The 56088-nt window shown below is 68.1% G+C and carries 50 protein-coding genes, 1 tRNA gene, 6 pseudogenes and 1 other annotated feature; of the genes and pseudogenes, 29 read left to right on the top strand and 28 right to left on the bottom strand.

Annotated elements, in window-relative coordinates; all coding sequences use genetic code 11:
• Positions 1-123: 123 nt before the first annotated feature.
• The gene (locus CKO28_RS21705; protein WP_200342912.1) at positions 124-318 is read right to left on the bottom strand and encodes a hypothetical protein; all 195 of its coding nucleotides are present in this window, start codon (positions 316-318) and stop codon (positions 124-126) included.
• Positions 319-713: 395 nt separating this feature from the next.
• Here CKO28_RS21705 and CKO28_RS21700 point away from each other — a divergent pair, with 395 nt between their 5' ends.
• A complete protein-coding gene (locus CKO28_RS21700) occupies positions 714-923 on the top strand; it encodes a hypothetical protein (protein WP_200342911.1) in 210 nt (69 codons plus the stop codon).
• Between the two features lie 653 nt (positions 924-1576).
• On the opposite strand, the gene CKO28_RS21695 is transcribed toward CKO28_RS21700, so the two are convergent.
• Both CKO28_RS21695 and CKO28_RS21690 read right to left on the bottom strand, forming a co-directional pair.
• Positions 1577-2584, bottom strand: coding sequence for a hypothetical protein (locus tag CKO28_RS21695; RefSeq protein WP_200342910.1), 1008 nt, complete (start codon positions 2582-2584; stop codon positions 1577-1579).
• Positions 2585-2726: 142 nt separating this feature from the next.
• A complete protein-coding gene (locus CKO28_RS21690) occupies positions 2727-2975 on the bottom strand; it encodes a hypothetical protein (RefSeq protein WP_200342909.1) in 249 nt (82 codons plus the stop codon).
• 407 nt (positions 2976-3382) lie between these two features.
• On the opposite strand from CKO28_RS21690, the gene CKO28_RS21685 reads away from it, so the two are divergent.
• From CKO28_RS21685 to CKO28_RS21625, 13 genes and pseudogenes are all read left to right on the top strand, one after another.
• Complete coding sequence (locus CKO28_RS21685) at positions 3383-4399, top strand: IS1595 family transposase (protein WP_200342908.1); 1017 nt, start codon at positions 3383-3385, stop codon at positions 4397-4399.
• Between the two features lie 579 nt (positions 4400-4978).
• Positions 4979-6496 carry an IS21 family transposase gene (istA, locus tag CKO28_RS21680; RefSeq protein ID WP_200342907.1) on the top strand — a complete coding sequence of 506 codons (1518 nt, stop codon included), beginning with the start codon at positions 4979-4981 and terminating at the stop codon, positions 6494-6496.
• Positions 6493-7239: pseudogene (gene istB / locus CKO28_RS21675) on the top strand (IS21-like element helper ATPase IstB); the annotation flags it as partial. The gene istA and the pseudogene istB, both read left to right, overlap by 4 nt.
• 541 nt (positions 7240-7780) lie before the next feature.
• Positions 7781-8005, top strand: a complete 225-nt coding sequence (locus CKO28_RS21670) for a helix-turn-helix domain-containing protein (protein ID WP_200342905.1) — start codon at positions 7781-7783, stop codon at positions 8003-8005.
• A gap of 106 nt (positions 8006-8111) precedes the next feature.
• Positions 8112-8396 (top strand): Lrp/AsnC family transcriptional regulator, encoded by a 285-nt coding sequence (locus tag CKO28_RS21665; protein WP_200342904.1) that lies wholly within the window; start codon positions 8112-8114, stop codon positions 8394-8396.
• A gap of 198 nt (positions 8397-8594) precedes the next feature.
• Positions 8595-9248, top strand: a complete 654-nt coding sequence (locus tag CKO28_RS21660) for a hypothetical protein (RefSeq protein ID WP_200342903.1) — start codon at positions 8595-8597, stop codon at positions 9246-9248.
• A gap of 209 nt (positions 9249-9457) precedes the next feature.
• Complete coding sequence (locus CKO28_RS21655; RefSeq protein WP_200342902.1) at positions 9458-9946, top strand: hypothetical protein; 489 nt, start codon at positions 9458-9460, stop codon at positions 9944-9946.
• A gap of 502 nt (positions 9947-10448) precedes the next feature.
• Complete coding sequence (locus tag CKO28_RS21650) at positions 10449-10676, top strand: helix-turn-helix domain-containing protein (RefSeq protein WP_200342901.1); 228 nt, start codon at positions 10449-10451, stop codon at positions 10674-10676.
• A gap of 280 nt (positions 10677-10956) precedes the next feature.
• The gene (locus tag CKO28_RS21645; RefSeq protein WP_200342900.1) at positions 10957-13233 is read left to right on the top strand and encodes a tyrosine-type recombinase/integrase; all 2277 of its coding nucleotides are present in this window, start codon (positions 10957-10959) and stop codon (positions 13231-13233) included.
• Entirely contained in the window at positions 13233-14297 is a 1065-nt protein-coding gene (locus CKO28_RS21640) for a site-specific integrase (protein ID WP_200342899.1), read from the top strand. Before CKO28_RS21645 ends, CKO28_RS21640 begins: the two co-directional genes overlap by 1 nt.
• Positions 14298-14532: 235 nt before the next feature.
• Positions 14533-14934, top strand: a complete 402-nt coding sequence (locus CKO28_RS29195; RefSeq protein ID WP_200342898.1) for a hypothetical protein — start codon at positions 14533-14535, stop codon at positions 14932-14934.
• Between the two features lie 13 nt (positions 14935-14947).
• The gene (locus CKO28_RS28940; RefSeq protein ID WP_200342897.1) at positions 14948-15463 is read left to right on the top strand and encodes a recombinase zinc beta ribbon domain-containing protein; all 516 of its coding nucleotides are present in this window, start codon (positions 14948-14950) and stop codon (positions 15461-15463) included.
• Between the two features lie 59 nt (positions 15464-15522).
• The gene (locus CKO28_RS21625) at positions 15523-17214 is read left to right on the top strand and encodes an IS1634 family transposase (protein WP_242480715.1); all 1692 of its coding nucleotides are present in this window, start codon (positions 15523-15525) and stop codon (positions 17212-17214) included.
• Positions 17215-17392: 178 nt separating this feature from the next.
• On the opposite strand, the gene CKO28_RS21620 is transcribed toward CKO28_RS21625, so the two are convergent.
• The 3 genes from CKO28_RS21620 to CKO28_RS28935 form a co-directional block, all read right to left on the bottom strand.
• The gene (locus tag CKO28_RS21620) at positions 17393-17545 is read right to left on the bottom strand and encodes a hypothetical protein (RefSeq protein ID WP_200342896.1); all 153 of its coding nucleotides are present in this window, start codon (positions 17543-17545) and stop codon (positions 17393-17395) included.
• A gap of 330 nt (positions 17546-17875) precedes the next feature.
• Positions 17876-18427 carry a transposase gene (locus CKO28_RS21615; RefSeq protein ID WP_200342895.1) on the bottom strand — a complete coding sequence of 184 codons (552 nt, stop codon included), beginning with the start codon at positions 18425-18427 and terminating at the stop codon, positions 17876-17878.
• A 59-nt stretch (positions 18428-18486) separates the two neighbouring features.
• Positions 18487-18612: a hypothetical protein gene (locus tag CKO28_RS28935; protein WP_274611033.1), complete on the bottom strand. Its 126-nt coding sequence runs from the start codon at positions 18610-18612 to the stop codon at positions 18487-18489.
• 403 nt (positions 18613-19015) lie between these two features.
• Between CKO28_RS28935 and CKO28_RS21610 the strand changes: the two are divergent.
• From CKO28_RS21610 to CKO28_RS21590, 5 genes and pseudogenes are all read left to right on the top strand, one after another.
• Positions 19016-20214 (top strand): annotated as a pseudogene (locus CKO28_RS21610) (Tm-1-like ATP-binding domain-containing protein).
• Between the two features lie 55 nt (positions 20215-20269).
• Positions 20270-21100 carry a phosphoenolpyruvate hydrolase family protein gene (locus CKO28_RS21605; RefSeq protein WP_200342894.1) on the top strand — a complete coding sequence of 277 codons (831 nt, stop codon included), beginning with the start codon at positions 20270-20272 and terminating at the stop codon, positions 21098-21100.
• 61 nt (positions 21101-21161) lie between these two features.
• A complete protein-coding gene (locus CKO28_RS21600; RefSeq protein ID WP_200342893.1) occupies positions 21162-21599 on the top strand; it encodes an SRPBCC family protein in 438 nt (145 codons plus the stop codon).
• Positions 21600-21636: 37 nt separating this feature from the next.
• On the top strand, positions 21637-22743 hold the full coding sequence (locus CKO28_RS21595; RefSeq protein ID WP_200342892.1) for an NAD(P)-dependent alcohol dehydrogenase: 1107 nt from the start codon (positions 21637-21639) through the stop codon (positions 22741-22743).
• Positions 22744-23321: 578 nt separating this feature from the next.
• Positions 23322-24302, top strand: coding sequence for an IS110 family RNA-guided transposase (locus CKO28_RS21590; protein WP_200342891.1), 981 nt, complete (start codon positions 23322-23324; stop codon positions 24300-24302).
• Between the two features lie 174 nt (positions 24303-24476).
• Here the strand turns inward: CKO28_RS21590 and CKO28_RS21585 are convergent, their stop codons facing one another.
• From CKO28_RS21585 to CKO28_RS21555, 7 genes and pseudogenes are all read right to left on the bottom strand, one after another.
• On the bottom strand, positions 24477-25994 hold the full coding sequence (locus CKO28_RS21585) for an IS66 family transposase (RefSeq protein WP_200342890.1): 1518 nt from the start codon (positions 25992-25994) through the stop codon (positions 24477-24479).
• A gap of 468 nt (positions 25995-26462) precedes the next feature.
• On the bottom strand, positions 26463-27122 hold the full coding sequence (locus CKO28_RS21580; RefSeq protein WP_200342889.1) for an MlaC/ttg2D family ABC transporter substrate-binding protein: 660 nt from the start codon (positions 27120-27122) through the stop codon (positions 26463-26465).
• Positions 27123-27311: 189 nt separating this feature from the next.
• Positions 27312-28285: pseudogene (locus tag CKO28_RS21575) on the bottom strand (IS3 family transposase); the annotation flags it as partial.
• Positions 28143-28259: a sequence feature (AL1L pseudoknot), on the bottom strand. Its footprint overlaps the pseudogene before it by 117 nt.
• Before the next feature lie 254 nt (positions 28286-28539).
• Positions 28540-29651, bottom strand: a pseudogene (locus CKO28_RS21570) (IS3 family transposase); the annotation flags it as partial.
• A gap of 80 nt (positions 29652-29731) precedes the next feature.
• Positions 29732-29917, bottom strand: a pseudogene (locus tag CKO28_RS21565) (transposase); the annotation flags it as partial.
• 165 nt (positions 29918-30082) lie between these two features.
• Positions 30083-30649: a twin-arginine translocation signal domain-containing protein gene (locus tag CKO28_RS21560; protein WP_274611032.1), complete on the bottom strand. Its 567-nt coding sequence runs from the start codon at positions 30647-30649 to the stop codon at positions 30083-30085.
• 231 nt (positions 30650-30880) lie between these two features.
• The gene (locus CKO28_RS21555; protein WP_200342887.1) at positions 30881-31180 is read right to left on the bottom strand and encodes a ribbon-helix-helix domain-containing protein; all 300 of its coding nucleotides are present in this window, start codon (positions 31178-31180) and stop codon (positions 30881-30883) included.
• Between the two features lie 244 nt (positions 31181-31424).
• Here CKO28_RS21555 and CKO28_RS21550 point away from each other — a divergent pair, with 244 nt between their 5' ends.
• A complete protein-coding gene (locus CKO28_RS21550) occupies positions 31425-31967 on the top strand; it encodes a hypothetical protein (protein WP_200342886.1) in 543 nt (180 codons plus the stop codon).
• 50 nt (positions 31968-32017) lie between these two features.
• Positions 32018-32467, top strand: coding sequence for a hypothetical protein (locus CKO28_RS21545; protein ID WP_200342885.1), 450 nt, complete (start codon positions 32018-32020; stop codon positions 32465-32467).
• On the opposite strand, the gene CKO28_RS28600 is transcribed toward CKO28_RS21545, so the two are convergent.
• Positions 32373-32759, bottom strand: coding sequence for an IS66 family transposase (locus CKO28_RS28600; RefSeq protein ID WP_338050211.1), 387 nt, complete (start codon positions 32757-32759; stop codon positions 32373-32375). The genes CKO28_RS21545 and CKO28_RS28600 overlap by 95 nt on opposite strands.
• 280 nt (positions 32760-33039) lie before the next feature.
• Between CKO28_RS28600 and CKO28_RS21535 the strand changes: the two genes are divergently transcribed.
• The gene (locus tag CKO28_RS21535; protein WP_200342884.1) at positions 33040-34437 is read left to right on the top strand and encodes an IS1380 family transposase; all 1398 of its coding nucleotides are present in this window, start codon (positions 33040-33042) and stop codon (positions 34435-34437) included.
• Positions 34438-34750: 313 nt separating this feature from the next.
• Here the strand turns inward: CKO28_RS21535 and CKO28_RS21530 are convergent, their stop codons facing one another.
• From CKO28_RS21530 to CKO28_RS21520, 3 genes are all read right to left on the bottom strand, one after another.
• A complete protein-coding gene (locus CKO28_RS21530; protein ID WP_200342883.1) occupies positions 34751-35971 on the bottom strand; it encodes an amidase in 1221 nt (406 codons plus the stop codon).
• 299 nt (positions 35972-36270) lie between these two features.
• Positions 36271-36597: a hypothetical protein gene (locus CKO28_RS21525; protein ID WP_200342882.1), complete on the bottom strand. Its 327-nt coding sequence runs from the start codon at positions 36595-36597 to the stop codon at positions 36271-36273.
• A 150-nt stretch (positions 36598-36747) separates the two neighbouring features.
• A complete protein-coding gene (locus tag CKO28_RS21520) occupies positions 36748-37914 on the bottom strand; it encodes an MFS transporter (protein WP_200342881.1) in 1167 nt (388 codons plus the stop codon).
• A gap of 261 nt (positions 37915-38175) precedes the next feature.
• On the opposite strand from CKO28_RS21520, the gene CKO28_RS21515 reads away from it, so the two are divergent.
• Positions 38176-39666, top strand: a complete 1491-nt coding sequence (locus CKO28_RS21515; RefSeq protein ID WP_200342880.1) for a gamma-glutamyltransferase — start codon at positions 38176-38178, stop codon at positions 39664-39666.
• 13 nt (positions 39667-39679) lie between these two features.
• On the opposite strand, the gene CKO28_RS21510 is transcribed toward CKO28_RS21515, so the two are convergent.
• The 8 genes from CKO28_RS21510 to CKO28_RS21475 all read right to left on the bottom strand — a co-directional run bounded on the left by CKO28_RS21510 (position 39680) and on the right by CKO28_RS21475 (position 46742).
• Positions 39680-40639 (bottom strand): radical SAM protein, encoded by a 960-nt coding sequence (locus CKO28_RS21510; protein WP_200342879.1) that lies wholly within the window; start codon positions 40637-40639, stop codon positions 39680-39682.
• Positions 40640-40742: 103 nt separating this feature from the next.
• A complete protein-coding gene (locus tag CKO28_RS21505) occupies positions 40743-40886 on the bottom strand; it encodes a hypothetical protein (protein WP_200342878.1) in 144 nt (47 codons plus the stop codon).
• Positions 40887-40909: 23 nt separating this feature from the next.
• Entirely contained in the window at positions 40910-41896 is a 987-nt protein-coding gene (locus tag CKO28_RS21500) for a radical SAM protein (protein WP_200342877.1), read from the bottom strand.
• A gap of 12 nt (positions 41897-41908) precedes the next feature.
• Positions 41909-42853 (bottom strand): UbiA family prenyltransferase, encoded by a 945-nt coding sequence (locus CKO28_RS21495; RefSeq protein ID WP_200342876.1) that lies wholly within the window; start codon positions 42851-42853, stop codon positions 41909-41911.
• Between the two features lie 19 nt (positions 42854-42872).
• Entirely contained in the window at positions 42873-43886 is a 1014-nt protein-coding gene (locus CKO28_RS21490; RefSeq protein ID WP_200342875.1) for a radical SAM protein, read from the bottom strand.
• Positions 43887-43891: 5 nt separating this feature from the next.
• Positions 43892-44149: a PqqD family protein gene (locus tag CKO28_RS21485; protein ID WP_200342874.1), complete on the bottom strand. Its 258-nt coding sequence runs from the start codon at positions 44147-44149 to the stop codon at positions 43892-43894.
• Positions 44150-44361: 212 nt separating this feature from the next.
• The gene (locus CKO28_RS21480; RefSeq protein ID WP_200342873.1) at positions 44362-45357 is read right to left on the bottom strand and encodes a serine hydrolase domain-containing protein; all 996 of its coding nucleotides are present in this window, start codon (positions 45355-45357) and stop codon (positions 44362-44364) included.
• A gap of 98 nt (positions 45358-45455) precedes the next feature.
• Positions 45456-46742: an FAD-dependent oxidoreductase gene (locus CKO28_RS21475; RefSeq protein WP_200342872.1), complete on the bottom strand. Its 1287-nt coding sequence runs from the start codon at positions 46740-46742 to the stop codon at positions 45456-45458.
• 249 nt (positions 46743-46991) lie between these two features.
• Between CKO28_RS21475 and CKO28_RS21470 the strand changes: the two genes are divergently transcribed.
• Positions 46992-48359 (top strand): glutamine synthetase family protein, encoded by a 1368-nt coding sequence (locus tag CKO28_RS21470; protein ID WP_200342871.1) that lies wholly within the window; start codon positions 46992-46994, stop codon positions 48357-48359.
• A gap of 280 nt (positions 48360-48639) precedes the next feature.
• Positions 48640-50016, top strand: coding sequence for an aspartate aminotransferase family protein (locus CKO28_RS21465; protein WP_200342870.1), 1377 nt, complete (start codon positions 48640-48642; stop codon positions 50014-50016).
• A gap of 457 nt (positions 50017-50473) precedes the next feature.
• Here the strand turns inward: CKO28_RS21465 and CKO28_RS21460 are convergent, their stop codons facing one another.
• Entirely contained in the window at positions 50474-51496 is a 1023-nt protein-coding gene (locus CKO28_RS21460) for an IS110 family RNA-guided transposase (protein ID WP_200342869.1), read from the bottom strand.
• Between the two features lie 162 nt (positions 51497-51658).
• Here CKO28_RS21460 and CKO28_RS21455 point away from each other — a divergent pair, with 162 nt between their 5' ends.
• From CKO28_RS21455 to CKO28_RS21445, 3 genes are all read left to right on the top strand, one after another.
• Positions 51659-53146 (top strand): hypothetical protein, encoded by a 1488-nt coding sequence (locus CKO28_RS21455; protein ID WP_200342868.1) that lies wholly within the window; start codon positions 51659-51661, stop codon positions 53144-53146.
• A 157-nt stretch (positions 53147-53303) separates the two neighbouring features.
• The gene (gene aguB, locus CKO28_RS21450; RefSeq protein ID WP_200342867.1) at positions 53304-54173 is read left to right on the top strand and encodes an N-carbamoylputrescine amidase; all 870 of its coding nucleotides are present in this window, start codon (positions 53304-53306) and stop codon (positions 54171-54173) included.
• 85 nt (positions 54174-54258) lie between these two features.
• A tRNA-Thr gene (locus CKO28_RS21445) sits at positions 54259-54334 on the top strand.
• 187 nt (positions 54335-54521) lie between these two features.
• On the opposite strand, the gene CKO28_RS28595 is transcribed toward CKO28_RS21445, so the two are convergent.
• Both CKO28_RS28595 and CKO28_RS29420 read right to left on the bottom strand, forming a co-directional pair.
• Positions 54522-54668: a hypothetical protein gene (locus tag CKO28_RS28595; protein WP_242480714.1), complete on the bottom strand. Its 147-nt coding sequence runs from the start codon at positions 54666-54668 to the stop codon at positions 54522-54524.
• Positions 54669-55100 (bottom strand): annotated as a pseudogene (locus CKO28_RS29420) (tyrosine-type recombinase/integrase); the annotation flags it as partial. It lies immediately after the preceding gene.
• On the opposite strand from CKO28_RS29420, the gene CKO28_RS29415 reads away from it, so the two are divergent.
• On the top strand, positions 55099-55962 hold the full coding sequence (locus CKO28_RS29415; protein WP_200342865.1) for a hypothetical protein: 864 nt from the start codon (positions 55099-55101) through the stop codon (positions 55960-55962). The pseudogene CKO28_RS29420 and the gene CKO28_RS29415 overlap by 2 nt on opposite strands.
• The last annotated feature ends 126 nt before the right edge of the window (positions 55963-56088 follow it).

Below are 56088 nucleotides of genomic sequence, written 5' to 3'. Positions count from 1 at the left end.
ACGTACCGTTCGTGGCGGAAAATAGGGTCTGCGACATGGCTGCCTCCTGAACTTGGAGAGGTCAGCTATGCCGCGATCAGCAGGGACCGGGAAACCGTTGATCGAATGGGGTGTAGCTGGCGCTTACTTAAGCACCTTTCGGTCAGCGTACCGCAGAGCGCCCGCCGGATCGCACGCCTCGATCAGGACGCGGCTCTTGACGAGGAAGGTCGGCGGGTCCGCGTCGCGCAGCCGCTCCAGCACGCGGGCGTACCGACCCGTCCGCCGGAGATGGTTGACCGGCGAAAAATCGCCGTCGCGGCCAGAATCGAAGGGCATGCGGGTCTCGGAATCGGGGGATCGGAGAGAGGGGGTATCGGCGGCGACTCGGGTGCCCGGGAAGGCACACTGCCGAGCCTGCCGTGCGCCGGTTGCCAAAGCGTAAAGCCGGGTGTCGGAAAAGTGCGCGGCAGCGCGCACGAAGCACGCAGCCAGAGGAGATTGGAAAAGTCCGGCGCTCTCGTCGCCGGCCGGCTTTGGCGGGGCCGGCTACGACAGACGGCGGCCTCCTGTGTGACCAAGATCAGGAGAAAAATGAAATGACCGAGACGCTCTTCTCGTAGCTGGACGCGAGCCTGTCGCCCGCGTCTCTGTGGAGCCGGCTGGCGCCCGTGGCACCGGCCTTCCCGTGCCTGCTACGCGCCCGCTACTGCGCTTTCCGGCGGCCGCGTCCCATGATCCACGCCCGCCGGGACGAGGCCAACTGGAGCTGCTACGTGCTCGCGGATCTGCCGGAGGACCGGCGCGAGCGCGTCGCGGATCTCCTCGAGGATCATGTCAGGCGCATCCTCGGCTGGTTGGAGCACTCGCCGGGCTGCGCGCTGCTGATCCCCGACGTCGCGGAGCGCTCGACCCGGTCGACGCCCTTGGCATCCGGCAGGTGACGCAAGACCCCGGCGCGCCCCGCGGGTCGCGCCGCTGTCGCCGGTCAAGGCGACCTACAAAATTTTCCTTTTGGACGGCGGCGCGCGGCCCACCGTTAAGAAACTGGCTGTGAATCGGCGCCAGGGTGGTTCGATAAGAACTCCCCGACATCAAAGGCTTGGCACGCCTATCGGCACTTTGACCCCTCGCCGATCAACACGTAAACCGTTGTCAGCAAGCCGCGTCCCCAGAGACCCTTATCGACCGCGAGACGCAACACGCTCGAAGGTTTCACTCATAGGTTTCAACAAACCGCAACGTAAGACTGCCGCACCCTAAAGCACAACATGTTGTGTAGCGTTTGTCTCGCTTCCTGGGTCGAGCCTTTGTTTGGGTGATAAGCCCGATGAAAATTTTCCCTGCTGAGAGCAGTCTCCTCATGATCGGTTACCGTAACAGGCCGCCGGGGAGGCTCTCGGCCGATTACCTTACCGCGGCATCAACGAAGACCCGAATGTACGAGGTGTGCACAATCTGCTGCTCGCGATAATGGCGGGTTATCGCAAGGTGAGGCTCGCGCAGTGTCGGCGGGTGCCTGGCGACAGACGCCGCACGACCCGGCCGGACGAGCCCCGTGACGAACGCTCGCCCGGCCGGTCAGAAGACTGGCCGATTACGCCGCCAAGTCCTGCGGCGGCGTCTGCTCATCGTCCCGCGTATCCATCAGCAGCTTTTCCACGTCAATCCGGGTCCAGTTCGGGCCCAGGCGAGCGGCGATCGCGGCGCAGCTCATGCCTTCAGCCCGCAAGCTCTGGACCTCGGCCGCCTGTCGCGCCCGTGCCGCGCGCTTCACGGCGCCGCGCAGCCGGGCCGGGTCGCAAATCACCCGGTCGGCGGCCACCTCGACGCTCACCCCGGCTTCCACGAGCGCGAGCCCGTCCTTCAACGGTTGGGTCGACCCGATCCCGGCCTCGGCAAGCTTGCGGCGCACGGTTCTCTGGCTGATCTTGTCGTAACGCGCGATCCCGGCAATCGAGTGGCCCCGCTTCCAGAGCCGGGCCATGCGATCGGGTTCGATGCGGTGCCTTGGCTTCAGGTGCTTGATGATCTTGTAAATGGTGTTCTCGGAGCGCCCAAAGGTCGTCACCAAGTCCTGAACCGAGGCCCCGGCGAGATGGGCGGACCGGATCCGGGTGCGCTCCTGCTCCGAGATGGCTCCGGCGCGTGCACGCGGCTTCGGGCCGGGCTTGTTGGCCTGACGGGCGCGTTTGAGCGCCGTCTTGATCGCCGGGCGCCCACGCCCGGTCTGCCGACAGAGACCCCTGATGCTGTAGACGCCGGACTCGTACAGGCGCAGCAACCGTTTGGCCTCCTCGAGCTCGATCGGCGCCGGTGGCGGGGCCCCAGTCAGGCCGTGGCGCGCCAGCATGCTCCTGATCGTCGCGGTGCCGATCCCCAGGGCGCGCGCGATGCCCTCGGTCGTCTCCCCGGCACGCTTCATGTCGACCGCGCGGCTTTCGATCTCTCGCCACCGCGACGCGTTCGCGGAGGTATCGAGCCCCATCTTGTCCATCCAGTATCGCACAACGTATCGACTGCGGCCGATGGACAGCGCGATCCCGGAAGGGGATCGGCCGTCGGCATGCAGTTCGGCAATCTGCGCTTTTTCGCTATCCGTCACCTTGCGGCGCTGTGTTGAAGGAATCTCGCTATCTCCTTATGATCTCGTTCGTACGATCCGTGTTATCCGCCCAGCGCTCGCTGCGTTTCAGGATCGCAGGCGCTGCTGTCGGTCGCGATCGTCAAGCCGTCGTCCGTGCCGATCACAACCGCCAGGTTGAGGCGGTCTCTGGGAGGGATGAGCAGACGAAACATGTGGTATTGTTTCCGTACCAATGTCTGGATTCAGCCTTCCGGCCTGGCTGGTGGGTTTTGCGTCCGATAATCCCGGTGATCACGACATCCGGATCCGCCACGGCTGGCTCGAGCGTGCTGTATCCGGAGGCGTCCGCGAAGGCCGGGGTCGCGGTGGTGAGCAGGGCCGCAAGGCCAATGGCGCGGGCCAGGTTCATGGGGGCATCCCTCGGTTCGTGCTGATCACGACGGAGATGGGATCGAGACCCGACGACGGTCCCTCTGATCATGAGATCGGGGCGCCAGCGCCCCGCCCGAAGGGCGTATCTTCCTCATCCTTCCCCTTACTTCTCTTACTTCCCTTACTTCAGGGCCTCCGGAGTCCCGCGGAAACGCTGGGGTTTTGGCGAGTGATCCTCAGAGATGTTCGACATAATCCTCAGAGATCTTCGACATGATCCTCAGAGATGTTCGATATCGGCGCTGAGCGCACTTTTGTGTGCCCTGTGAGCGCACACAAAAGTGCGTTAACAAAAGGGAATGTCTGCAAAGCGTGTTGGTAAGCTAGGCGACCGCTAGAGGTTGTGGTAATTATCTCGCTCCTCTGGTCGGGAGCACCACCGCCATGACAACCGGGATTGCCGAGATTGAGCGCGCCATGGAGCGGCTTTCGCTGGACCAGCTCCAGCGTCTGGTCACCTCGGCCCAGACCGCGCTGGACAAGCGGGAAGCAGACGCGCTCGTCGAGGGGCGTGTTCAGGGCGCACCGGCGTGCCCACACTGCCTCAACGAGAAGGCGATGCGGTGGGGCGCGACGCGAGGCGGGTTGCAGCGCTGGCGTTGCGGATCGTGCGCAAAGACCTTCACCAAGGCGACCGGCACGGCCCTGGCCCACGTGCGCAAGCGCTCCGAGATGGCCATCGTGGCGCAGGACATGGTGTCGGCGAAACCGTCCGCGTGCCGTGCCCTGGCTGGGCGCCTGGGCGTCGATAAGATGACGGTATGGCGCTGGCGTCTACGCATGCTGGAGGCGGTCCGGGGCTATGGCCATGATGCTTTGGCCGGCCTGGTAGAGGCCGACGAGACGTTCTTCCGGGAGTCCCGCAAAGGATCTCGCGAGTGGGCGCGACATGCGGACGATCCCCAGCAGTACCCCGAGCCCCCGCGTCCGCGCTGGCGCGACTACGAGCGCCACGGCTTAAAGCTGCCACGCGGGCTGTCTCGCTGGCAGATCCCGGTTCTGGTTCTGCGCGACCGCCACGGTGCCACAGCAGCCGAGCGCCTCCAGGCGTTACGTTACCGCTACTTTGAGACTGCCCTCGACGGCTCTCTGGCAGGCGACGCGGTGCTCTGCTCGGACGGAGCCGCTGTCTACCGCCGTTATGGCCGGGCCCGCAGCCGCCGGGTGGAGCAGGTCAACACCAAGGCCGGCATCCGCGTCCGGGACGGCGTCTTTCATATCCAGAACGCCAACGCCTTCCACGCCAGGTTCCAGGACTTCATGCGGCCGTTCCGCGGGCCGGCAACGAAGAATATCGCGCTCTACACCGGATGGATGGTTTATCGCGACGCCCGCCAAGCACGCGGCCCGGCCGAAGATCCGCGAAACCCGCTGATGGCCCGCCTGCTGGCTGCAGGCTAGATATAGCGGGCCTCGATCAACCAACACGCTGTGCAGACATAGCCTAACAAAATGGTTAAGTGACTGATATAGCTGAATTGTGGGGGAACAATTGTTCCCTCGTTGCTCCTGGAAAAGGGCGCAAAGGGATCCGGTTTGGGCGTGTTCGCAGGTGCTTCACCTTATCACGGGAGGATCGGCTGGCAGTCCTCCCCCCCGCGGTCCGCGGTAGCGAGCCACCTCACGCATACCGTCAGCCCGGGTAATTCGCTAACCGTGTAGTAGCAGGACGTGGCATGACCATCGAAGCTATGGACCGGCACAGGGGGTCACGGTGTTCTGCGACAACCGGCTTGTCCGGTGAGCGTCATCCAGGTTGACCGGTGACGGCTGGCTCGGGGCGATCCACAGGTCCGGCCGAACAGGCCGGCCGACCGCGCGCCCCCAGTCGCGCGCCGTAGGTCGGCCGGCCGTCGGTGAGGCCGGGCCTCGTGGATCGCGCTGGCCCCGGTCATTTGTGCGGGATGCTGGCTGCTGGCCGGTGTGGGTCGCACCTCCCTCGGCGAGCTCTGACGGTGAAACAGCCGGAGGAGGTCGCCGTTGCCAGGCAAGACCATCACCGACCAGCAGTGGAGACTCTACATGCGCGAGCGTCAGCATCACAATCAGCGGGTCGCCGCGGCCCGCGCCGGCATGAGCGAGCGCACCGGGCGGCGGCTGGAGAAAGACCCCCGCAAGCCGTCCGAGCGGGCGCCGGTGCGCGGACGCACCATCCCCGATCCCCTGGCCGACGTCTGGGAGAGCGACCTCGTGCCGATGCTGGAGCGCGATCCCGGCCTCCGGCCGATCACGCTGCTGCATTACCTGCAGCGGACTTACCCGGATAGCTTTCCGGACGACCAGGTCCGCCGGACGCTCGAGCGCCGGGTTCGGGATTGGCGCGCGTTGCGCGGGCCGCGGCGCGACGTGATCTTTCGCCAGAACCAGGAGCCCGGGCGCCAGGCCCTGTCGGACTTCACCGACGCCGGCAAGCTCGGCGTCACCATCGCCGGCGAGCCGCTGAAACATCTGCTCTACAATTTCGTCTTACCGTTCAGCGGCTGGCAGTTCGTCCGCGTGGTCCTGGGCGGGGAGAGTTTCACCGCCCTCTCCGAGAACCTCCAGGACGCGCTCTGGACCCTGGACAAGGTACCCGGCGAGCTCCGCACCGACAGCCTTTCGGCCGCGTACAAGAACCTGAGCCGGGAGCAGCAGGCCGATCTGACCGAGCGCTACGCGGGCCTGTGCCGGCACTACGGCCTGCGGGCGAGCCGGAACAACCCCGGGGAGGCCCACGAGAACGGCGCGGTCGAGGCGCACAACGGGCATCTCAAGGACGCCCTGGAGCAGGCGCTCATCCTGCGGGGTAGCCGCGATTTCCCCGACCTCGTCAGCTACCAGCGGTTCGTCGACGAGGTCGTTGCCCGGCGCAACGCGGCGCGACGGGACGATCTCGCCGTGGAACTGCGCCACATGCAGTCGCTGCCCCGGCAGCGTACGACCGACTTCACCGAGGCGGTCGTCTCCGTGCTCTCCACCGGCGGGTTCTGGCTGCGCAACGTGTTCTACTCCGTCCCCTCGCAACTGATCGGCCACCGGCTGCGGGTGCACGTCTACGACGCGCGCATCGAGGCGTATCTCGGCAGCACGCACGTGGTGACCCATCCCCGCCGCTGCGTGGGCGATGATGGCGAGCGCAAGCACGTCGTCGACTACCGCCACGTCGTCCATGCGCTCAAGCGCAAGCCGCAGGCGCTCGCCGGTCTCACCTACCGCGACCAGCTGTTCCCGCGCGGCGAATACCGCCGGGCGTGGCAGGCCCTGAGCGCGGCGCTGCCGCAGAAGGATGCCTGCAAGCGCATGGTCGGCCTGCTGGCGATGGCGCACGAGGAATGCTGCGAGGCCGAATTGGCCGGTCTGATCGCCGCGGACCTGGAGGCCGGGCGGCTGCCCGAGCCGGCCACGCTGCGCCGGCGTCTGCGGCCCAGCACCGCCATGCCCGCCGACGTGCCGGTCGATCTCACCGACCCGCGCAAGTTCGACGCGCTCCTCACCGGGAACCGGGAGGTGGCCCGATGACCGCCGTCACCACGACCGACGTGCACAAGCTGCCGGCGCTGCTCAACAGCCTGCGCCTGCCGACGTTCAAGAAGCACTGGCAGGAGGTCACCGAGCGGGCCGATCGCGAGGGCTGGTCGACCGCCCAGGCGCTCGCCGTGCTCGCCGAGTACGAGCTCGCCGAGCGCGAGACCCGGCGGATCCACCGGAACCTCAAGGCCTCCCGGCTGCCCGCCGGCAAGACCCTGGCGACGTTCGCCTTCTCCGTCGTGCCCGAGATCTCCAAGGCGCGTGTCGATGCCCTCGCCGCCGGCGACTGGCTCGCCGGTGCGGGCAACCTGATCGCCGTGGGCAACAGCGGCAGCGGCAAAACGCATCTGCTCGCCGCCGTCGGCCACGCCCTGATCGAGGCCGGCTACAAGGTGCTCTACGCCAGCACCACCGAGATGGTGCAGCGCCTGCAGGCCGCCCGACGGGACCTGCAGCTTGAACGCGAACTCGCCAAGCTCGACCGGTTCCACCTGCTGATCCTGGACGACATCACCTACGCCCAGAAGGACCAGGCCGAGACCAGCGTGCTGTTCGAGCTGATCGCCCGGCGCTACGAGACCCGCAGCCTCGCCATCGCCGCCAACCAGCCGTTCAGCGCCTGGGAGCAGGTGTTCCCCGACAAGGCGATGACGGTCGCCGCCATCGATCGCCTCGTCCACCACGCCACGATCCTCGAACTCAACGTCGACAGCTACCGGCGACGCGCGGCGGCCAACCGTCAGCCCGAGGATGTCGTGCAGACGTCATCCTCCAGCGACAACCTCGGCGACAACCAGAACGACAACCAGAACGACAACCACGACATCAACTTGGAAGGAGGTGATAACCAGCAGACCTAACCTCTCAACATCAACGACCCGCACCGGTCACGAGGTTGTCGCTCAACCGGTCACCCTGCTTGACGCGCTACATCACGGCGCCGATCAGCGTCACAAAGCATTGACAGAACATCCTTTTTTAGGGGTTGGCGGTTCAGCGATCCAAACGCCAAACAAGAACTGGCGGCCGCGCAGGCGGACTGCCATTTCTGCGATCCATCACCCCGCCGATGGCGACGACCACGCTCTGTCAAGCGAGGTCTGGCGTGTCGGAGCGAGGCAAGTCGTGGCCGTCGTCGTCTTGGCTACAGTGCGCGATCGTAAGGCAGGCGCATTTGCGAGCGGAAATTAACCAGGCAGACAGCTTTTTTCCGACAACGCCCGCGCCCCACTACCAACTCTCCTTTCGGACAAATCCGAACGAAAGGAGTACGGCATGCCCAAGCGCAAGACGCCCGGTCCACCGCCTATTGACCCCTCTCCGCAGCAGGAGTTCATGACCGTCGCCGAAGTCGCAGCACTCCTGCGCTGCGATCCGCGCTCGGTCCTCAACCGAATTAAAGACGGCGACCTTGACGCCGTGAAGGACCGCAGGCGGTGGTTGATCCTGGTCGCATCGTACTACCGCTACAGGTCGAACCTACGCAACCGGAGGCGGTAATGAGCGCTTCCGCCGTGTCCGTCTTTTCCACTGTTTTCGGCCAGAAACTAACCCGGATAAAGACGCGCTCTCGTCTTTCACGCCGGCGGAGAGCCGGCACCTCGACGTGCTGATCCACGCCGACGAACGCCGCAGGCGCGAGCGCAAGCGCAAGGCCGAAGAGCGCCGCGCGCGCGGCTGTCGGACGCACGGCGAGCGGGCCGCTGAGCGTGAGGTCGAGGCTGACCAGGTGGCGCTCAGGATCGACGCCCTGCGTGCGCAAGGGCGCAGCTGGTCCGAGATCGCGGCCGCCCTCGGCATCTCGGCGGGCGCCGCCCGGCAACGCCTGCGACGCCTGAAAAACCGCCGTGCCGACCGCGAGACCGCGGCGGCAGTGGGCGAGGCAGCCTGACAGCGGATCGTCCGTCTCTCGAGGGGTCGAGGGGATCGTGGCCGTCTGCATTGGGCTGCAGAGCATCGCGCGCGGAAACGAGCAGAAAAGGAGGGTGAAGGCCGACGGGGCGATTCCGACGCCGGCGGGCGCCGCCTCGTGCTGGGCGGAGGCGGCGCCGCCGGCTCCGGATCGTCCCCACAAAAAGGAACATCAGAGATGAACATGGAATCCCAGACGCAGTCCCAGTCCGATGTTGTCCCGGCCCTCACCGCCTGCCTGCCGACGTCCGCAGGCCGGGCCCGGCTGATCCACGACGCCACCCTCACCCGTCCGCTCCGGGTGCGCCACAACTCCGGGACCAAGCTGCCCGCGGAGGTGTACCGGGCTCTTACCCAGTCTCTTGGCGCCGCGGCGGGTTTCCTGGATCCGCTCGAGCTCAACTACCTGCGCGCGGATCTCGCACCGCAGACGCGGTCCGCCGCCAGCCTGGACGGCCAGCGCATCGGCGCTCTGCCGCGGCTGCTCTACGCGCACGCCGCGGCGTCAGAGCATCTCCAGGACATCGAACTGACCCTCCGGTTGTCGCTCGAGGCCGTCCCATCGACGTCGACGCCGACGAGCCTGGACACGCGCTCAAGTGTGCGGGCCGAAGACGCGGCGCTCGCCGACCCAACCGTCGGTAAGGCCGTGAAGACGTATGCCGACTTCGTGGCACGCACCTGGGCCCGCTGCGTCGCGACGGCGTTCGGCCCGTGGGTGTTGGCGAGTGGCGTGCGCGAGCTGCGTCTCGTCGGCGGCTTCGTGCCGGACAGGCGGCATCAGAACGCTGTCCTCGCCGGCGCGGACATCGGCCGGATGGCGCGGCCGTAGCTCACACACGCGCCCAACGCACCGCATGAAGGCCGCCAGGGCGCGCCAGATCGGTGCCGGCTGCACCCCGGGGCCGCCGGCACTGCCGCAATCGCCCTGCTCCGCCCGCGAAACCCCGACGATACCATATCGTCGAAGCCCGGGGCCTACACCGCCGGGCGCTCAACCCATCCGCGCCCGAGAGGCGCAACAGTCTGGAGAGTTCTGCTATGACCACCACGACCCCGATGACCTGGACCCCCGAAGCCATCGCCCAGGCGCAAGGCCTGCACATGCTGTTCCTGGGCGGGCCCTTGCTCGAAGCTGACGAGCGCGCCGAACTCATGGCGGCCCCGCTCGAGGTCCGCCGGGCTGCCCGTACGATCGCCGCTTGCGTGATGCCGGTGGCAGCGCTGCCCACCGACCCTGAGCTCGGGCCGATGCTGCCGCTGCACGAAGCCCTTCGGGTCCTCGCTTCCGACAAGGCCTGGCTCGAGATGTCTGCCGACGAAGCCGACGAGGTGGCGGCAGACCAGCTGATCGCGCTGCGGCGACACTACGACGTCGACCACTTGAGCCCGGCCGACGTGATCGCAGCGACCCACCTGGTCGGCCAACAGATCGACGCCGCCCGGGACCGGTGTGCCGCGCTGGACGCCGAGCGCGATGGCGACACCGCCCTGGCCAGGGGGCTCGAACGCGCGCTTTCCGCGGTCTGAGATCGATCGCGGCACGGCCGGAGAAAAAAGTTCGGCGGTTTACATTGTGGTAAGCTGGCCCGGCCATATCTCTGTTTCAGAGACGTTCGGTACCCGTCCTGCGGACACCGACGGCTCCGTTGGCCGCCGCACAGGCGGACGCCGCCAGCCGGCTCGCGACGCAGGGGCGCCGGCTCCTGCGTCGGCCTTCTCCCCCGTTAAATCGGGGTCCCGGCACGCCCCCGCCTGGTCGGGGGTCTACCGAGACTGACCTCAGCGCGCCCACACGGCAGGGTCAGATTTTAGACGATCTCCCCCGCTCGCTCAGGGGCCCGACGTCGAGCTGGCGACCGGATCGGCCCCGTCCAAAAGGACGGGGCCGATTTCGTTCTGGCTGCCGTGCGCGTTCCGGGCCGCGCGCCGTCGTGGGCGAAAAGCGACCGGGCTCGCGATTTTTTCGAACAGCACCGTCGCGCCACTACCAGCTCCCCTTTCGGAAATGTCCGAACGAAAGGAGCACGACATGCCCAAGCGCAAAACACCCGGCCCGACCCCCAAAGAGCCCGCGCCGCAGCAGGAGCTCATAACTGTCGCCGAGGTGGCAGCACTCCTGCGTTGCGATCCGCGCTCGGTGCTCAACCGGATTCACGACGGCGACCTGGACGCCGTGAAGGACCGGCGGCGATGGCTCATCCTGGTCGCATCGTACTATCGCTACAAGTCCAACCTGCGCAATCGGCGGCCGAAATGAGCGCTTCCGCCGTTTCCGTATTTTCCGCTGTTTTCGGCCAAAACCAAAGCAGAATTAAAGACGCGCCCTCGTCTTTCGGATCTTTAGACGAGCGCGCGTTTTCAAGATTTTCGGCCGTTTCCGCATTTTCCGTCAACCGCGCCAGCTCCCGTCAATACAGCGTCAATGACCAACCCGCAAGCGGGCCTGGGCGCAGCCGCCGGCGTCGATCGCCGGGTGCGACGCCGCCGGCTGCGCCCGGCCCTTCTGAGTACCCAACCATACGTCTGGAGACCAATCGATGATCAGCATCGCCCATCTGATCGCCGCCGCCCACGTCCACCGCAGCGCCATTGGCGGCGACTACGGCTTCACGATCGCCCGCAAGGCGCTTTTCCGCATTACCGAGCAGGCCGGCGCCCTGCCCACCCAGGTGTCCGCTGAGGGAGCCCTCGCGGCCCATGCCGCGCTGCGCGACAGTCTCGACCTCAAGCCCAAGACCTTCCGGGAGGAACACAACGCGCTCCGGCGCCTCGTCGACCTCCCCAACACATGGGCGCTGACGACCGATACGGCGCTGCGGATTTTCCAGGGTGAAGCGACGCTCGCCGACGCCCTGGTCGCAATCGATGTGCAGCGGAATGCTGAAAGGTGGAAGGCGTGCCGTTCCGCCCTGGTCCGCTTTATCGCCAAGGTAAGCCCGCAGACCACCGGCGCAGATGTGCGCGCAAACCGCAAAAATGTGGAAGCCAAGCTGGACGCCTTGTCTCATCAGGACTTCGGCGTCGCACGGGCCAGCTTCCGGACCCTCAAGAGCCAGATCCGCGCGGCCTGCGTACTCGGCGATCTCCAAAAGCGCCAGTGCGTCCGCGCGTCAATGCTCACCGGCCGGTGGGCTGAGGCAGTCGGCGCCGCCACGGCACTCAAGGGCAAGCAGTCCATGATGCCGCAATCAACCAAGAACGCCGTCGGCGGCGCGCTGAGCAAAGTGTGGCCATTGCTTGATTACGCGTGGCGGGCCGGGATCGATGCCGACGCGGTCAACGACACGACCATCGCCGCCATGCAGGTCGACCTAGAGGCGCGGCAGGTCGCGAACCCGCTCGAGAGCGCCCGGAATGCGGTCTACGGCTGGGAACGGCTGCAGACGCTTGTACCGACATGGCCGCGCACCGAACTCGCCCGCGTGTATCAGAATGCCACGACCGCGTCGCCGCACGCGATCCCGTACGATCAGCTACCAGCTGAACTACGGGCTGCCTGGGAGGCTTACGACGCGCGCGCGTTCGCGCCGGCCGAAACCGATGGCCTGGCTCAGGCCAAGACCCAGCTCACGGCGATGGCCAACCAGGAAGCGGGATCGTCCAAACGCTTCAGCCGCCGGTTTCCCCCTCCCCAGCCCGCGATAACGGACGACGCCGGAGGCCGTTCCCGTAAAAGCGGTCGCGCGAACTTCCGTACAATCTTCCTCTATGCAGCCAACGCCGCGATCCGAGAGTTCGAGATGGATCCCACACAGCTCAATGAGATTTTCGTGCCCGACGTGCTGGACTGCGTCCTCGGTGAACGGTTTCACCGGCAAGAGCAGCGGGCCACCGCACGCGGAGCTACGCCACCGGACGAGAAGAACGCTACACTCAAGGCGACTGTCACAGCCTTCAAGGCGATCGCTCAGGATATCGGTCAGTCCCCCTCAACGATCGATGAGATCGACACGTTCTACGACCTGGTACATCCGGATTTCATCGGCTGGGGCGAGAAGAACGAGAAATCGGTCCGTCGGTACAAGCGCCGCTGCATGGGGCCGTCGCATAAGGCGATGCTCACCCAGTTCGACGGCGACAACGGCGAACGCAAGCTGCTCGCCTGGTTCGAGCTTCCGGAAACGCTCTACGAGCGCGTCCGCCGGAAGCTTCAGGCCATCGGAGGTAACCCCCGCAAGCTGAGCCAGAGAGACTTCTGCGCCGCCATCACCGCAGCAGTCGCGGCGATCACCCGCTCCTGCCCGCTGCGCCGTGAGAACATCGGCGAGCTACGCATCGCCTACGCCGAGGAGAAGCGTCTGGGCGCCAACCTCGCGATCCCCAACCAGCCCGGCAAGCGCGGGCGTATCCGCCTGTGGGGCGGCGAGGTCAAGCACGGCACGGACGACGTGGCCGTGTTCCTCACGCCCTACGCCACCGAGATCGTGCGCTTCTACCTGCAGGCAATTCGGCCCGCCCTCGCCGAGCGCCTGGGCGCCGATCCACAGAACCCGTGGCTTTTCCCGGCCTACGGCATGAAGCACCGCGCGCTCGAGACGATCACCCATCACTTCGGCAAGCGCTGCTGGGACGCCGGGATCAAAATGGACCTGCACGCAAACCGGCATCTGACCGCGAAGATCGTGTTGGACCGGGACGTCACGGCCATGCCGCTTATCCAGCAGATCCTCGGACACAAGAACCTGTCCACGACCGAGGCGTACTACGCCGACATCAAACAGGCCATGGCGGACATAGAGTTCCAGCAGCGTCTGGACGCCGCCGAAGCGGACCTCCGAGCCGACCTGTTGGCACGTGTCAGAAAGGTACCGTAATGTCTGTTAATACCGCGCATACGCACGCCCACGTCCTGCAGGACTGCGCCACTTGGCCAGCCCACGCGCGGACCCGCTGGCTGGCGCTCTTCGATCCGGACGATCCAAAGAGGTTGCGGCGCTGGGCATCGATGAAGCGATCACCCTGGGTTCGCCAAACCCAGTATCAGAAAGCCGCCGTCTATACGCGCTACCTCGTGACGGTGCGGGGGCGCGGGCTGGCCGACACCGTCTCGCCAAATGGTGTGCTCGCGTTCATCGAGGACCACGAGTCCATGGTGCGGCTGGACACACTAGCCGGGTATCTCAAGGAGCTGAAGGCAATCGCCGAGCTCCTCGACCCTGGGCAGGACGATGCCTACGCCTGGCTCGGCAATATCCGACGCGCAATCGCCGCGGATGCCGAGCGGCAGCCCAAGGTCAAGACCGCAAACCTGATGCGCTTCACGGCCGAGGATCTCCATCGGGTCGGCGTGGAGCTGATCCACGAAGCCCTGGACGCCGGTCCACAAGGCTGGCCGCAGATCCAGGCTTTCCGCAACGGTCTGTGTATCTTGCTGGGTGTCATGTGCCCGGAGCGCCCGCGGGCCTGGACGAACCTGACGCTCGACAACGTCAAGCTCGACACACAGCAGGTCCACTTCCCCAGCAAAGACGTGAAGACGAAGAACGCGAACGAGCGTCCGTTGCCGGCTCTGGAAGCTCTGCTCTGCGAGCTGTGGCTGACGCGCTATCGCGCGCACTACGCACCCGCGCACGACCGTTTCTGGATCGCCCGGGGCGGTCAGCCGCCGGTGCAGGCGACCCTCTACGCCGCGATCACCAGGGTCACCCGGGAGAGGCTCGGGGTCGCCGTGTCCCCGCAGCGCTTCCGGGACGCGGCGGCGACTTTCATCACGAGCGAGATGCCGGAACGCGAGAAGCTCGCCACCCACGTGCTGCGGCACGCCAGCCCCGAGATGACGCGCAAGTACACGACGACGGCCAACCAGCTGACGGCCTCACTACAGCTCGCCGAGATCCTGGACGCCGCTCACATGGATCTGCGCGGGGCAAATCGCTAATCCGTCTGGCCGATACGAAAGAGGTTGACCGATGATCCGGCAACCACATGGATCGAAGGATCTGTAGAGCACGCCCTAGAGCCGCCCGTTACACCGCCGGGGCCGCGGCGACTGGGCGCAGTCTGAAAACGGCGTGGGTAGACAAGAGCGGTCGGGCAGCCGGCCGCTCTCGCTTTATCCGGATACGAGCCGGCGCGGTCGGCTGCGCGACCCAATTCTACCGGGAGAGGTCGCAGTGAATATCCCCCTGCCGCATGACGTATCGAGCCATCGACATGTAGAAGAACGGCGTGCCGGGTTCCGCACGGTGAACGGCGTGCTGACCTACCTGGTCGCTCACGACATCCAGCTACCGGTGCGCGCACGCTGGGGGGCGCGCAAAGGCGACCTGGAGTGGCACCGCCCCAACCGTCCATCGCTTTACAACCTGTTCGTCAATCCGATCTATGCCGGGGTTTACGCCTATGGCGTCCGTCAGGTGGATCGCCGGCGACAACGGCCGGGCCGGCCGGGCACAGGCCGCGGAAGCCCGAGGCCCGAAAACGCCGAAGTGTTTCTCCTGGATCGCATGCCGGCTTACATCACCCTGGAGCACTACCAGCGCAAACGGGGCGCAGATCGCGGCGAACCGTGCTGACCGGACGGGCCCGGTGCGGGCCGGCCAGGCGCTTTTGTCGGGTCTCCTGGTGTGCGGACGGTGCGGCCTGCGGATGAACGCGCATTACAACAACAACGGCGGTGCGCTGCGCTACAGCTGCGACCGCATGGCCAGCGATTACGGCGAGGCGGTCTGTCAGTCTCTGATGGGGGCACCGGTGGACGCGCTGGTCGCGGAACTGGTGCTTCAGGCGCTACAGCCGGCGGCCCTGGAGGCCAGTCTCGCGGTCGCGAGCAACCTGGAAGTCGAGCGAGCGGAGCTGGACCGGCATTGGCGTCAGCGGCTCGAGCGCGCCCGTTACGCCAGCGAACGCGCACGGCGTCAGTACGATGCGGTTGATCCCGACAACCGTCTCGTCGCGGGGACGCTGGAACGGGTCTGGGAAGAAGCGTTGGCGGACGAAGCCAAGCCTGACTTCGCGGTCACTGGACACGCAGAGCCGGGTTCATGCGGTTTAAGTCGTTGTTCTGCCTGCATCTTAGGTTCGGGCGCGCCGCCAGCGGACTAGATACACGCTATCTACCTTCGAGGTTGACTGGAGGTGATTCGGCGCCTCAGGGTCTAGGTATGTATCTGCGGACGACCCAGCGCCGCCGGAAAGACGGCTCGACCATCCGCTACCTGGCCCTCGCCGAAAACGTCTGGAATGCCGCCAGGGGGCGCTCGGAGGTCCAGGTGGTCTACAACTTCGGCCGCGCCGACGCGCAGAGCGAGGCGCAGCTGCGCCGGTTGGTTCACAGCATCAACCGGGTTCTCGGCGAGGACACGGCCACTGGCGGCGACAGCGTGGAGATCCCGGATATCGCCATCGACGAAAGCCGCGATCTGGGCGTGGTCCACGTCGCCCGCACCTTCTGGGAGGAGCTGGGCATCGGCCCGGCGGTCCGGGAGGTGCTGGAGGCCAAGGGGCTGGGCGCGCAGCACCACACCGCGCTGTTCGCCATGGCGGCCAACCGCCTGGAGGAGCCGCGCTCCAAGCGCGGCTGCACGACGCGCTGGCTGAGCGACCGGGCGTGGCTTCCGGAGGCGGAGACGCTCGACGTCGATCGGCTCTACCGGGCGCTTGATGTCCTGGCGACGTCCGCGGAGCAGATCGAGCGACGGATCTTCCTTCAGACCGCGAACCTGTTCAGCCTCGATGCCGATCTGATCTTCTATGACACGACGACCGCCTACTGCGAGACCGATGTGGCTGACGAGGTGGAGACGGAGTGGAATGGGGAGACATACCCCGCGCTGCGCCGCCGCGGTCACAGCAAGGAGGGCCGGGACAACCAGCCCCAGGTAATCGTCGCCCTGGCGGTTACCCGCGAGGGCATGCCGATCCGGTCCTGGGTGCTGCCGGGCGACACCGCCGATGTCTCCACGGTCAAGCAGATCAAAGAGGATCTGCGCGCCTGGCATCTCGGCCGCTGCATCTTTGTCGGCGATGCCGGCATGTACTCCAAGGCCAACCTCAAGACCCTCAGCGAGGGCCTCGGCCGCTACATCGTCGCCGTGCCCATGGCGCGCGTGAAGGAGGTCCAGCAGGACGTCCTTTCCCGGCCCGGCCGCTACCGGACGGTCGCCAGCAACCTGAAGGCCAAGGACGTCTGGGTGGGCGACGGCGAGCGGCGCAAGCGCTACGTCCTGTGCTTGAACCCCGAGGAGGCGGAGCGCCAGCGCAAGCACCGCGAGGAGGTGTTGGCGGAGCTGCAGAGTGAGCTGGCGCGCATCGACCGCGGTGAGGCCGACCATCCGAAAGCCGCCTGCCGGCTGCTCAGTTCCGGGCGCTACGGCCGGTATCTGAGCACCGACAGCCGGGGCCGGCCGCGCATCGACCAGAAGAAGGTGAAGGCCGCTCAGGCGTACGACGGCAAGTTCGTCGTGGTCACCAACGACGACAGTCTGAGCGTCGAGGACATCGCCCTCGGCTACAAAGGCGCGTCGATCATCGAGTCGTGCTTCCGCAAGATGAAGCAGACGGGGCTGGAGGTTCGGCCCATGTACCACGTGGCCGCGCGCCGGATCACGGCCCACGTGAAGCTCTGCGTGCTGGCGCTGCAAATCCAGCGCGCAGCGGAGCTGCGCTGCGGACAGCCGTGGACGGCGATCGCCCACGTGCTCGGGCGGCTGAAAGTGGTGAGCTACCGAAGCCAAAAGCGCTCGATTGTGCAGCGGACCGAGGTCAGCGGCGAGCTGGCCCAAACCCTTCGGCAACTGCGGGTTCAAGCCCCTTCCAAGGTGCTCAGCGTGACGGCGGTCTCGGACGCTGCCTAGAGACACGCCACGAACCTGTTCTGTGTAACCCCCTGATTGAGGCGGCAAATTCCGGCCGTCTTTCTAGCCACCGCGAACTCGGGTCGAGCTCGCTGAGGCGTACGCGCAGTTCCAGCGTGACAGGCCGAGCGTTCCGGACGCTGCGGAACTCGCCCAACTCCGGGAGCTGGCCACCGATCTACCAGGGCTCTGGGCGGCGGAGACCACCACCCAGGCGGATGGCCAGACCATCGTGCGCATGCTGCTGGAGCGGGTTCTGGTCGAGGTGGTCGACGATAGCGAACAGGTTCGTGTTCAATGCCACTGGCACGGCGGTCATCGAACCGCTCACACCCTGATCCGGCCTGTGGCCAAGTTGAGCGCTCTCACCACCTACAACCAGTTGCTGGAGCGAGCCGCCGATCTCCGCCGCGCGGGCGGGAGTTATACCGAGATCGCCGAGACCCTCAACGCGGAGGGCTGGCGCCCGGCCAAGCGTCGGACGACCTTCAAAAAGCAGATGGTCTACCGCCTGTTATCCAAGGCCGGTGTCGTCAAACCTCGCTACCGCCGCGCACCTGTGGATCTGCAGCGTGAAGCCGACGAATGGACCGTGCGCGAACTGGCCGCCGAGATCGGGATGCCCGAACCGACGTTATACGGCTGGGTCCAGCAAGGGCGTCTACGCAGCCGGCGCATACCGCTCGGCCGCGGTTATGCCAACCTGGTCCATGCCGATGCGGCCACGATCGCCAACCTGAAGGCGATCCGTGCCACGCCCGCTCCCTGGCATCGCCGACCGCCGGTGGTCGGAGACGCCCCCTGCCAACCCTTTGAGTCTTGAGAGTCGCCATGTCTGGTCGATATCCGTGGTCCAGCGTCGAGAGTACAGATTCTTGATCTCGGCGGCCTTCGCGTCGGCATTGCTGGTGACCAGGCACCAGGGCTCCTTCATGCCCTTGGCGTGAACGCACACCACGTCGGGCACCAGCTTCCCCGCCTTGGTTATGCGGGCGTTCGATAGCTTACGGGCGCGCCCGTTTTTGCCCACCCACTGGGCGCTTTTGCGCGTCTCGCCGTTGGCGGCCTCGACCGTGATGTTGCCCCGGATGCGGATGAGATAGTCGAAGCCCAGCTCCTCCAGGAAGCCCATGAGCTTGCGGTCGCCGAAACCGCGATCGGCCAGGATGGTGACCGCCACGTCGGCCGGCAGCACCTCCCAAAGCCGGCGCAAGACGGCGTCCTCGTAATCGCTCTGGGCGTTTTCGAGCTCGTCCTTCCCGGTCAGCCAGATCAGCGGTGTGGAGCGGCCTGGCTGGTGACCAAGCTCGCTACGAGGGTAGACTGGTCGTCGGCATCGAACTCGGTCCAGTCGATCACCACAGCGATGTCCTGGGCGTTGCCCACCGCAGGGGTCAACCCGGACCACCGGCCATACCCGTCGCGAACCACGTTCGCCATCACCAGTGCGCACGGCCCGGTTTCCTGAATTCGCGAGGCGATCGTACTGGTGGCGGCGTTCCTCACCAATCTACGCTTAAAAACTTCGCAATCTAAGGCCGTTGAATGCTGGTGTCGAAGTCTTGTCCGCGCGCTGGTCGCCCCGTCGACAGCTCCAGGCGCAGACCGTCAGCTTACCACCGGCCGGCCTGAGCAAAGGAACTCAAAGTTGAAGACACCCTCCTCTCGCAAAATATCAGAGTATGCCAACCACCGCATTTCGGTTGATCATTCTCACCGTGGCCCGGTAGCCTCCTCCCCGACAAGTAACACCCGCGGGACGACCGCGGCGCCAAAACAATAGACGGGGAGGCTAAGCTGCATGGCAACCGCCTATGTGGTCGGGACCCTGGACACGAAAGGGCCCGAGATCCGCTATCTGCGCGACCGCCTCGCGGCCGCGGGCGTCGCCACCACGCTGGTCGATCTGGGTATCAAAAGTGACGCCCCAGACGCCGACGTCACTCCGCGCGACGTCGCCCAACACCATCCCGACGGCGCGGGGGCCGTACTCGGCCAGGGCGACCGCGGGGCGGCCGTCACCGCGATGACGGAGGCCTTCGAGCGGTTCGTACGCACCCGCAACGACATCGCCGGCATGGTGAGTGCCGGTGGCTCCGGCGGGACGGCGCTGGTTGCGCCCGCCATGCGGGCGCTCGACGTGGGCGTACCCAAGGTGCTCGTCTCCACCGTCGCCTCGGGCAACGTCGCGCCCTATGTGGGCCCGAGCGACATCTGCATGATGTATTCGGTGACCGACGTGCAAGGACTGAACCGGATCTCCCGCACCGTCCTCGCCAACGCCGCGCACGGGCTAGCGGGCATGGTCGCCAATCCTGTGCCTCAGGCCGTGGAGAGCAAGCCCGCCGTCGGCATCACCATGTTCGGCGTGACCACGACCTGCGTGCAGCAAGTGATCGAGCGACTGGAGGGCGACTACGACTGCCTGGTCTTTCACGCGACCGGCACGGGCGGGCAGTCGATGGAGAAGCTCGTGGAGTCCGGGCTCGTCACCTACGTCATCGACATCACGACGACCGAGGTGTGCGACGAACTGATAGGGGGAGTGTTCTCCGCTGGGCCCGACCGCTTCGGCGCGATCGCGCACACAAGCGTGCCCTACGTCGGCTCCTGCGGCGCGCTCGACATGGTGAATTTCGGCGCGAAGGATACGGTCCCGAACACTACAGGGACCGCAACCTCTACGTCCACAACCCGCAGGTGACTCTGATGCGCACGACGCCGGAGGAGAACCGGCGGATGGGAGAATGGATCGGCCAGAAGCTGAACGCCTGCCCGGGCCCGGTGCGCTTCCTGCTGCCGGAGGGCGGGGTGTCGGCGATCGATGCGCCCGGCCAGCCGTTCCACGACCCCGAGGCCGACGCCGCGCTGTTCGAGGCGCTCGAGGCCACGGTCGAACAGACCGATCGGCGCCAGCTGAAGCGCGTGCCGCACAACGTCAACGACCCTGAGTTCACTCAGGCGCTGATCCAGGCGTTCGGCGAGGTCACCGGCCGCTGACCCGCCGGCCCTGTCCGCGAGCCTGCTGACGCCACCCCTGAGGGAGTTGTGCCCGATGGCAACCCACGACCGTGCCCAATTGATGGCGAAGTTCCAGGAGATGGGCCGCAACCGCGAGCCGATCGTGGGCGGCGGGGCCGGCACCGGCCTCTCCGCCAAGTGCGAGGAGGCGGGCGGCATCGACCTGATCGTGATCTACAACTCCGGGCGCTACCGCATGGCGGGCCGCGGCTCGCTTGCCGGGCTGCTGGCCTACGGCAACGCCAACGACATCGTGGTCGAGATGGCGCGGGAGGTGCTGCCGGTGGTCAAGTACACGCCCATTCTGGCGGGCGTGAACGGCACCGACCCGTTCATGATGACCGACCGTTTCCTCCGCGAACTCAAGGACCTGGGCTTCGCCGGGGTGCAGAACTTCCCCACCGTCGGCCTGATCGACGGGACCTTCCGCGCCAATCTTGAGGAGACGGGCATGGGCTTCGACCGGGAGGTCGAGATGATCGCGCGCGCCCACGCCCACGACCTGCTGACCACGCCCTACGTCTTCTCCCGGGAGGACGCGGAGAAGATGGCGCGGGCCGGGGCGGACATCATCGTCCCGCACATGGGCCTGACCACCGGCGGATCGATCGGGGCGGAGACGGCAAAGTCGCTCGACGACTGCGTGGCGCTGATCGACGACTGGGCGGACGCCGCCCTGTCGGTGCGCGACGACGTCCTGGTGCTGTGCCACGGCGGCCCGATCGCGATGCCAGATGACGCCGCCCACGTGCTGCGCCACGCCCGGACCTGCCACGGCTTCTACGGCGCCTCCTCGATGGAACGGCTGCCGACCGAGAGGGCGCTGACCGAGCAGACCCGAACCTTCAAGGCTCTGAGCTTTTAACGGCCCAAGCCGCAACCAGCCGGCATCGCACCGACATCCAGCCGACGGAAGGAAGCCCGCCATGCCCCATGTCTTCGTCTCCAGTGTGATCCCCGCCGAGGCCGACGCGGTCTGGTCGGTGATCCGCGACTTCAACGCCCTGCCCGACTGGCACCCCGGCATCGCCGAAAGCCGGATCGAGGACAACCGGCCGTCAGACGCGGTGGGCTGCGTGCGCAACTTCCAGCTGACCGACGGCGGGACGATCCGCGAACAGTTGCTCAGCCTAGACGACCCCCACCGCACGGTCGTCTACAGCATTCTGGAGTCGCCGCTGCCGATCTCGGACTACATCGCCACGCTGCGCCTGCTGCCGATCACCGACGGCGGGCAGTGCTACGCCGAATGGTCCGCCACCTTCGCCTGCGCCGAAGAAGACCGGGAGGCCATGGTCGACACCGTCGGCAACGGCGTCTTCCAGGGCGGCTTCGACGCCCTGAAGCAGCGCGTCGCCGGCTGAACCGCAGCTCAGTGTCCGTCTGAAGGAGGCCAACGCGATGCCCACGATCACTGCCGCCGTCACGCCTGGGAAGGGCCAGGCGTTCCACCTGGAGACGCTGGAACTGGAGGACCCGCGGTCGGACGAGGTACTGGTGCGCGTGGTCGCAACCGGCCTATGCCACACCGACCTGGTCTGCCGCGACCAGGAGTACCCTGTGCCGCTCCCAGCCGTCCTCGGTCACGAGGGAGCCGGCATCGTCGAGGCCGTCGGCGGCGCAGTGAACAAGGTCAAGCCAGGCGATCCGGTCGTCCTCAGCTACAAAAGCTGCGGCCATTGTGCCTCCTGCAAAGAGGGGGCGCCCACCTACTGCCACGACCTGTTCGCCCACAACTTCGCAGCCCAGCGGCCTGACGGCAGCACGACCCTCAAGCGCAGCGACGGCAGCGCGGTGCAGAGCTGCTTTTTCGGCCAGTCGTCCTTCGCCACCCACGCGCTCGCCTACGCGGCCAACGTGGTGCCTGTGCGCGGCGACGCGCCGCTGGAGCACCTAGGCCCGCTCGGCTGCGGCCTGCAGACGGGGGCGGGCGCGGTCATGAACACCCTCAACCCGCGCGCCGGAACTTCGATCGCAGTGTTCGGCGCCGGCTCGGTGGGCCTGGCCGCGGTGATGGCCGCCCGGGCGGTCGGCTGCACGCCGATTATTACGGTCGAGCCCATCCAGGCCCGGCGCGACATGGCCGAGCAGCTGGGGGCCACCCACACGGTCGACCCCACGCAGGACGACGCGCTTGATGCGGTGCGCGAGATCACCGGCGGCGGCGCGCACTATACCCTCGAGACCTCCGCCCGGCCCGAGGTGTTCCGGCACGCGGTCGACGCGCTCACCCTGCGCGGTGTCTGCGGGCTGATTGGAGCGGCACCGCTCGGCACCGAAGCCACCTTCGATATGAACTCGATCCTGTTCGGACGAACCGTGCGCGGCGTGATCGAGGGGGATAGCGTCCCGGACCTATTCATCCCGCGGCTGGTCGAGCTCTACTTCCAGGGCCGCTTCCCGATCGACAAGCTGCTCAGCTTCTACGACCTGGACGCGATCCAGCAGGCGGCCGAGGACAGTGAGGCCGGGGGCGCCATCAAGCCGGTCATACGCATGCCGCACTGACGGGCGCACAGGGCTTGAGGGGCGCGGCGATTGTCGGCCGGGCGCTTGGCTACTGAGTTAGGAGAGCCATGCCGCCCCAAGCCGTTTGCTGTAAGTGTCGAATCTGATGTCCCGAAAAGCGAAAGCGCGCCATGTAGATTGATCGGCCTTTGATGTAACTTAGGCAAAACCCCGGGCAGCCGTTATCCAGCAGCCGTTATCCAGCGCTGCGGTCGGCTGCACGCTATGGGTGCGGAACGAGCGGGTGCTGTGTGATCTGAGGGCCGGCTAGGTTGGGGCCCGGGCCCGGATGAGATCGGCGAGTGGCGGGATCGCTTCGGCGTCCGGCAGGCCGAGGCGGCTTTTATGTTGCCGGCCAGCCGCGGTAGGCCGGAAACCGCGGCAGGGGGAGAGGTGAGCCAGGTAGACGGCTAGGGTCCGAACACCGAACCCGATCGGGAGATATGGCCCCTCTCCCCCAACGCGCGGCTTCAAAGCTGGACGGTATGATAGGCCCCGCAACAAGGCGGTGAGCCCGTATAAAAGACCGGCTTTGCCGCGTGTAAGATCAGACTCGATCAACATCCGGGAGGCGATCAATGGACGAAGCGACGCTGGGTGTCGATACCGGCAAGACCAAGCTGCAGCTGCATCTGATCCGCGGCGACGGACGCAAGCGCAAAAAGGGCGTCGACAACACCGCCGACGGTCATGCCCATCTCAAGGACTGGCTGGCCAAGCACGCAGACGCCCCTGTGCGCGTCGTTCTCGAGGCGACCGGCCGTTACTGGATGGACCTCGCCATGACCCTCCACGAGGCCGGCTACATCGTCAGCGTCGTCAATCCAGCACGGGTCAAGCACTTCCAGCGGGTCCAGCTCGGTCGCGGCAAGTCCGACCGCATCGACGCGCATGCCGTCGCCCAGTTCGGCCGGCTGCTGCGCCCGACGGCCTGGACGCCGCCGCCCGCCGCCGTCCTGCGGCTGCGCGACCTGGTGCGCATCCGCGAGCAGCTCGTCGAGGACCTGACCGCCCATCGCAACCAGTTGCAGGCCGGCCGGCTGTGTGATGCGGCCCGGCGGGTCACCGAGCAGACGATCGCTGATCTCGAGCAGCGTCTCGCCGGGGTCGAGCGGGCCATCCGTGACGAGATCCCCGCGGACCCGGAACTGGCTCGCCGTCACGCCCTGCTCGTCTCCATCCCCGGCATCGCCACCGAGACCGCCGCCGGGATCCTCGTCGAGCTGCCGGACGTCAGCCTGTTCCAGCACGCCAAGCAGGTCGCCGCCTATGCCGGCGTGAGCCCGGCGCCGAACCAATCCGGCGACAGCCTCGACAAGCCCGCCCGGATCTGCCGCATCGGCAACGCCAACCTGCGGCGCATGCTCTACATGCCGGCGCTGGCCGCCCGGCGGCAAAACTCCTGCGTCCGCGCCCTCGACGACCGCCTCGCAGCGAAGGGGCGTCTGGCCGGCAAGCAGCGCGTCGCCGCCGCCATGCGCAAGCTGCTCGTGCTTTGCTACGGCGTCCTCAAGACCGGCCAGCCGTTCGACCCGAACTGGGCCGCAACGCCCGCATGATGGTCCGCGCACCGACGCCGGGGTCGGTCGTCACCGTGACGGCTTTTGCCGCGCGCTCCCCGAGCGGGGCCGAACAGGCCGGCCGCCCGCGCGCCCACATAGCGCGCAAGGGCGGCCGGCCGTCGGTGAGGCCCCGACTTGGGGAGCGCGCCGCCAACGACCCTTTGACAAGAATCACGGTATCCCGAGGTACTGCCAGTACGAGATCCCGAGCTTATCGCAGGTCTTCATCAGACCGAGGTGTGCGTCCCGACAGTCCCGGCCGTGGTCGCTGCGGGTGCCGCCGGAGATCTTCCGGCGGGTGACGTGGCTGCGGATGTCGTTCTCCGAGCCGTTGGTGTGCAGCGGCACCTCGGGCCGGTCCAGGACCGTCAGCAGCTCTTCCTTGCGCCGGTACAGGCGTTGCAACAGCCGGTCGAGCGGCGCGAAGTCGGTCTTGCGGCGAAAGATCCGATCGAAACGCTGGCGCAGTTGCTTGCGGCGCTCGGCCGAGGGCGCTTTCGCGTAGCCCTTCAACGCGTCATAGAACTCCCAGATCAGCCTGCGGAGCTTCTTCACCGCGGCGCGCTCGCGCGCCGTGAACGCGTCCAGCCCCTTGATCAGACGCTCTGCGTGGATCCAGCACAGCGCGTGGTCGCCGACCCGGAACTGACCGGCATCATCGGACAGCACCACGGTCTCTTCGAGGAGCCTGTGGTGCGTGATCGCGCCGTAGAGCGCCGCCTCCGTCGCGAGGCGGGCGTGGCGCTCCTGCCGGTCCAGGCCGAGTGCGCTCAGGTGCGCCAACCAGCTGGCCTTATCAGGAAAGTGGGTGGGACCGTCGGCCAGGCGCTCGATCGCCTGTTGGGCAAGGTTGTGCTCGGCCATATAGGCCAGCGCCTCGACGTTGATAACGTAGTCGGTGTGGCCCGCCCGGAGGATCTCCAGGAAGTCCAGCCGGCTCTTCGCGTCCGTCGTGGCGAAGCCGGTGAACCGGCTGTCGCCGATCTGGGTGCAGTAGCCGTTCTGGCCGCGATGGCGGGCCCCCGTGCCGTCGACACTGACCCACGCCGCGCTGGCGACGCCGGCATGCAGAACCTCTCGGGACTCCGGCACGAACACATCCCCCGGGTCCGCCAACAGCCGCTGCACCTGGCGCTGATCGATCAGCAAGCCGAGGTCGCTCAGCTGCCGGGTAAGCCGCGGGACCGTCATCTGACCGCGATGATAGAGCGACAACACCAACCGCCGCAGCTCGCCGCCGTAATGCCCGCGTGTGTCCGCCGGCAAGTCGGCGGTGAGCGTCGTCCCGTCCGGCAGTTCCCAGCGCTCCCTACAATACCGGATGTTGCGCGGGCGCACCTCCAGATCCTGGACGACGTAGTCCTCGTATCCCTTGAAGCGCGCATTGTCGGGAATGCCGTCCGGCCTGAGGTGACGGTCTTCGTCAATCGTCAGCCGGCTGCGCTTGCTGCCGCGCCTGCGTGACTTGCCCTGGCCCTTGCCCGACGGCTTGCCGCCGCTGCCGGCGTTCTCCGCCATCCGGCTCGGCTTCACGTCTGGCCGCGGCGGCTTGCCCTTCAGACGGGCGTTCTCATCGCGAAGCGCCGCATTCTCACGCTTGAGCTCGGCGACCTCCTGGCGCAGCAACTGAACCAGCTCTTTGAGGTCCTCATACGACGCATCGTCCATATCTGGGGGATCATCGGCCATACCCCCACATCACCAGCCGTGACTCCGAGATTCAACCCCTGATGAGTCTTGCCGCCCCGCTATGCCCGGGGTTTTGCCTAACCTACCCTTTGATCACGTCTACACGGTTTGGCTTGTGTCGGCATCCAAGTGCTCCGCTAGCTGGTTCAGGGCGCTGTCGATTTTGTTCTGCGTGGGGTCGCGACGCTGATCGGCGCCACAACGTCCTGAAAGTCCGCCCCTCTCAGAGATAGACCCCATCGCCGATCGACATCTGCCCCTGCCCAGCATTGGGCGGTCACGCACGCGCACCGGGCTTGAAGACAACGTCCGTCTGGACCGCAACACCGTGGCCCCTCGAACGCCGCCCTCGCCGTCTGGGAGATCGATCTCTGTTAGCGCCACGGCCGGCCAGTCGCGACACCGGCGCAGGCGCGGCGTATGCTTGGCCTCGCTGCCCCGCAGACCCCGGACGGCGCGGCTGCCAGATCACCGATCGCCGTTCGCAGCAGCGCTGGATCCATGCGCGAAGGCGCCGTCGGCGAGCTTGGCGCTGAGCTCGTCGTTGAGGGCGTCGACTTTTCCGCCGGCCTGCTGCAGGGCGGCCCCGTATTCCGAGCGTAGGGTGATCGCCATGCTGATGTTTTCGGTTTTGACGTCGACGATGGCCAACCCGCCATCGCCGGCTCGCACATGCCAGACGATGTTGACCTTTTGGTCTTCGGGCGCATCGGGACGCGTGACAAGTGTTTCGATCATATAGCGGTCTTTACGGCTGGTGTGTGCACGCACGCGTGTCACGGTAAAGTCGTCTTGCATGAAGCCTTCGAAGAACGGCAGGAAGCGCTGGGCTAGGGTCCGGACGAAAACGTCCTGGAACCGCCGCTGCTCATCTGTGCTCGCCACACGCCAATAGCGCCCGAGGATAAAGCGGCTGATGTCCTCGACGGCGAAATATGATCGGAAAAGCCGCAAAAAGGCTTGTCGGCGTTCGGTGCGTGGGACGTCGGTGTCGGCGAGTTCATCGATGGCTTTCTGGCCGAGCTCGGCGACAAACGCCTTGGCTTGCGTGGCCTGGTCGGGCGCCGCAACGGCCTGTGGCGCGGGCGCCGCGGCCACCAGAAGGATGGCGGCGAACGCGAGTGCCAACTGGCGCCGGCCCCTCGGTTCCCCAGCAGTGTTAGGTCGCATGACATGCTCTCCCGGTTACGCTGAATGACCCGCCAGCACGTGCGTGGTTCATTGACTTTTATCGCGCTCAGTATCCGCCTGCGGCCCGACACCAGATAGGTCCCCTGAGGTGTCCCGGGTTTCTCGGAGGCTGCGGTGGTTGGACGATCAGGCCGCCATGGCGGCCTGATCGTCCAGCTCGAAAAATTTCGCCTCCGCCTCTGCTGGCGGAATGTGACCGAGCGGTTCCAGCAGGCGCCGGTTGTTGAACCAGTCGATCCATTCGAGGGTGGTCAGCTCCAGCTCTCCCAAACTGCGCCAGGGACCGAGGCGGCGGATCACCTCCGTCTTGTACAGCCCGATCACCGTCTCCGCGAGGGCGTTGTCGTAGCTGTCGCCGACGCTGCCCACCGACGGCTGCAGCCCGGCGTCTGCAAGCCGGTCGGTGTACTTCAGCGACAGGTACTGGACGCCGCGATCGCTATGATGAATGAGGCCCTTGTCCTTGCCCGGCTGACGGGCGTGCAGGGCCTGCTCCAGGGCATCCAGCACGAAGCCGGTCTCGGCGCTGTGCGAGCCCCGCCAGCCGACGATCTTTCGCGCGAACGCGTCGATCACGAAGGCGACGTAGGCGAAGCCGTGCCAAGTGGCGACGTACGTGAAGTCGGAAACCCACAAAGCGTTGGGTCGGGCCGGTTGGAAGTCCCGGTTCACGTGATCGAGCGGGCACGGCTGGGCCTTGTCGCTCACCGTGGTCCGCTTGACCTTGCCGCGGACTGCGCCCTGCAGATCCATCTCCTGCATCAGGCGTTCGACCGTGCAGCGCGCGACCTCGAAGCCATCCCGGCGAAGCTGCTGCCAGACCTTGCGCACACCGTAGACCTGGAAGTTCTCGTCCCAGACCCGGCGAATCTCCGTGCGCAGTCGCGCATCGCGTTGGATACGCGCCGGCGCCGTCGACGGCGCCGCCTGGCGGGCCGCGTGGAGACGGTAGGTCGACGGGGCGATCGGCAGCTGCCGGCAGATCGGCTCGACCCCGTAGACCGTGCGGTGATCGTCGATGAACGCGATCATGACTTGTTGCGGCGGTCGAGCTCCGCCTGAGCAAAATAAGCCGAAGCTTTGCGCAGGATTGAGGTGGACCCGTTGTCTGCAACAGCGGTCGGGCTTCAGAGCGTTAGGCGGTGGGGCCCTCGGTGTGTGCCGGCGTCTCGCCAGGGGCGAGCGTAGCCGACGTGGGTGGCGGATTGTCCAGCCCTGGTGCGGCTTGCACCACCGGCTGATTGGCGTGCGGGCTTGTGGTCGCAGGCTGGGCGGGCCCCGGAGCATCTAGGACTCCGGGGCCCGCCCAGCCGGCCGGCGGAGCCGGGCGTCCACATGCCCGCACGTCTGAGCCGCCGGCGTAGATCGCCGCCGGCGTGCAGTTGCCCAGCGCCTGGTGCGGGCGTTCGTCGTTGTAGAACGCCATCCAGGCGCCGATGCCGGTCTCGGCGTCGCCCACGGTGTCGTAGGCGTGCAGGTAGACCTCCTCGTACTTCAGGCTGCGCCAGAGGCGCTCGACGAAAATGTTGTCCTGGCAGCGGCCACGGCCGTCCATCGAGATCCGGATGTCGTGGTCGCTCAGCAGGCCCGTGAACGCCTCGCTCGTGAACTGGGCGCCCTGGTCGGTGTTAAAGATTTCGGGCCGGCGCCCGGTCTCCAACGCTCGCTGCAGCGCCGCCACGCAGAAGCTGGCGTCCATCGTGTTCGACAGTTGCCACGCGAGCACCTTCCGGCTCGCCCAGTCCATGATCGCGACCAGGTACAGGAAGCCGCGGGCCATCGGGATATACGTGATGTCCGCGGCCCAAACCTGGTCGACCCGGTCGATCGTCATCCCGCGCAGCAGGTAAGGATAGACCTTGTGCTCGGGATGCGGCCGCGTCGTGCGCGGCTTCGGGTAGATCGGCTTCAGCCCCATCTCCCGCATCAGCCGCTGGATGCGCTTGCGGTTTACCGGATAACCGAGCTGACGCAGCCACGCCGTCATCCGGCGGCTGCCGTAGAACGGACAGGACAGGTACTGCCGGTCGATCAAGTCCATGAGCTCCAGATCGCGGGCGTGACGCGCCTTCCGGCGCCGATACACCGACGTCCGGCTGATGCCGAGCAGCCGGCACTGCCGGGCGACGGAGAGCTCAGGGTGCTCCCGATCCACCATCGCCCGGCGCTCGGCCGGCGTTACTTGGGCGAGCGTTTCTGCAGAAAATCCCGCTCGACCGTCAGCTGGCCGATCTGCCGGTACAGATCGTCGATCAGCGCCTGGTTCTCCCGCTCTTGCTTGCCGTCGCCCTTCTCGAAGGCGGCAGAGGCGCCTTCCTCCACGGCCCTCCGCCAGGCGTGGATCTGGTTCGGATGAACCTCGTACCGCGCCGCCAGCTCCTGGATCGTTGCCTCGCCCTTCAACGCGGCCAGGCCGACCTTGGACTTGAACTGCGGCGTCAGCTTGCGCGGGCTCTTCTTCGACATCGTCTCCTCCTTCAGGTCAGGAGGGCCCGCCCTACGCTAACGCTCGCCCCTGTTCCAAAACCAGGGTCCACTTCAGCTGTTCCCTCATCACGCTCCGCCTGCCGCAGCCAGTTGCGCAGCGTCTCAGGGTTGCAGCCGAACTTCTCGGCGATCGAGGTGAGCGCCGCCCATCGTGAGGCGTACTCGCCCTCATGCTCGCGCACCATCCGAACGGCGCGCTCGCGTAGTTCCCGCGGATACGGCTTCCGGTTCGTCGTCTTTCCCATGGGCTCCAGTCTCCCAGACGTTGGAGCCTCCGGAAAGCTCGGGGCGGTTCAGCCCTTCTGGCAGAGTTCGTTCGCAAGCGTGCCGCCGCCGGCGCCGGAGCCGATGATGACGACCGCGCCGTCGTCGTTCAGGTCGATACGTGCCATGTCTGTGTGCCCTCCGCGTTAGGCCTTGCCGTCCTTGGGTGGACTAGCTTCCGGCGGCGGGTTGGGCAGCCAGGACAGGTCGTCGAACCCGCGATTGATGTAGCCGCCGTAGCGGAACGACGGCCCCTCGTATCCGAAGTGGCGCCAGACGAGTTCATCGTTGTACAGCGCGACCACTTGGGTCGAGCGGACCTTTTCGAAGAAGGGCTCGTCCTGCAGGCTTTCCAGCACCTGAACCTGATAGCCGGGCGACAGGTCCATGAAGCGCACGTGCTTGGCCCTATCCAACTTGCGCACGCCTTCGGTCAGCCTCTGCGCCAAGTCGCGGTCGGCCTTGGCGGCGCGATCGAGCGCCTCGACCACCCGGCCGTAATACATGTCGTTCAGCGTACGGTGCGGGTACAGCTGACGCGCCATGACCAGCAAGGTATCGGCGGTGTGCTGGTCGAGCGTGCCCGACAATTCGAGCGCCCAGGACCTGTCGGGCGCCATGATGATCGGCAGGCCAAACGCCACCGCACCGGCAGCGGTAGTGCTGGACTGCAAGAACTGCCGTCGGTTGAGTCCTCCTGGTGAACGTCTCATCGCGAGCGCTTGACCTCCCTCATGCGCGTGACATCGGCCTTGCGCGGGCATTTTTAGCTGTCGTTGTCGACGCACACGAACGTGCGCCGGCCCGCGCGAGACCCGGACACGGTCGCCACCGCGCGCTGCGAGCGGCGCCGGCCCGGATATCCAAGTCTAGCCGCCCCCTTACGGGAAGGGTATTAGCCGGGTACTACATCGCCAGCTGCGGTGGCGGCCGGCGCTGTAGAATCACACGGATTCAAGAAGATCGCGGGCGTCCGGTACGCTCTGCGACTGGCGCAGGTAGATCACGCAGGCGTTTCGCAGCAACGACGTGAAGTTGCCGACCTCGCCGTGGATCTCCAGGGCCTCGTCGTACAGCTTCGACAGGAAGCGCGGCGTTGTCAGCCCCTGATAGCGCGCGATCTCATCCAGGATGTCCCAAAACTGCGCTTCCAGACGGATGCTGGTGACGTGACCGGATAAGCGCACGGAACGCGTCACGCAAGCATACGTGGCCGGATCCTGCCCCGCGAAAATATTGCACATGAGCCTTTAACCTCCCTTGGGACCGCGACCGGCATTCTGACGGCCGGTTCGGGTGGTACGGCAGCAAGCCCGTACGCGGGCTGAGCCGTTCAGTATCCAACAGCTCGCCGGGGGGTTCAAACGAAACCCGGCTGCACGCGCATGCCCCTTAGAACCCTTCCAAAACATCGGGTTTGACAGAGGCGTGCCGGCCGGGCAGCTTATTATTGCGAATGATTTGCAATTGCATAAGGCGAGGCCCGGCATGGCGGCGATGCATGCGGACGCTTTCCAGGGATGCGCGACACGGGATCTGGCCAGCGGCGCGCAGTTCACCGTCTGGTGTCTGCGCACGCGCCTGGTGTGCAAGCGCAAGGGCGACGACCCGCGCCCGCGGATCGACCACGGCTTTCAGGTCGCGGACGTGCCCGAGGCGGCGCGCGACTTCGACCAGATCTTCGACTGGCTGGACGGCGCCGCGGTCAGGCCGGTGGCGATCGGCTGCTTCTGCTGCAAGCAGGTCAGCCCGGACGAGGCCCAGGTGCTGGCCGCCCTCGCCGCCGCGCAGGCGGGCGACCGCGCGGGCTGCGAGCGCGGGCTGGGCAGCCTGTTGTCCGCCGTCGCCGCGCACGAGGCAACGCGCGCGGCGATGCGCCTGGCGCACGCGTTGAACGCGGTCGACCTACCGGTCGGTGTCGACCGGGAACGCGCCCCGCGGGCCGCCGTGCCCAAGGCGGCCAACGACCCCCCGGGCACGGCGCGCAGCTGGCCGGCCGCGACCGCCCCCGGCAGCGCGGCGGTTCATTGAGCGGCGGCCCCGGCGTGCCGTCGGCGGATCAGCGATCGGGAGACGCGGCGATGGCCGGTCTGAGCGTCAACGAGATCATCGAGCTGTCGGTGCTGTTGATCGCGCGCGAGGAACGCCCGCGCGCGGGCGACCTGCCCGGCCGGCTGGGCGACCTGAGCGGACAGTGGTTCACCCCCACGACCGAGGTCGTCGAGGGCCGGCTGCGCGCGCTCGACGAGGCCGGCTTGGTGACCCTGGAGCGCCGCGGCCTGCCGGCCGACTGGCGGGTCGCGATCACCGACTGGGGTGCCACGCACGCCCGCGAGCTCAGCGCCAAGGCCGCGCCCGGCCGCTGCGCGGCGGCGATGCTTTGGCACGGCCTGCGGCTGTCGCTGCACGGCCTGCGCCCGCCCGCCGACCGCGGCCTCAGCTTTCTCGACATGGCCGCCGCCGATGCCGGCCTCCCGGCGATGACCCCGCTCGCCCGGGAGCTGGCGAATACCCGGCTGGCGGCGGAGTAGCGGGCGCTTCGATACCCGTCGGGCTTGCTTCGACACGCCAGCCTGCGGCCGACCCCCCGAGCTTGTCGCAGGTCCTGAACACGCCCGGGAAGCCATCGCGACAGTCGCGTCCGCGATCACTGCGGGTGCTCCCGGAGATTTTCCGCCGGATCACGTGGCTGCGGATGTCGTTCTCCGAGGCGTTGGTGTGCAGCGGCACCTCGGGTCGTTCGAGGACCATCAGCAGGGCGTCCTGGTGGGCGAGCAGCCGTTGCAGGAGACGGTCGAGCGTGGCGACGCCGGCGCGCAGCACGTCCTGCGCTGCTTGCACAATCCCGCCCGTCCGCCCTTCGCCATGACCCAACAGAATCACGCCCCCATACCGGATGCACCCAAAGATGAGTCCCAACACCCCCAGATGCCCGGCGTTTTGCCCCTGTTACAAAATTCACGATGAAGGTCGACCAGACCTTCATCGATTTTGCTCTAGCCCCCATTTTGCACGGAGGCAGGGCGGGCCTCCCTTGAACCCGCGGATTCGTGCGGGTTATGGGCGCTGAGGCAATACACGAAATCAGCGTGGAGGCCCGCCCATGGCAGAGGGTAACCAAGAACAGCTGCGATTTCATCCCGTCGAGGGCTGCACGGTCCGGGCCGAGTTCAACGGCGGGGCCATGTCCTCGGACTTTGGCCCGATGCTGCTTCGGGGTGTCGACCGGCAGATCGGCCTGAGCGACCGTCTGGCCGCGGCGATCGCCGATTGGCGTCATTCTTCCTACACCGACCATGAGCTTGGGGATCTTCTCGCGTACCGGGCCTTCCTGCACGCCTGCGGCTACGCTGACGGCAACGACGCCGACGCGCTCAGCACCGATCCGGTGTTCCAACTCGCTCTGGACCGCTATCCGCTTGCCGAGAAGAGCCGCCTAGCGAGCGGGTCCACCTTCTGCCGCCTGGAGAACGGCGTCTCCAAAAAGGACATCTACCGCCTCGGCCAGGCGTTCGTGGACCAGTTCATCGCCAGCTACGCGCAAGAGCCCGAGGCGATCGTGCTGGACCTGGATCACACCGTCGATCCGACCCACGGCCAGCAGGCGTTCAGCTTCTACAACCATCATTACCGAACGCACTGCTTCTTGCCGCTGGCGATCTTCGAAGGTCAGACAGGACGCTTGGTCACGGCGGTGCTGCGCCCGGGCAAGACCCCGACCGGCGCGGAGAACGCCAGCATCCTGCGGCGCGTGCTCGACCGCCTGCGCGTGGCCTGGCCGGACACCCATATCCTGGTCCGGGGCGACGGCCACTTCGCCAACCCGGAAATCATGAGCCTGATCGCCGAACGGCCGAACACCGATTTCCTTCTCGGCCTGACCGGCAACAACCGGCTGTACGAGCAAGCCCGTCCCGACCTCGACGCAGCGGCCGAAGAGCACACGGCCCGCTGCGCGGAGGCCCGGCGGATGAGCCTCACACCGCCCCAGGCCACACGTCACTACTGTGAGCTGTCCTACGCCGCGGGCTCCTGGCCGATCACCCCGCGGGTGATCCTCAAGGCCGAGGTCATGGCTGCCGGCCGGAACCCCCGGTTCGTCGTCACCTCCCTGCAGCAGCCCGAGCCGGAGTACCTCTATGCCGCGCTCTACACCGCGCGCGGACAGGACGAAAACTTCATCAAACACTGGAAGAACGACCTGTTCGCCGAGCGCACCTCCGACCGCAGCTTCCTGGCCAACCACCTGCGGCTGTTCTACGCCTGCGCCGCGTACGTCCTGCACCATGCCCTGCGCACGCAGGTCCTGGCGCACACCGAACTCGCCCGCGCCGAGCCCGGCACCGTGATCGTCAAGCTGTTCAAGCGCGCCGTGCGGGTGGTACCCAAAAAGCGACGCGTGGATCTGCACCTGCCCACCAGCTGTCCAGTGAAGGGCTTGCTGCACCGGGCAAGCGAGATCCTCTACCGCATCAAGCCACCGCCGCCTCGGCCGGCCTGAGCCACCGGCGAGCGGCCCGACAACCAACCCTGCGCCACGCGCGGGCCAGCGCCGACGATGCCGCGCGTCCATCAGGACTCGCCTGACGCGCAGCTCGCCGCCGGCCTGAATCGAGACACGAAAAACACCACATCCACATCGTACAATACCCCGCCAAGACCCTTACGCGAACGGCTCGCGGCGGCTACCAGACGGCATCAAGCAGCTGCGTGCAAAATCCAGGCTAGGGGAGGAGGTTGCCGGGATGCCGATGCCGCAGGAAACCTGATCTGCCGAACCCTCTCCTCGCAGTGGAAGAGAGGGAACATGCTCCTCACGCCTCGTCGAACACGGCCCCGGGGTCGCGTTCCTGGTTGGCCGGCAGCAGGCGGCTGGCAAAGGCGAGCAGCGCGCGGTCGCCGCCCTGCGGGCCGATCAGGCCGAGGCCGAGCGGCAAGCCGTCCAGGCGCGCCACCGGCAGCGACACTTGCGGGCAGCCGCTCAAGCTGGCGATGCACGACAGCGCGAGCACGCGCGCCCGGTGATCCGCCCAGGCGTCGGCGTCGCCGTTGATCGGCGGCGCCACGCCGGGCGCGCTGGGCAGCGCGATCACCCCGCCGTTCGCGGTCAGCGCCTGCACACGCGCCGCCGCCGTGCGCACCGTCGCCCAGGCCGCGTCGGCGTCCGCGTCGCTGACGCTGCGCACCCAGGTCCAGCGCTGCGCCAGTTCGGGGCCGAGCGGAACCTCGCTCTCGGCGATCCAGGCGCCGTGCTGGGCGAACGCCTCGCGCGCCTGCACCGATCGGAATGCCTCGCGCCAGGCGGCGAGCCCGCCGCTGTCGTCGGCGAGGCGTCGGGCGTCCCCGCCGGTCAGGCGCTGCCGGAGCCGGTCCTGCCACGAGGCGAGCGTTCGCTGGGTCTCCGGCTCCGCCAGGTCCCAGGCATCCTGTGCGATCGTCAGGTGGCCGATCTCGGCGCCGTCGGTATCCAGCGGCAGCAGATGCTCGCTGACCGCCTGCAGCACTTCGGTGTCGCGGGCGAACCAGCCGACGGTGTCGAAACTGGGCGCCAGCGCCATCGCGCCGTCGAGCGAGACCGCGCCGTGGCTGGGCCGCAGGCCGGGCACGCCGCAATAGCTGGCCGGCACCCGCACCGATCCCCCGGTGTCGGTGCCGAGCGCAAGGTCGCACAGCCCGCCGGCCACCGCCGCGGCGGAGCCGCTGGAGGAGCCGCCCGGGGTGCGCCCAGGCGCGTCGCTGTTGGTCGGGGTGCCGTGGTGCGGGTTGGCGCCGGTCAGGCTGTAGGCGAGCTCGTCCATCACCGTCCGCCCGGTCAGGCGCGCGCCCGCGGTCAGCAGCGCGGCGACCGCCGGCGCGTTAGCTGCCGCGGGCTCGCCGAAGCGCGCGGCATAGGCGGGGCAGCCGCAGGTCTTGGCCACCCCGGCGATGTCGAACAGGTCCTTGACCGCGAACGTCAGGTTGGCGAGTGCGCCGATCTCGTTGTCCTGCCGATCGAGCCGGCCGCCGGGCACGTAAACGCCGAGCGGATCGTCCATGTCGCGCGGGTATCCTTGATCTCACGGGGAAGCGGGGAGCGGTCGGCGTGGTCCGCAAGATAGCAGCGCGCCGCCACCCCTCAAGACCGGCGCAATAGTAAAAGCGGCGCCCGTTCATCCCCTCTCCCTTGAGGGGAGAGGGAGGGGCCCGCGCCCGCCAGGGCGTGGGAGGGTGAGGGTGGGACTCCCCGGCGTACGGCGAGGATTTCCACCCTCACCTATCCTCTCCCCTCAAGGGAGAGGGACCCGCCGCTACGCTTGTTACATCTCAGCGACGGCGCGGGCTAAACCTGCCCCGCCTAAATCTCCGTCACGCCGCCGTCGCCGTTGGGCGATTGGTCGGGCTTGTCCGGCTTGCGTTCGGGGGTGCGGTCGGGTTGGTCGCCGTTATCCAGGCGCGGAATCACGATGTTGCCGTCCTCGTCGATCCGCGGCGCGCCGTACATCGGCAGGGAGTGGACGAAGGTCTCGATCGCGTTCATCAGCTGCTCGACCCCCTCAAGCGCCATCTCGCCGGGGCTGTCTCCCGAGGGGCTGTCTTCCGGCGCCGGCTCCTGCGCGGCCGCCGGCGGGACGGCGAGCGCGAGGGTCAGTCCGGTCGCGAGGGTCAGGGTGCGGATGGCCATGGCGGGATGTCTCCTGAACAAGCGGCATCTGTCACATCATTTGGGCGGTCGAGCAGACCTGCGCAATGTGACCGCACGAGGGCGCGGCTACCTGCTTGAAGAGAGAGCAAGATTCAGCTGAAAGGTGAGCCCGCCTTTCGGCATCTTGCCCTAGCCGGATCCGCCGCCCCGCCGGCGCCAGGCGACCAGGGCGGCGAAGCTGGCGCCGAACCCACTCAGCGCCAGCAGATAGCCGTGCGGTGCCCACAGCTCCATCCCCGCCCCGGCGAACGCCGGCCCGGCGGTCGTGCCGGTTTCGTACAGCACCATGAAGCCTGCGTTGGCGACCGCCAGCTCCCCAGGCGCGAAGCGCGCGCCCAGGTGCGCCAGGCCAACCGTGTAGTAGCCGAGCGCGATCCCGCCGTAGAGGAACAGCAGCGGCCAGACCACCCAGCTGCCCGGCACCACTGCGAGCAGCAGCAGCGGCACCAGTGCGCCCGCCAGGCCCGCCATGCCGAGCAGGCGCTGCCGGTCGACCCGGTCGGCCAGCCAGCCCAGCGGGAACTGCCAGGCGACCGCGCCCAGGATCAGCACGGTGAGCCAGGTCAGCGCCGTCGCCTCCCCGACCCCGGCACGGACGCCGTAGACCGGCAGCAGCATGTAGCAGGCGCTTTCGCTCAAGCCCGCGATCAGCGCCGCGCCCGCCACGGTGGGTGCGCGCGCCAGCACCTGATGGATCCGCAGGCCCGGCGGAATCTCGAGGCTGGGCAGCAGGCCGCGCGCCGCCACCATCGGCAGCGGCGCCAGCGCCAGTGCAGCCGCGCAGACCGCGAACGGCAGCACGCCCGTCCGGCCGGTCAGCTGCAGCAGCTGCGGGCCCAGCGCCAGGCCGGCGAACAGCGCGATCGAGTAGACCGCGATCACGCGCGCGCGGCTGGCCTCCCGGGCGATCGCGTTGACCCAGGTCTCCGCCACCAGCCATGGCAGCGCCATCCCGGCGCCGATCAGAAAACGCAGCACGAACCACGGGCCGAGTTCCGGGAACAGCGGCAAGGCCAGTATCCCCAGGGCGCCGACCGCAGTGCCCAGGAGCAGGGCCGGCACCGGGCCCAGCCGGCGCACCCAGCCGGCCAGGAACGGGCCGCACACCAGCATCGCCAACGCCTGCATCGAGCTGTTCAGCCCGATCAGGGTCGCCGACATCTCCCAGCCCTCCAGCGTCAGGCTGGCGAGCGGCATCAGCATGCCGAGCGTCATCCCCGCGCCCACACTGGCCACCACGACGGCGCTGAGGCCGAGTGTACGCTGGCGCGCGGTCAGCTGAGCGGCGGCGGTCATGCGGTGGCGGTCATCTGGGAGAAATCCTGAATGGCTTGCGACGGTCGCCGCTGTCACCCCTCTCCCTCGAGGGGAGAGCGAGGGGCCCGCGCCGCAAAGCGGCGTGGGAGGGTGAGGGTGGGACTTCCCGGCGCTGGCGGGGAGTCCCACCCTCACCTATCCTCTCCCCTCGAGGGAGAGGGACCCGCCGGTACGGTGGTCTCAGCTTGCCACCCGCCACCCACTAGCCTGTCGGCACCCGCAGTGCTAGACCCCGGCGCCATGACGCACGCGGGACACGGCACCACGGGCAAGGGCACCACAGGAAGCGCGGCGGTCGCGGCGGCCAGCGTGGCGGAGCCGCTGCTGTGTTCGCTGGGCGGCGGCGGCTTTCTGCTCGCCCATCCGGCCGACCGGGTGCCCGTTCTGTACGACTTTTTCGCCCAGACGCCGGGCCGGGCCCGCGACGGCGCCGACTTCCGCGCGGTCGAGGTCGACTTCGGCCCGGCGACGCAGGAGTTCCATGTCGGCCTCGGCGCGGCGGCCGTGCCGGGCGCGATCCGGGGCATCGCGGCGGTGCACGCCGACCTTGCCAGCCGGCCGTTGAGCGCCCTGGTCGCCCCGGCCGCAGAGCTCGCGCGCGCCGGCGTGCCGCTGCGCGACTTCGACGCCTATGCCGGGCGCATCCTGGCACCGATCCTGGCCACCACGCCGGAGATCGCAGGCGTGTTCCAGGACCCCGCCGGCACGCCGCGCGCACCCGGCGAACGGCCGGTGCAGCCGCAGCTGGCGGAGACGCTCGACCGCCTGGGCGTGGAGGGCGACCGGCCGTTCCACGAAGGCGACCTGGCGCAGGCGCTGGGCGAACTGTCGCGCGCCGCTGGCGGGCACCTGAGCGCCGACGATCTGGCACGCTACCGGGTCGAACGGCGCCAGCCGCTCGCCCGCGGCTACCGCGACGCCCGGCTGCTGACCAACCCGGCACCGTCGAGCGGCGGCATGCTGGTCGCCTTCGCCCTCGACCTGCTGCAGGCGGCGGGGCCGGCCGGGTCCGCCGGCAGCGCGGCGCAGACGGGTGCGCTCGCCCGCGCGATGCGGCTGACCTCCGACGCGCGGGGCGAGGCCGAACGCCTGAGCGCGCGCGAGACGCCGGAACGCGCGCTGTTCGACCCCGGGCTGCTGGCCCGTTACCGCGCGGCGATGGCGGGCCGGCCGCGCTGCGGCCGCGGCACCACCCACATCTCGGTCGCCGACGCCGCCGGCAACCTGGCCGCGGTCACGCTGTCCAACGGCGAAGGCTGCGGGCACGCCTGGCCCGGCACCGGCATCCACTTGAACAACATGCTGGGGGAAGAGGACCTGCACCCCGACGGCTTCGACGCCTGGCCGACGGATACGCGGATCGCCTCGATGATGGCGCCCAGCGTGCTGGAGCTGGGCTGCGGCCGGCAGGTCGCGTTCGGCTCCGGCGGGTCGAACCGGATCCGGACCGCGCTGGTGCAGGTGGCAAGCCTGCTGGTGGATTACGGCCTATCCGCGGCCGAAGCGGTCGCGGCCGCCCGGCTGCACGTCGACCGCGGCCTGGTCAGCATCGAGCCCGGCTTTACCGAGCCGGCAATCGCCGCGGCGGCTGCCGAAGGCCAAGCGCTCAAGCGCTGGCCGGAACGCAACATGTTCTTCGGCGGCGTCCACGCGGTCGAGCGCCTGCCCGACGGCCGCGTGACCGGTGCCGGCGACCCGCGGCGCGGCGGCACGGCGGCGGTGCTGGCGTGACAGGGCCGCGGTCTCAGCCGACCGGCCAGGTCTCGTTGGCGTGTCGCAGCAGTTCGGGCGCGCCGCGGCAGCGGTGGATGAAGTCGGCGACCTCGGCGCTGCGCCAGGCCTGCTGATAGCGCGACCAGGCCTGCAGCAGGGTCTGCCGACGCAGGTCGCCGGGGGCGAACGGCAGCGCGTTGAGCAGCTTCACCCGGCCGTTCGGCACGATCAGCATCATCGCCTGCGGGCTTGCCAGCCGGTCGGCGATTTCCCGTTCGATGTCGTGGGGATAGATCGACAGCCGGGTCGGCGCGTCGCGTCGGCCGGCCGCGCGGGCGCGCAGATCGGTCGTCGCCTCGGCCCAGGCGTCGGGATCCGGCGCCAGCGTCTGCCAATCGGCGGCTGCCCGGCCGAGGCGCATCAGCGGCCCGGTCACGAACGCGCTGCAACCGAGCTCGACCGCGAGGTCGAAAGCGTCGGCCATCTCCGCCAGGTTGTGCCGGGTCGGCGTGAACACCAGCTCGGCCGGCACGCCGTGGGCGCTCAGATGGCGCAGGGCTCCGGTTGCCTGGTCGAAACTGGCGGACCCGGGGCGGAGCCGTTCGTGCGTTCCCGCCCGGGCGCCATCGACCGAGATCTGGGCGTTGTCGACCCGCAGCCGCGCCATCCGGGCGGCCGCCGCCGCGTCCACGTAGCGCCCGTCGGTCTCGATCTTGATCGACGTGCCGGCGGCGGAGAGGGTGTCGAAGATCTCCCAGACGTGCGGCACCCCGAGCGGCTCGCCGCCGCCGAACGCAGCATAGGGGATGCCGGCCCCGGCGATCTCGCGGGCGACGCGCAGCGCCTCGTCCCGGGTCAGCTCGTCCGGCCAGCCGTGGTTCGGGCCGGAGTCCTCGCAGCACGTCGGGCAGCGGCCGGCACAGCTGTTGGTCAGCTGCCAGGCGATGAACAGCGGGGCGCGAAAATCCTCGACAGCGGCTCCAGGGCGCATCGCGGGCGGGCTCGGCTCAGGGTTGCGGCGGGGGACGGCCGTGGTGACCGGCGGCGAAGGAGCCGGGACCGGCCGACCGCGGCCAGCCGGCCCCGACCGGTCTTTAGGTGAAGCGGATGTACGGCTGCGCCATGACCTGCTCGGAGACGTCCTCCATCTGGGGGGTCTCCCAGGTCATCTTGTCGTGCGCGTCCGTGGACCGCTCCTCCTGACGCGCGTCGCGCGTCTCGCTCACGCTCTCGCTCATGCGTCACCTCCTTTCGGGGTTGCTCAGGCGGGGGATTCCGCCAGCTCCTGCCAAGCGTTGGCGTCGGCATGCCGGGCTTCGTCGGTGGCCGCCGCCTCGACGGCAGCCCGAAGCTCCGGCCCGTGCCAGGCTTGGCAGTACGATCGCCAGGCATGCGCCAGCCCGTCCCGGCGCACGTCGGCAACGACGTAGGGCAGCGCCGCGCACGCCTTGACCCGGCCGTCGGGCAGGACGAGCAGCGTCGCCGGCGGCTCCGCCGCCATCTGGCGCAGTCCGTCTTGCATCCGGAACGGCAGGTAGGCGAGCTCCATCGCCGCATCGCCGGCCGCGGCCTCTCGATCCAGGATCGCCCGGAAGGCGGCGTACTGCTCCGCGCTCGGTTGCAGTTTGCGCCAGTTGCGGGCGGCGTTGCCGATGCGCATCAGTGCGCCGGTGTTGAACCGGAAGGCGCCCAGCTCCCGCGCCCGGCGGATCGCCGCGGGCAGTTCGGCGATCGTGATCCGGGTCGGCGCGAAGGTGACTTCCAGCGGCAGCCCGGCGCCCCGCGCCGCCCGGCAGGCGGCGTGCACCTTCGCCAGCGACGCGCCCGGACGCTGGCGGGCGTAGGTCGCCGGATCGTCGGCATCCAGACTGATCTGCACGCTGCGTACCGGAAGCTCGGCCAGCCGCGCCGCCTGGTCGGTCCCGAACCGCTGGCCGTTGGTCTCGATCTTCAGCTGCACCCCGCCCTGGCCCAGACGCTCGGCGACCTCCAGGAAATGCGGCACGACCATCGGCTCGCCGCCGCACAGCATGGCGTAGGGCACCCCCGCGGCGACGATGTCGTCGGCGAGCGCCAGCGCCTCCTCACGGCTCAACTCACCCGGCATCGGCTTGCCGGGCGCGCTTTCGGTGCAGCAGTGGACGCACGCCAGATCGCAGTCGCGCGTCAGCTGCCAGGAAACGAACAGCGGCGCGCCCAGGCGGTCGATCTGATGCCTGCGGCGTGGCTCGGCCGCGTGCCGGGTCATCGCGCGCCTCCCCTAACCGGCCAGCCAGGGCTGGCTCAGCAGCCCAAGGGTGAACAGCCCGGCGGCGACGATGTAGCAGCGCACGATCGCGCGCACCGCGGGCAGGAACTGCCGCGGCGTCTGCCAGCCGGTGCGGCCGTGCTGCAGGCTGCGCCACAGCAGCGGCGCTGCGGCCAGTGCGGCCAGGGTCGGCCAGGGAAACCAACCGCCGGCGACCCCGACGGCCACCACGCCCAAGGCCAGCGCGGCGAGCCCGTTGTACAGCCAGACCGCGCGCGCCCGACCCAGCCGGACGACCAGGTTGCGCTTGCCGACCAGGCGGTCCTGATGGAAGTCCGGGATCGCGTTGGTCACCGCGAGGGCCATGATCAGCAATCCCGGCACCAGCGAGGCCAGCAGGGCGGGCCCGATCACCGCCGGGTCGCGCGGCTGGGCATGCAGGTGCAGGCTGCCGAGCACCATCAGAGGGCCGTAGGACAGCGCGATCACCGTCTCGCCCAGCCCGCGGTAGGCGAACCGGATCGGCGGGGCGACGTAGAACGCCGCGGCCAGTCCGCCCAGGCCGGCGTAGACCAGGATCGGCCAGCCGGTCCGGGCCGCCAGGTAGAGCCCGACGGCCAGCGCACCGGCGAACGCGGCGACGCCGAGCCACAGCACAGCCCGCGACATCGGCGGCGTGTCCTCGGGATCGAACACCCGGTCGGTCCCCATCCGGCTGTCGAAATACTCGTTGAACGCCTCGACGCCGATCACCGACAGCACGATGCCGCACAGCCCGGTCCAGAACACGCCGGCGTCGAACGTACCGACGATCGCCCACGCCCAGGCGGCGCCCAACAAGAAAGGGAGCAGGCCGGCGTAGAGGAAGAAACGGTAGCGCACCAGGCTGGCGATCCGGCCCATGAGGGCGGCCGGGCCGGCCGGGCGCGCGGGGTATGCCTGGGCGGGTTCGCTCACCTGCGCCTCGCTCGCCGGGTCAGACGTAGATCCAGTGGTGCAGCTCGGCCGTCTTGGCCGGGTCCTGTTCCAGCGCGGCAACGAACTCGGCGACGCGCGGGTCCTGCCAGGCGTTCTGGAAGTTCGCCCAGACCTGCGCCAGCGAGTCCGTGCGCAGATCGCCGCAGACGAACGGCAGGGCGTTGATCAGCTTGACCAGACCGTTCGGCAGCACGACCAGAAGCGCGGCCGGGTTTTCCAGGCGCTCGCGCATCTCCTGCAGCAGGCCCATCTCGTGGAAGTGCACCCGCATCCGCCCGGCGTACTCGATCCGCTTCAGATGCAGCGTGTTGAAGCAGTGCATGTACTGGTCGTTGCTCGGCACCAGCATGTGCCAGGTCTTGACCGCGTTGCCGGTATACATCGTCCGGCCGGTGTAGAAGTTCTGCGCGCCCAGCTCGTACGCCAGATCGATGGCGCGGCCGATCTCGTGGGTGTTGAACTTGGTGGGCGAGTAGTTAATCTCCAGCGGGACGCCCGCCTCGACCAGGTTGCGGATGCCCTGCACGACCGCGTCGAAGTCGCCGCGCACCCGCATCTTGTTGAAGGTCTCGCGGCTGGCGCCGTCCATCGAGACCTGGACCGACTTGACCTCCAGCTGCTTCAGGCGCTGGCAGGCATCCTTGGTCAGGTATTGGCCGTTGGTCTCGATCTTCAGCTGCGCGCCACGCTCGCTCGCGTAGGCGACCAGGTCGAAAAAGCGCGGGTGGACCATCGGCTCGCCGCCGGACAGCGAGATGTAGGGAACGTCCAGGTCGATCGCCTGGCGCAGCGTGGCGAACACCTGCTGGTCCGTCATCTCGTCCTTGAACGCCCGGCCGGGCCCGCTCTCCTCGATGCAGTGCAGGCAGGCGAAATTGCACTCGTTGGTCAGCTGCCACGCGAGATAGAGCGGCGCTCCCAGCGCGCCCGAGGTGGTCGCGCCCGGCGTCGCGGTTTGCGGACGAATACCGGCGGTCTCCGCGCTGCCGCCCTGGCCCGGGTGTTGGTCCATCGCGGCTACTCCTCCACCACCAGGCCCTGCTCGCGCAGCTGATCCGCGAAGGCGGCCGCCTCTCGGTCGATCTGGGCGGCCTCATCGGCGTCGAAGTCGGCCTTGAGGCGCGCGGGAATCGCGTCTTCCGGCGTGCCGGCCTGGATCTCGCGCACGACCGCGGCCGCCGTGGGGTTCAGTGCGTAGACCTTTTCCGACCGGGTTTCGAACAGCACCCCGCCAAACTTTTCTTGGCGAAACTTAACATACTTCGCGAGTTTCATGACACGACCACCCGATCCGCAATCAACACCACCCAGGTGACGTTGGTGGATCGGTCCGCATGTGTCAAGCCTACCTTACAGTCGGGATGTCTATTCAAACTGACAGATACGCAGGCCGGACGACACTTGGGACAACAAGCCGCACCGAGGCTTCCGGGAAGACATCGACGGCTGGCTTCGGGAGACATCCGGGTGCCGGAAACCGGCGGAACTCAGGTCGCCGCCAGCACCTCTTCCGCGATCAGGCTCAACAGGTCGCCGAAGTAGCCGCCGCTGCGTGCGGGCTGGGTCGGGTCGCTGGTGATCGCGACGACGGCCTCGGCGTCCGGCGCCACGGCGATGATCTGCCCGCCGTAGCCGCGCGCCAGCCCGAGCCGCCCGGCCGAGGTTTGGGTCACGAACCAGCCGTAGCCGTAACCGAGCCCAGAATACGGCGACGTCGTGACCGGGGTCAGGCAGGCCTCGACCCAGGCGCGCGGCAGAATCCGCGCGTCCTGCCAGCGCCCGCCGCGGCGCATCAGGTTGCCGATCCGGAGCATCGCGCGCGGGCTCAGCGCCATCTGGTTGCCGCCCATGTAGTAGCCCTGCGGATCCCGGGTCCACGGCGGCACCTGGATCCCCAGCGGATCGCCCAGCCAGTCGCGCGTCAGGGTCAAGAGGTCGCGCCCGCTGGCTTCCGCCAGCGCGGCGCCCAGCACGTGGAAACTGCCGGTCGAATACAGCATCCGCCCGCCCGGCTCCGCCACGAACGGCCGGGACAACGCGTCGGCGACCCAGTTGTCGGAGGCGATCCATGCGCCGTAATTCGAACCGGACGTGCGCTCCAGCCCGGCGCGCAGGGTGACCAGGTCCTGCAGCGTCAGCTCGTACACCTGCGGCTCGGCGTCCGTCGGGATCAACCGCGGCGCCACCTCGGCCAGACGCGCCTCCACCGACGGCACCACACCCCGGTCGATCGCCGCGCCCAGCAGCAGCGCCACGATCGACTTGGAGACCGACTTGACGTTCGCCGGCGCGTCCAGCCCGTCGCCGCGGAAAGCCTCGGCAACCACCGTGCGGCCGCGATGCGCGACCAGGATCGCGTGCAGCTGGTCGTACCGCCGCGCCGCCGCGACCACGCGCGCCCAGCGGTCCGCGCGGGCAAGCGCCGGCCCGGCGACCAGGGCCGAAGCGCCGGCCAAAACCGTGCGGCGTGAAATCGGTTGCATGCGCGATTCCGTCCCCAGGGCGTTCAGGCCACGGCGTTCAGGCCACGGCGTTCAGGCCGGGGCGTTCAATCGCTACGCCGGCGATATTGGTCGCGCAGCTACGGCATGTAGTCCCGCAGCCGGTACCACAGCATGCCGAGCGCGAGCAGCGGGGTGCGCAGCAGCTTGCCGCCGGGAAAGGTGGTGTGCGGCAGCTTTTCCATGACGTCGAAGCGCTCGGCCTGGCCGGCCACCGTCTCCGCCAGCATCCGCCCGACGACGCCGGTCAGCGCCACGCCGTGACCGGAGAAGCCCTGGGCGAACAGCACGTTGGTGCCCAGCCGGCCGATGTGCGGCGTGCGCTCGGCGGTGATCGCGACGTAGCCGCCCCAGCAGTATTCGAACGTCTGATCTTCCAGCTGCGGGAACACCGTCAGCATCTTCGCCCGCATCGCCTTGGGCAGGTTGGGCGGCATCACCGTCGAATAGCTGACCCGGCCGCCGAACAGCAGGCGCCGGTCGGCCGACAGGCGGTAGTAGTTCAGCACGAAGTTGCTGTCGCACACGCTGGCGTTGGTCGGCAACAGGGCGTTCGCCCGGTTCTCGCCCAGAGGATGGGTGGCGCCGATGTAGGTGCCGACCGGCATGACCTTGGGCCGGATCTGCGGCACCAGGTCGCCCAGGTAGGCGTTGCCGCAGAGCAGCAGCGTGTCGGCCTCGACCGCCCCGTGGCCGGTCACCGCGCGCGGTCGGGCCCGATCGGTCTCCAACCGGGTGACCTGGCTGTCTTCGTGCAGCACCGCGCCCGCCGCCTCCGCCGCGCGGGCCAGGCCCAGACAATAGTTCAGCGGATGCAGATGACCGCTGCCGTAATCCGCCATGCCGCCGACGTAGGCGTCGCTGTCGACCCACTCCTTCAAACGGTCGCGGTCGATGATCTCGGTCTTGTCGTAGCCGCAGAAGCGGGACCAGACCTCCGATTCCGCCTTCAGATCGTCCAGGTGGCGCGGCTTGTTGGCGGCGTTGAAGTGCGACCAGGTGAGATCGCAATCGATGCCGTGCTTGGCGACCCGCTCGGCGATGATCCGCTTGGATTCCTCGGCCAACTCGAACAGCCGGCGCGTGTCGTCGTCGCCGACCCAGCGGCGCAGCTTGTCGATGTCGGCGTTGAACCCGGTCGACGCCTGCCCTCCGTTGCGCCCGGTCGCGCCCCAGCCGATCCGCATGCCCTCCAGCAGCACGACCGCATAGCCGCGCTCCGCCAGCTCCAGGGCGGCGGTCACGCCGGTGAAGCCGCCGCCGACGATGCAGACGTCCGCGCGCACCTCGCCCGCAAGCGGCCGGCGCTCGGGCGCCGGCTGGGCGGTGGCGGCGTAGTAGGAGCTGATGTGCGCATCGGCGCTCACGGGCGGGCGGGCTTTCGGCTGTGGTTCTGGAGAAGACCGGGCGACGGGCTGGTGCGTCCAACACTGGCGATCCGGCCCGCCGGGTCAAGAGCCCGGCTGCCTTGCCACCTTTTCCGGGCGCCCGTAGGATGCCCGCGGCCTCGCTGCGGGCGGCCGGACACGCCGGTTCAGCGCCCGATGCGAGCGCCCCGGCGCGGCCGCCCGGCCTGCGACGGACGATCCAAGCGGACCCGAGAGTTCCTTTTCCGCATGACATCCGACAACGGCGACGACCAAGTCGCAAGCGACTTCCTCGACCGCTTCACGATCGACGAAGTCGAGTGCCTGGTGCCCGACCTGGCCGGGATCGCGCGCGGCAAGATCCTGCCGGCGCAGAAATTCCTCAAGGGCATGCGCGAGACCGGCCTCAGGATCCCCGAGCAGATCTTCATCCAGACCGTGACCGGCGACTACGGCGAGAACGACGGCGTCACCTCGCCGGCGACGATCGACGTCTACTTGAAGCCGGACGTGCAGACGATCCGCCGGGTGCCCTGGTACGACGACCCGACCGCCCAGGTGATCTGCGACGCCTACTACTTCGACGGCTCGCCGGTCGAGATCGCGCCCCGGCGTACCCTGCAGCGCGTCCTGGAGCTGTTCCGCGCGCGCGGCTGGACGCCGGTGGTGGCGCCGGAGCTGGAGTTCTTCCTGGTCGACGTGAACACCGACCCGGACTACCCGCTGGAGCCGCCGATCGGCCGCTCCGGCCGGCGCGAGACGGCGCGCCAGTCCTACGGCGTCGACGCGGTCAACGAGTTCGATCCGCTGTTCGAGGAGGTCTACGACTTCTGCGAGGCGCAGGGCATCGACATCGACACCCTGACCCACGAGTCCGGGGCGGCGCAGATGGAGATGAACTTCAACCACGGCGACCCGCTGGAACTCGCCGACCAGACCTTCCTGTTCAAGCGCACCGTCCGCGAGACGGCGATGCGCCACAAGGTCTACGCCACCTTCATGGCCAAGCCGATGGAGAACGAGCCCGGCAGCTCGATGCACATCCACCAGTCGGTGCTGGACGCCAACAGCGGGCGCAACCTGTTCGCCAACGCGAGCGACGGCGAGAACAGCGCGCAGTTCCTGTCCTACATCGCCGGGCTGCAGAAATACCTGCCCGCGGTGATGCCGCTCTTGGCGCCCAACGTGAATTCCTACCGCCGGCTGATGCGCCACTCCGACGCGCCGATCAACACCCACTGGGGCCTGGACAACCGCACCGTCGGCTTCCGCGTGCCGGTCTCCGGGGCGGAAAGCCGCCGGGTGGAGAACCGCTGCGCGGGCGCGGACTGCAACCCCTATCTGGCGATGGCGGCCTCGCTGGCCTGCGGCTATCTGGGGATGGTGGAGGAGCTGGAGCCGACCCGCCCGGTCGAAGGCAGCGGCTACCGCCTCGCCCACACCCTGCCGCGCACGCTGTACGACGCGCTGCACCGCTTTTCCCGCTCCAGCGGCCTGAAGCGCGTGCTGGGCGAGGACTTCGTCCAGGTTGTCACGAGCGTGAAGGACGCCGAGTTGGAAGCCTACCAGCGCGTGATCTCGAGCTGGGAGCGCGAGCACCTGCTGCTCAACGTATGAGCGACCCGATGACCAGCCCACGCCACCATCCCCTGCCCCGCGGCCCACGCGACATCGCCGCGGACGTCCTGATCACCTGCGCCCGGATCGGCTTCAACCCCTGAGGGACGGGTTTCAACCCCCTCTCCTCCACCTGCGAGGAGAGGGCCGGGGAGAGGAGGTAGCCTCGGGTATCGCCGTGGGGCCTCCTCACCCTGTCCCTCTCCTCCCAGTGGAGGAGAGGGAACCCGCCGACACGTTCGTCGATACCCCCAGGCCTTCCCGTTCGGAGCCGACAATCATGACCGCCCACGACGACCAGACCGCGCGCTGGCGCGAGACCGATACCCGCCACCACCTGCATCCCTTCACCGACTACCAGGGCTTGGCCGCCGAGGGCGGCAGCCGGATCATCACGCATGCCGACGGCCTGCACCTGAAAGACAGCGAGGGCCGGCGGATCCTGGACGGCATGGCCGGGCTGTGGTGCGTCAACGTCGGCTACGGCCGGCCGGAACTGGCGCGGGCGGCCTACGACCAGATGATGCAGCTGCCCTACTACAACGCCTTCTTCAAGACCGCCACGCCGCCGTCGATCGAGCTGGCGGCCAAGCTGGCGGAGCTCACGCCCAAGGGGCTGGATCGGGCGTTCTTCGGCTCTTCCGGCTCGGATGCGAACGACACCATGGTGCGCATGGTCCGGCACTACTGGGCGCTCAAGGGGAAGCCGGAGAAGACCGTGTTCGTCTCCCGCGAGCACGCCTACCACGGCTCCACCATGGCCTCGGCGTCGCTCGGCGGCCAGGCGGCGATGCACGGCCAGGGCGGCCTGCCGCTGCCGGGCTTCGAGCACGTCATGCCGCCCTACTGGTTCGACTACGGCGGCGAGCTGTCGCCGGAAACCTTCGGCGCGGCGGCCGCGCAGGCGGTCGAGGACAAGATCCTGTCGATCGGCCCGGAAAACGTCGCGGCCTTCGTCGGCGAGCCGCTGCAGGGCGCGGGCGGCGTGATCATCCCGCCGGAGAGCTACTGGCCGCGGGTGCAGGAGATCTGCCGCAAGCACGACGTGCTGCTGGTCGCCGACGAGGTGATCACCGGCTTCGGGCGCACCGGCCACTGGTTCGCCAGCGAGTATTACGGCCTGGAACCCGACCTGATGATCCTGGCCAAGGGGATCACCAGCGGCTACCTGCCGCTGTCCGCCGTGATGGTCGGCCCGCGCGTCGCCGACACCCTGATCGCCGAGGGCGGCGAGTTCTTCCACGGCTTCACCTACTCCGGCCACCCGGTCGCCTGCGCGGTCGCGCTGGAGAACCTGGCGATCATCGAGCGCGAGGGCCTGGTCGAGAAGGTCCGCGCGGACACCGGGCCCTACCTCGCCCGGCGCCTGAGCGAGCTGCGCGATCACAGGATCGTCGGCGAGACCCGCACCCTGGGCCTGGTCGGCGCGGTCGAGCTGTGCGCGGACCCCGCGACCCGCCGGCATTTCGAGCCGCTGGGCAAGGCCGGCGGGATTTGCCGTGACCACTGCTTCAACAGCGACGTGATCCTGCGCGCGGTGCGCGACGCGATGATCGTCTCGCCGCCGCTGACGGCCGAGCGGGCGCACATCGACACGATGGTCGACACGCTGCGCACCTGCATCGACCGAACGGCGCGCGAGCTGGGAATGCTATAGCCCCGCGGATCGCGGCAGGCCGGGTCAGCTTGGGCGATCCAGCCCTCTGTCGACGAAGTCAGGGCGCAATTCACGGCGAAGGTCGGTCCGACTTGCAGCGATTTCGCGCGCGCGACCGGCGCCAGTTCGGCGAATCGTCTGCGGCGGTCCCGTAACCTTAACGTGTACCCTCGCGCGAAATCGGGCTTCTGTAACGGGCCTATGGTGGTCAACCCCCTTTCGTCAAAACCCCGCCGCCGGTGACTTGCTTCTGTCCGCAGTCGGCGCGTGGGCCGCTGCTGTATGGGGTCCGGAACAGGACCGGCCGGTCAATCTAGGAACGCGCAGTGGCTTGGCCCTGCTCCCCGATTTGCGACCTGGCCGGATCCCGCGTCCCGGCGACGGGACCTCGGGGACGGAGTTGCTCGCTCAGCTCCCCGCCGCGTCTATGTTCTCCTTGTCGAACCGAGCCCCCGGCTCATGCCGCCGCCTCGAATCGGAAGGTGGTCTCGTCCGCCATCATCCGGTGCAGGATGACCGCGAGCTTGCGCGCCACGGCCACCTTGGCCTTGCGCATGCCGGCGCGCTTGGCGACGGCAAGGCCCCAGCGCTTGAGCGCGCCGCCCTTGACCGGCCGGGTCAGCAGGACGTTCGCCGCCTCGTAGAGGGCGACGCGCACCCAGTGGTCGCCCACCTTGCTGATCCGCCCGGTCACGTCGGTCTCGCCCGACTGGTACTTACCAGGGGTCAACCCGAAGTGCGCGCCCACCGCGCGTGATGAGGCGAACCGGGCCGGATCGTCCACGGCCGTCTTGTAGGTCAGCGCCACCAGCGCCCCCACGCCCGGCGCCGAGGTCAACCGGCGCACCGTCCGGTCCGCTGTGGCGGCCTTGCTGACGGCCTTGTCGAGCTTCCGGAACTCCATGTCCAGGGCGCTGCGGCTGCGTAGCAGCGCCTCCACGACCGTGCTCAACGTCGGATGCCCGTCGACAAGCTCACGTACGCGGTGTTCGAAGGTTTTAGGTGTCGTCCTGCCCACCTTGAGCCCGAACCCCCGGAGGATCCCGCGGATCGACATCTCAATGTCGTGGCGTTTGGTCTGTACCTGCCGCCGTGCCGTCAGCAGCGCTCGCGCCTCCTGGGCGCCGAGCGACTTGCAATGCACCGGCTTGAACCAGCCCAGCCGCAGCAGCTGCGCGATGCCGCGTGCGTCCTTGCGGTCCGTCTTGACCGGCATCGACCGGAAGGCATCGGCCACCTGTCGGGTCTCCAGCAGCTCGACCGCGAAGCCAGCCTCGCGCAGACCGGCGTAGAGCCACTGCGAGAGCGGGCCCGCCTCCAGGCCAATCCGCGTCACCGGTGCATCCAGACCGCGGAACCAGGCGATCAGCGCCTCGGGCTCGCTGGCCACCTTCGCCTCGCGGCTCACCTTGCCCGCACTGTCCACCACGCAAACGCTGGAGGTTTCCAGCGACACGTCGATTCCGGCATACTGGTCCATGGTCATCCCTCCTCTGTTTGGCGCAGGTCCGCCCTGACGCCGGTTTTAATCACCAACAGTGTGAGGGATGACCACCCCGACCGCTACGGCCTGGCTCGCGCCGGCCCGTTACCCCATCTAGACCTCCCGTCTCGATCGTTGTTGGGGACGGGGAGTTCACCCATGCGTTACTTGTTTGCGAAAAGCTGCGCCGCCATCGCGGGGACCGCGATGCTGGCGGGCCTGGCCACGCCGGCGCAGGCGCAGATCGATCTGCCGAGCGACGTGCAGCAGACCTGCACGGTCTCACCGGACACCTTCACGAGCTGGTTCCTGGAGGGCACGCCGCGCGCCAACGGGCCGGTCCGCCCGGCGGACAGCGTCGCCTTCCCGGAGCACAACACCGTCTGCGACTTCTACACCTGGGGGGCGCAGATGTTCCTGTGGCTGACCTCCCCGGACTACAACACCGGCGATCCACTGGTGCTGGACGGGCCGGCGGTGTTTACCGTGCTGCCGGTCAACCACCAAGGCTACCGCCGGCTGGTCGACAACGCGCCCGACGCGGGGCCGCTGCAACTCGCGGTGCGCAGCGAAAAGGCGGACGAGATCGGCGAGCTTGGCCAGGCCGGCGGCAGCGGCGTGCTGATGTCGCAAAACGGGTCGCTGGTCTACTACGGCGTGCACGTCAACGACATCTACGCCTACTTCCTGACCGGTCAGAAGACCGGCCAGTTCCCGCGCGAGACCAAGTTTCCGCGCGACGCGAGCGACCTGCAGGCGGTCACCGACTATACCGAGGCGCAGTTTCCGGCCGCCCTGGTGCCGGCCCCGGAAGCGCTGGTGATGGAACTGAAGACCTCCTGGGTGGCGGCGAACACGGTCGACGACCCGGACCGCTACGTCACCATCGAGGCGGTGGTGCCGACCTTCGACCGCGGCGCAACCGAGTGGACCCGCGACGGCAGCCGGACGACCGAACTGGCGCTGGTCGGCATGCACGTCGTGGGCACGGTGCAGCACCACCAGGAATTCGTCTGGGCCAGCTTCGAGCACATCGATAACGCCCCGAACGCGCCGTACTACTACACCGATTCCGAGGGCAATCTGCAGATCCACCGCGACCCCTCGGACGTCGGCTATCAGTTCATGGCGGCGGGCGACCACATGTTCCGGACGCGCGAGAACGTGGAATGCATGAAGGAGGATCAGGGCAACATCGTCGCCAACCGCGACGACCAGGGCAACCTCGTCTGCCGGAACGGCATCGCGCCCTCCAACACGATGCGCATGAACCCCTGGGGCAGCGCGCCGGACAAGAGCTCGGCGGAGAACAACACGCTGCTGCTGTCGATCAACAACTCGATCCGCAGCCAGCTGAAGGACGGCGACCGGCGCGCCAACTACGTCCAGATCGGCGGCATCTGGACCTCCCAGGGCTCGGACACCAAGGCCGACGCGCCGATCCCGGACACCGCCGACTTCTCCGACACCGACCTGCGCGGCTCGCTCAGCCTCGCCAACGCGACGATGGAGACCTACAACCAGGACACCAGCTGCTTCAGCTGCCACCAGCAGTCGAAGTCCGCGCCGAACAGCTTCCAGGCGTTCCAGCTGTCGCACATCTATTCCCAGATCGTGCCGCTCAACGTCGGCCTGAACGACAACTGACCGGCTGGCTGTTCGACGGGTTGAAGGCCGGGCGCCGCGAGGCGCCCGGCCTTGTGTTCCTGAAAAACCCGGGCCGGGCGGCGACCGGGGCTTGGTCTTTCGGCGCCTGGGTGGTGGAATCGCTCGCACCACGCCAACCGGATGAAGACCCGCCTCCATGCGCGAGATCACCGTCGCCGCCACCCAGATGGCCTGCAGCTGGGACACCCACGACAACCTGGATCGGGCGGAGGCGCTGGTGCGCCAGGCCGCGTCCGACGGCGCCAACGCGATCCTGCTGCAGGAACTGTTCGAGACGCCGTACTTCTGCAAAGACCAGAAGGCCGAGCTGTTCAAGCTCGCCCGCCCGTTCGAGGGGCATCCGGTGATCGCGCGCTTCGCCGAACTCGCCCGCGAACTGGGCGTGGTGCTGCCGATCTCGTTTTTCGAGCGGGCCAACAACGCGCACTACAATTCGCTGGCGATGGTCGATGCCGACGGCGCGATCCTGGGCGTCTACCGCAAGAGCCACATCCCCGACGGGCCGGGCTACCAGGAGAAGTTCTACTTCAACCCGGGCGACACCGGCTTCATGGTGTTCGACACCCACTTCGGGCGGATGGGCACGGCGATCTGCTGGGACCAATGGTTCCCGGAAGCCGCGCGGGCGATGGCGCTGCAGGGGGCGGAGGTGCTGTTCTACCCGACCGCGATCGGCAGCGAGCCGCAGGACCCGACCCTGGACAGCCGCGGCCACTGGCAGCGGGTGATGCAGGGCCATGCCGGCGCCAACCTGATGCCGCTGGTCGCCAGCAACCGGATCGGCGCGGAGCCGGGCGACAGCTGCACGGTCACCTTCTACGGCCGCTCGTTCGTCGCCGACCCGACCGGCGCCCTGCTGGCCGAAGCCGGCGAGGACCGCGAGACGGCCGTCGCGGCCACCTTCGATCTGGACGCGCTGGCCAACCAGCGCGCCGCCTGGGGCCTGTTCCGCGACCGCCGGCCGGAGCTCTACGACCCGCTCTTGACGCTGGACGGGGAGCTGTAGGCCACGCCAACGGCGCCCGGCGCGCGTTCCTTGCGAGGGCCCCGGCGCCCGGATATCTTGCGCCCGGCGCCGAACCGGGCCGGACGCCGGCGTAGCTCAACTGGCAGAGCAACCGATTTGTAATCGGTAGGGTGGGAGTTCGAATCTCTCCGCCGGCACCATTGTTTTTCAGAGACTTAACCCCCACCCCTTAAGTCCCCTGCGATATTTGTTCTGGTTCTGTTGCGGCTAGCTGCGGCGCGAAATCCTGCGGTTGCGGCTGCGTGCGGCACCCAGTTGGGGACAAGAATCGGGGACAAAAAACGCGCTGAGACGCTGCCGGCGAGACCAACCGAATCCCGTTCTGATCTACTCCGCGGCCTCCGCCGGCGCCGCCGGCTTCGTCATGCCAGCTACTGCGTCCGCTGCGGCGATCATCGCGCCGACGTCTTCGCGATGGATCCGCGCGTAGATCGCGAATGTCGTGCGCGGATCCTCGTGGCCCATGATCTTCATCAGCGCATTCGGCTCAGTCCCCCGGCTCGCGTGGCAGGTCGCGTAGTAAGCGCGCAGTCCGTGCCAGCGTAGCTGTCGCTCGATACCTGCGTAGCCCAGCAGCCGGCCCCAGGCCTTGTAGACTTGCTCAATGCGCAGCGGGCCCCCGCTGGTGCTCCAGACGTACGATTTCGGGTCTGTGTCGACATCGGTCAGGCGCTCGCGCAGGATCTCGACGAGCGGCTCGGGGATCGGGACGATGCGCCGGCCGGCCTCGCTTTTCGGGCGATTGATCCGGCCCTTCTTGTCCGCAGAGCGGCGCACTTTGATGGTCCGCTGCTCGAGATCGACGTCGCGCCGCTGCAGCGCGCAGCTCCGACATCCGAAGACCAGTCCAGATCGCCGCGGCGACGAGCGGGTAGTAGCGCCGCCAGGCCTTGGCGAGCTGTGCATGCCCTCGTCCGCCGGCGACCGCTGCGTGCGCAAGCCACCGGCGCCACGGCGCGTCGTCAGGCTGCCAGCCGAGTACGGCGTTCGGCTCGTCCCGCAGGCGCCTGGCCGTCTCGATCAGATGCGCGGCCTCGGCGTGCGACGGAATGTCCGCCCAGACGTCGTCTTCGTCTTCGTCTTCGTCCGCGCCGACGGCATCGCTCTCGGCTTTGCGCGCGACAAGATCCGACCAGAAATCCTGGTGCAAATCGCCGCGCAGGCGGGCCTCGGCCAGGGCTGCCTTCAGGTGCTGAAAGACCAGCTCGAGCTCGCGCGCGCCGGCGCCGCTCTGCGTCATCAGCCAGTCGGCGTAGCCGGAGACGTCCCGACGCGTCAGCTGGCTCAGCAGGCGATCGCCGATGTCGTGAGCGTAGAGCCAGAGCGTCAGCCGGGCACGCATCTGCTCGATCGTCTGCTCGCGCAAGGCCTTTTTCGCGCGCTTGCTCTGCCGCGTCCCCGTCGCACAAGCGCGCAGGTATGTCTCGCAGGCCTGGTGCACCGTTGGGCTCGTGTCGTGCGCGAGCACCTCGCCGCGGAGATCCTGATCCTCGACTTTGACCTTGAATCGCTCGGCCGCGCGCTTGCTGTCGAAGGTCTGGTACTGCCGCGTGCGGGCGCCTGGGGGGCCGGCATAGTAGCTCACGATCCAGCGCTCGCGGATGCGCCCGCTCTTCAGCGTGCGGCGCTCGTGCTTGATAGATGCCATCGTGTCGATCTCCAGGTGCAACGGGCACGCGCACGCGCAGAATACGCGGCCGCTACGGGTAGAGCGAGGGCCACCGACGGCGCGCTGACCGTGTCGCTCAAGAAAAAGGCCGGCCACTGAGAGATGGGGTATCGCGGCGGCCACCCTCTGAGATGTTGAGGAGAGGGTGGCGGCCCTCCAGGGATGTCAGCACGAACTCCGCTCAGCGGGTTCAAACATTCAGCAGAAGGAGGACCGCCATGCCCA

It is taken from the genome of Rhodovibrio sodomensis, assembly GCF_016583645.1.
GTDB lineage: Bacteria > Pseudomonadota > Alphaproteobacteria > Kiloniellales > Rhodovibrionaceae > Rhodovibrio > Rhodovibrio sodomensis.
Note: the sequence above shows the minus strand (reverse complement) of the source record. Positions and strands in the feature narration are given on the sequence as shown.

Excerpts from the sequence above, each read along its gene's own strand:
- CKO28_RS21645 (WP_200342900.1), top strand. The coding sequence starts at position 10,957 with ATGATCAGCATCGCCCATCTGATCGCCGCCGCCCACGTCCACCGCAGC.
- CKO28_RS21510 (WP_200342879.1), bottom strand. The coding sequence starts at position 40,639 with ATGCGCCCTGGAGCCGCTGTCGAGGATTTTCGCGCCCCGCTGTTCATC.
- CKO28_RS21595 (WP_200342892.1), top strand. The coding sequence starts at position 21,637 with ATGCCCACGATCACTGCCGCCGTCACGCCTGGGAAGGGCCAGGCGTTC.
- CKO28_RS29415 (WP_200342865.1), top strand. The coding sequence starts at position 55,099 with ATGCCCTCGTCCGCCGGCGACCGCTGCGTGCGCAAGCCACCGGCGCCA.
- CKO28_RS21525 (WP_200342882.1), bottom strand. The coding sequence starts at position 36,597 with ATGGCCATCCGCACCCTGACCCTCGCGACCGGACTGACCCTCGCGCTC.
- CKO28_RS21690 (WP_200342909.1), bottom strand. The coding sequence starts at position 2,975 with ATGAACCTGGCCCGCGCCATTGGCCTTGCGGCCCTGCTCACCACCGCG.
- CKO28_RS21685 (WP_200342908.1), top strand. The coding sequence starts at position 3,383 with ATGACAACCGGGATTGCCGAGATTGAGCGCGCCATGGAGCGGCTTTCG.
- CKO28_RS21650 (WP_200342901.1), top strand. The coding sequence starts at position 10,449 with ATGCCCAAGCGCAAAACACCCGGCCCGACCCCCAAAGAGCCCGCGCCG.
- CKO28_RS21505 (WP_200342878.1), bottom strand. The coding sequence starts at position 40,886 with ATGAGCGAGAGCGTGAGCGAGACGCGCGACGCGCGTCAGGAGGAGCGG.
- aguB (WP_200342867.1), top strand. The coding sequence starts at position 53,304 with ATGCGCGAGATCACCGTCGCCGCCACCCAGATGGCCTGCAGCTGGGAC.
- CKO28_RS21480 (WP_200342873.1), bottom strand. The coding sequence starts at position 45,357 with ATGCAACCGATTTCACGCCGCACGGTTTTGGCCGGCGCTTCGGCCCTG.
- CKO28_RS21585 (WP_200342890.1), bottom strand. The coding sequence starts at position 25,994 with ATGGCCGATGATCCCCCAGATATGGACGATGCGTCGTATGAGGACCTC.
- CKO28_RS21535 (WP_200342884.1), top strand. The coding sequence starts at position 33,040 with ATGGCAGAGGGTAACCAAGAACAGCTGCGATTTCATCCCGTCGAGGGC.
- CKO28_RS21705 (WP_200342912.1), bottom strand. The coding sequence starts at position 318 with ATGCCCTTCGATTCTGGCCGCGACGGCGATTTTTCGCCGGTCAACCAT.
- CKO28_RS21625 (WP_242480715.1), top strand. The coding sequence starts at position 15,523 with ATGTATCTGCGGACGACCCAGCGCCGCCGGAAAGACGGCTCGACCATC.
- CKO28_RS21515 (WP_200342880.1), top strand. The coding sequence starts at position 38,176 with ATGACGCACGCGGGACACGGCACCACGGGCAAGGGCACCACAGGAAGC.
- CKO28_RS21455 (WP_200342868.1), top strand. The coding sequence starts at position 51,659 with ATGCGTTACTTGTTTGCGAAAAGCTGCGCCGCCATCGCGGGGACCGCG.
- CKO28_RS21550 (WP_200342886.1), top strand. The coding sequence starts at position 31,425 with ATGGCGGCGATGCATGCGGACGCTTTCCAGGGATGCGCGACACGGGAT.
- CKO28_RS21700 (WP_200342911.1), top strand. The coding sequence starts at position 714 with ATGATCCACGCCCGCCGGGACGAGGCCAACTGGAGCTGCTACGTGCTC.
- CKO28_RS21465 (WP_200342870.1), top strand. The coding sequence starts at position 48,640 with ATGACCGCCCACGACGACCAGACCGCGCGCTGGCGCGAGACCGATACC.
- CKO28_RS21520 (WP_200342881.1), bottom strand. The coding sequence starts at position 37,914 with ATGACCGCCGCCGCTCAGCTGACCGCGCGCCAGCGTACACTCGGCCTC.
- CKO28_RS21560 (WP_274611032.1), bottom strand. The coding sequence starts at position 30,649 with ATGAGACGTTCACCAGGAGGACTCAACCGACGGCAGTTCTTGCAGTCC.
- CKO28_RS21640 (WP_200342899.1), top strand. The coding sequence starts at position 13,233 with ATGTCTGTTAATACCGCGCATACGCACGCCCACGTCCTGCAGGACTGC.
- CKO28_RS21460 (WP_200342869.1), bottom strand. The coding sequence starts at position 51,496 with ATGGACCAGTATGCCGGAATCGACGTGTCGCTGGAAACCTCCAGCGTT.
- CKO28_RS21470 (WP_200342871.1), top strand. The coding sequence starts at position 46,992 with ATGACATCCGACAACGGCGACGACCAAGTCGCAAGCGACTTCCTCGAC.
- CKO28_RS21545 (WP_200342885.1), top strand. The coding sequence starts at position 32,018 with ATGGCCGGTCTGAGCGTCAACGAGATCATCGAGCTGTCGGTGCTGTTG.
- CKO28_RS21555 (WP_200342887.1), bottom strand. The coding sequence starts at position 31,180 with ATGTGCAATATTTTCGCGGGGCAGGATCCGGCCACGTATGCTTGCGTG.
- CKO28_RS21600 (WP_200342893.1), top strand. The coding sequence starts at position 21,162 with ATGCCCCATGTCTTCGTCTCCAGTGTGATCCCCGCCGAGGCCGACGCG.
- CKO28_RS21605 (WP_200342894.1), top strand. The coding sequence starts at position 20,270 with ATGGCAACCCACGACCGTGCCCAATTGATGGCGAAGTTCCAGGAGATG.
- CKO28_RS21590 (WP_200342891.1), top strand. The coding sequence starts at position 23,322 with ATGGACGAAGCGACGCTGGGTGTCGATACCGGCAAGACCAAGCTGCAG.
- CKO28_RS21660 (WP_200342903.1), top strand. The coding sequence starts at position 8,595 with ATGAACATGGAATCCCAGACGCAGTCCCAGTCCGATGTTGTCCCGGCC.
- CKO28_RS21530 (WP_200342883.1), bottom strand. The coding sequence starts at position 35,971 with ATGGACGATCCGCTCGGCGTTTACGTGCCCGGCGGCCGGCTCGATCGG.
- CKO28_RS21490 (WP_200342875.1), bottom strand. The coding sequence starts at position 43,886 with ATGGACCAACACCCGGGCCAGGGCGGCAGCGCGGAGACCGCCGGTATT.
- CKO28_RS21485 (WP_200342874.1), bottom strand. The coding sequence starts at position 44,149 with ATGAAACTCGCGAAGTATGTTAAGTTTCGCCAAGAAAAGTTTGGCGGG.
- CKO28_RS21500 (WP_200342877.1), bottom strand. The coding sequence starts at position 41,896 with ATGACCCGGCACGCGGCCGAGCCACGCCGCAGGCATCAGATCGACCGC.
- CKO28_RS21655 (WP_200342902.1), top strand. The coding sequence starts at position 9,458 with ATGACCACCACGACCCCGATGACCTGGACCCCCGAAGCCATCGCCCAG.
- CKO28_RS21670 (WP_200342905.1), top strand. The coding sequence starts at position 7,781 with ATGCCCAAGCGCAAGACGCCCGGTCCACCGCCTATTGACCCCTCTCCG.
- CKO28_RS28595 (WP_242480714.1), bottom strand. The coding sequence starts at position 54,668 with ATGAAGATCATGGGCCACGAGGATCCGCGCACGACATTCGCGATCTAC.